This window comes from Rhizobium sp. CF080, from assembly GCF_000282095.2.
Lineage (GTDB): Bacteria > Pseudomonadota > Alphaproteobacteria > Rhizobiales > Rhizobiaceae > Neorhizobium.
Genome location: NZ_AKKC02000011.1, coordinates 55182 through 111603 on the forward strand (window position 1 = coordinate 55182; position 56422 = coordinate 111603).

Annotated in this window: 50 protein-coding genes, 2 tRNA genes and 7 pseudogenes (1 of these 59 running past the window's edge); 29 read left to right on the plus strand and 30 right to left on the minus strand. The window is 56.5% G+C overall.

Going from position 1 to position 56422, the window contains the following annotated elements; genetic code table 11:
• The 5 genes from PMI07_RS24255 to PMI07_RS24275 form a co-directional block, all read left to right on the plus strand.
• A protein-coding gene (locus tag PMI07_RS24255) for a DUF427 domain-containing protein (protein ID WP_007768015.1) crosses the window boundary here: on the plus strand, positions 1 to 304 show its 3' portion. 95 nt of this gene lie to the left of the window's left edge; the window shows 304 of its 399 coding nt (coding positions 96-399); its start codon lies beyond the left edge, outside the window; it ends in the stop codon at positions 302 to 304.
• A gap of 136 nt (positions 305 to 440) precedes the next feature.
• Positions 441 to 1664, plus strand: coding sequence for an MFS transporter (locus tag PMI07_RS24260; protein ID WP_024164101.1), 1224 nt, complete (start codon positions 441 to 443; stop codon positions 1662 to 1664).
• Positions 1665 to 1742: 78 nt separating this feature from the next.
• Entirely contained in the window at positions 1743 to 2096 is a 354-nt protein-coding gene (locus PMI07_RS24265) for a DUF1428 family protein (RefSeq protein ID WP_007770226.1), read from the plus strand.
• A 57-nt stretch (positions 2097 to 2153) separates the two neighbouring features.
• Positions 2154 to 2576 (plus strand): secondary thiamine-phosphate synthase enzyme YjbQ, encoded by a 423-nt coding sequence (locus tag PMI07_RS24270; protein WP_007770228.1) that lies wholly within the window; start codon positions 2154 to 2156, stop codon positions 2574 to 2576.
• A gap of 153 nt (positions 2577 to 2729) precedes the next feature.
• Complete coding sequence (locus tag PMI07_RS24275; protein WP_007770230.1) at positions 2730 to 3086, plus strand: hypothetical protein; 357 nt, start codon at positions 2730 to 2732, stop codon at positions 3084 to 3086.
• A gap of 160 nt (positions 3087 to 3246) precedes the next feature.
• On the opposite strand, the gene PMI07_RS24280 is transcribed toward PMI07_RS24275, so the two are convergent.
• Positions 3247 to 3996, minus strand: coding sequence for an SIMPL domain-containing protein (locus PMI07_RS24280; protein WP_024164102.1), 750 nt, complete (start codon positions 3994 to 3996; stop codon positions 3247 to 3249).
• 242 nt (positions 3997 to 4238) lie between these two features.
• Here PMI07_RS24280 and PMI07_RS24285 point away from each other — a divergent pair.
• Positions 4239 to 4314: transfer RNA gene (locus PMI07_RS24285), tRNA-Ile, on the plus strand.
• Positions 4315 to 4625: 311 nt separating this feature from the next.
• On the opposite strand, the gene PMI07_RS24290 is transcribed toward PMI07_RS24285, so the two are convergent.
• The 3 genes from PMI07_RS24290 to PMI07_RS34485 are packed head-to-tail and all read right to left on the minus strand — an operon-like array spanning position 4626 to position 7383.
• Complete coding sequence (locus PMI07_RS24290; RefSeq protein ID WP_007774280.1) at positions 4626 to 6314, minus strand: recombinase family protein; 1689 nt, start codon at positions 6312 to 6314, stop codon at positions 4626 to 4628.
• Positions 6311 to 6874, minus strand: coding sequence for a DUF2924 domain-containing protein (locus PMI07_RS33780; RefSeq protein ID WP_007774283.1), 564 nt, complete (start codon positions 6872 to 6874; stop codon positions 6311 to 6313). The genes PMI07_RS24290 and PMI07_RS33780 overlap by 4 nt, the downstream gene beginning before the upstream one ends.
• Positions 6875 to 6876: 2 nt before the next feature.
• A complete protein-coding gene (locus PMI07_RS34485; protein WP_007774285.1) occupies positions 6877 to 7383 on the minus strand; it encodes a DUF3489 domain-containing protein in 507 nt (168 codons plus the stop codon).
• Between the two features lie 528 nt (positions 7384 to 7911).
• Here PMI07_RS34485 and PMI07_RS24305 point away from each other — a divergent pair.
• The 4 genes from PMI07_RS24305 to terL are packed head-to-tail and all read left to right on the plus strand — an operon-like array spanning position 7912 to position 11646.
• On the plus strand, positions 7912 to 9438 hold the full coding sequence (locus tag PMI07_RS24305; protein WP_024164103.1) for a DNA methyltransferase: 1527 nt from the start codon (positions 7912 to 7914) through the stop codon (positions 9436 to 9438).
• The gene (locus PMI07_RS33785) at positions 9431 to 10156 is read left to right on the plus strand and encodes a DUF5681 domain-containing protein (RefSeq protein WP_007767062.1); all 726 of its coding nucleotides are present in this window, start codon (positions 9431 to 9433) and stop codon (positions 10154 to 10156) included. Before PMI07_RS24305 ends, PMI07_RS33785 begins: the two co-directional genes overlap by 8 nt.
• Positions 10153 to 11205, plus strand: a complete 1053-nt coding sequence (locus PMI07_RS24315) for a hypothetical protein (RefSeq protein ID WP_007767064.1) — start codon at positions 10153 to 10155, stop codon at positions 11203 to 11205. The genes PMI07_RS33785 and PMI07_RS24315 overlap by 4 nt, the downstream gene beginning before the upstream one ends.
• A 3-nt stretch (positions 11206 to 11208) precedes the next feature.
• Complete coding sequence (terL, locus tag PMI07_RS33790) at positions 11209 to 11646, plus strand: phage terminase large subunit (RefSeq protein ID WP_081760931.1); 438 nt, start codon at positions 11209 to 11211, stop codon at positions 11644 to 11646.
• A gap of 103 nt (positions 11647 to 11749) precedes the next feature.
• On the opposite strand, the gene PMI07_RS24320 is transcribed toward terL, so the two are convergent.
• Genes PMI07_RS24320 through PMI07_RS24335 form a run of 4 tightly spaced genes read right to left on the minus strand, consistent with a single transcriptional unit; the run spans position 11750 to position 13360 of the window.
• Positions 11750 to 12256: a hypothetical protein gene (locus PMI07_RS24320; RefSeq protein WP_024164104.1), complete on the minus strand. Its 507-nt coding sequence runs from the start codon at positions 12254 to 12256 to the stop codon at positions 11750 to 11752.
• Between the two features lie 10 nt (positions 12257 to 12266).
• On the minus strand, positions 12267 to 12728 hold the full coding sequence (locus PMI07_RS24325; RefSeq protein WP_007760703.1) for a hypothetical protein: 462 nt from the start codon (positions 12726 to 12728) through the stop codon (positions 12267 to 12269).
• Positions 12725 to 13075, minus strand: coding sequence for a hypothetical protein (locus PMI07_RS24330; protein ID WP_007760701.1), 351 nt, complete (start codon positions 13073 to 13075; stop codon positions 12725 to 12727). The genes PMI07_RS24325 and PMI07_RS24330 overlap by 4 nt, the downstream gene beginning before the upstream one ends.
• A 33-nt stretch (positions 13076 to 13108) precedes the next feature.
• On the minus strand, positions 13109 to 13360 hold the full coding sequence (locus PMI07_RS24335) for a hypothetical protein (RefSeq protein WP_007760699.1): 252 nt from the start codon (positions 13358 to 13360) through the stop codon (positions 13109 to 13111).
• A gap of 124 nt (positions 13361 to 13484) precedes the next feature.
• Between PMI07_RS24335 and PMI07_RS33795 the strand changes: the two genes are divergently transcribed.
• The gene (locus tag PMI07_RS33795) at positions 13485 to 13829 is read left to right on the plus strand and encodes a helix-turn-helix transcriptional regulator (protein WP_007760696.1); all 345 of its coding nucleotides are present in this window, start codon (positions 13485 to 13487) and stop codon (positions 13827 to 13829) included.
• A 110-nt stretch (positions 13830 to 13939) separates the two neighbouring features.
• Here the strand turns inward: PMI07_RS33795 and PMI07_RS34490 are convergent.
• The 5 genes from PMI07_RS34490 to rfbC all read right to left on the minus strand — a co-directional run bounded on the left by PMI07_RS34490 (position 13940) and on the right by rfbC (position 18288).
• A protein-coding gene (locus PMI07_RS34490; RefSeq protein ID WP_155956631.1) for an IS5 family transposase occupies positions 13940 to 14694 on the minus strand; the annotation gives its coding sequence in 2 pieces (ribosomal slippage) (positions 13940 to 14361 and positions 14361 to 14694; 756 coding nt in all).
• An 87-nt stretch (positions 14695 to 14781) separates the two neighbouring features.
• Positions 14782 to 15675: a glucose-1-phosphate thymidylyltransferase RfbA gene (rfbA, locus tag PMI07_RS24355; protein ID WP_007765307.1), complete on the minus strand. Its 894-nt coding sequence runs from the start codon at positions 15673 to 15675 to the stop codon at positions 14782 to 14784.
• Positions 15676 to 15679: 4 nt separating this feature from the next.
• Complete coding sequence (rfbD, locus tag PMI07_RS24360; protein ID WP_348626256.1) at positions 15680 to 16678, minus strand: dTDP-4-dehydrorhamnose reductase; 999 nt, start codon at positions 16676 to 16678, stop codon at positions 15680 to 15682.
• Complete coding sequence (gene rfbB, locus PMI07_RS24365; RefSeq protein WP_007765298.1) at positions 16606 to 17664, minus strand: dTDP-glucose 4,6-dehydratase; 1059 nt, start codon at positions 17662 to 17664, stop codon at positions 16606 to 16608. The genes rfbD and rfbB overlap by 73 nt, the downstream gene beginning before the upstream one ends.
• A 27-nt stretch (positions 17665 to 17691) precedes the next feature.
• Entirely contained in the window at positions 17692 to 18288 is a 597-nt protein-coding gene (gene rfbC, locus PMI07_RS24370) for a dTDP-4-dehydrorhamnose 3,5-epimerase (protein WP_007765295.1), read from the minus strand.
• Positions 18289 to 18756: 468 nt separating this feature from the next.
• On the opposite strand from rfbC, the gene PMI07_RS34495 reads away from it, so the two are divergent.
• The 5 genes from PMI07_RS34495 to PMI07_RS34500 all read left to right on the plus strand — a co-directional run bounded on the left by PMI07_RS34495 (position 18757) and on the right by PMI07_RS34500 (position 23812).
• Positions 18757 to 19511, plus strand: a protein-coding gene (locus tag PMI07_RS34495) for an IS5 family transposase (protein WP_155956631.1) whose coding sequence is annotated in 2 segments (ribosomal slippage) — positions 18757 to 19090 and positions 19090 to 19511 — 756 coding nt in all. Because the reading frame shifts where the segments join, the coding sequence is not laid out codon by codon here.
• Between the two features lie 163 nt (positions 19512 to 19674).
• Entirely contained in the window at positions 19675 to 20442 is a 768-nt protein-coding gene (locus tag PMI07_RS24385; protein ID WP_037088245.1) for an ABC transporter permease, read from the plus strand.
• Positions 20439 to 21104 carry an ABC transporter ATP-binding protein gene (locus PMI07_RS24390; protein ID WP_007773543.1) on the plus strand — a complete coding sequence of 222 codons (666 nt, stop codon included), beginning with the start codon at positions 20439 to 20441 and terminating at the stop codon, positions 21102 to 21104. Before PMI07_RS24385 ends, PMI07_RS24390 begins: the two co-directional genes overlap by 4 nt.
• Positions 21101 to 22426 (plus strand): hypothetical protein, encoded by a 1326-nt coding sequence (locus tag PMI07_RS24395; RefSeq protein WP_007773541.1) that lies wholly within the window; start codon positions 21101 to 21103, stop codon positions 22424 to 22426. Before PMI07_RS24390 ends, PMI07_RS24395 begins: the two co-directional genes overlap by 4 nt.
• Before the next feature lie 99 nt (positions 22427 to 22525).
• Positions 22526 to 23812: a capsule polysaccharide export protein gene (locus PMI07_RS34500; RefSeq protein WP_007773539.1), complete on the plus strand. Its 1287-nt coding sequence runs from the start codon at positions 22526 to 22528 to the stop codon at positions 23810 to 23812.
• A gap of 96 nt (positions 23813 to 23908) precedes the next feature.
• On the opposite strand, the gene PMI07_RS34505 is transcribed toward PMI07_RS34500, so the two are convergent.
• Positions 23909 to 24663 (minus strand): IS5 family transposase gene (locus PMI07_RS34505; protein WP_155956632.1). Its coding sequence is split into 2 segments (ribosomal slippage): positions 23909 to 24330 and positions 24330 to 24663, totalling 756 coding nucleotides; the frame shifts between segments, so codons are not numbered across the junction.
• A gap of 475 nt (positions 24664 to 25138) precedes the next feature.
• Here PMI07_RS34505 and PMI07_RS24415 point away from each other — a divergent pair.
• Both PMI07_RS24415 and istB read left to right on the plus strand, forming a co-directional pair.
• Positions 25139 to 25825: pseudogene (locus PMI07_RS24415) on the plus strand (IS21 family transposase); the annotation flags it as partial.
• Positions 25822 to 26700: pseudogene (gene istB / locus PMI07_RS24420) on the plus strand (IS21-like element ISRel3 family helper ATPase IstB). The pseudogenes PMI07_RS24415 and istB, both read left to right, overlap by 4 nt.
• A 269-nt stretch (positions 26701 to 26969) precedes the next feature.
• On the opposite strand, the pseudogene PMI07_RS24425 reads toward istB, so the two are convergent.
• Positions 26970 to 27985, minus strand: a pseudogene (locus PMI07_RS24425) (IS110 family transposase).
• A gap of 378 nt (positions 27986 to 28363) precedes the next feature.
• On the opposite strand from PMI07_RS24425, the gene PMI07_RS24430 reads away from it, so the two are divergent.
• The 4 genes from PMI07_RS24430 (at position 28364) to PMI07_RS24445 (ending at position 31040) form a co-directional block, all read left to right on the plus strand.
• Positions 28364 to 28750 (plus strand): transposase, encoded by a 387-nt coding sequence (locus PMI07_RS24430; RefSeq protein WP_007755486.1) that lies wholly within the window; start codon positions 28364 to 28366, stop codon positions 28748 to 28750.
• Positions 28747 to 29094 carry an IS66 family insertion sequence element accessory protein TnpB gene (tnpB, locus tag PMI07_RS24435; RefSeq protein ID WP_007755483.1) on the plus strand — a complete coding sequence of 116 codons (348 nt, stop codon included), beginning with the start codon at positions 28747 to 28749 and terminating at the stop codon, positions 29092 to 29094. Before PMI07_RS24430 ends, tnpB (PMI07_RS24435) begins: the two co-directional genes overlap by 4 nt.
• Positions 29095 to 29166: 72 nt before the next feature.
• The gene (locus tag PMI07_RS24440; protein ID WP_007755480.1) at positions 29167 to 30735 is read left to right on the plus strand and encodes an IS66 family transposase; all 1569 of its coding nucleotides are present in this window, start codon (positions 29167 to 29169) and stop codon (positions 30733 to 30735) included.
• Positions 30735 to 31040, plus strand: a complete 306-nt coding sequence (locus tag PMI07_RS24445; RefSeq protein WP_024163877.1) for a hypothetical protein — start codon at positions 30735 to 30737, stop codon at positions 31038 to 31040. Before PMI07_RS24440 ends, PMI07_RS24445 begins: the two co-directional genes overlap by 1 nt.
• Positions 31041 to 31258: 218 nt before the next feature.
• On the opposite strand, the gene PMI07_RS24450 is transcribed toward PMI07_RS24445, so the two are convergent.
• From PMI07_RS24450 to PMI07_RS24465, 5 genes are all read right to left on the minus strand, one after another.
• Positions 31259 to 32029 (minus strand): ABC transporter permease, encoded by a 771-nt coding sequence (locus PMI07_RS24450; protein ID WP_007754248.1) that lies wholly within the window; start codon positions 32027 to 32029, stop codon positions 31259 to 31261.
• Between the two features lie 157 nt (positions 32030 to 32186).
• On the minus strand, positions 32187 to 32558 hold the full coding sequence (locus PMI07_RS35080; protein ID WP_155956633.1) for a hypothetical protein: 372 nt from the start codon (positions 32556 to 32558) through the stop codon (positions 32187 to 32189).
• A 12-nt stretch (positions 32559 to 32570) separates the two neighbouring features.
• Positions 32571 to 33686, minus strand: coding sequence for an FkbM family methyltransferase (locus PMI07_RS33800; RefSeq protein WP_197032560.1), 1116 nt, complete (start codon positions 33684 to 33686; stop codon positions 32571 to 32573).
• Positions 33687 to 33894: 208 nt separating this feature from the next.
• Positions 33895 to 35028 carry a hypothetical protein gene (locus PMI07_RS24460; protein WP_007754239.1) on the minus strand — a complete coding sequence of 378 codons (1134 nt, stop codon included), beginning with the start codon at positions 35026 to 35028 and terminating at the stop codon, positions 33895 to 33897.
• Between the two features lie 218 nt (positions 35029 to 35246).
• Positions 35247 to 37421 carry a tail fiber domain-containing protein gene (locus PMI07_RS24465; protein ID WP_024164107.1) on the minus strand — a complete coding sequence of 725 codons (2175 nt, stop codon included), beginning with the start codon at positions 37419 to 37421 and terminating at the stop codon, positions 35247 to 35249.
• A 401-nt stretch (positions 37422 to 37822) separates the two neighbouring features.
• Between PMI07_RS24465 and PMI07_RS24475 the strand changes: the two genes are divergently transcribed.
• The 4 genes and pseudogenes from PMI07_RS24475 (at position 37823) to PMI07_RS24490 (ending at position 40702) form a co-directional block, all read left to right on the plus strand.
• Positions 37823 to 38209 (plus strand): transposase, encoded by a 387-nt coding sequence (locus PMI07_RS24475; RefSeq protein ID WP_007754236.1) that lies wholly within the window; start codon positions 37823 to 37825, stop codon positions 38207 to 38209.
• Complete coding sequence (gene tnpB, locus PMI07_RS24480) at positions 38206 to 38559, plus strand: IS66 family insertion sequence element accessory protein TnpB (protein WP_037088158.1); 354 nt, start codon at positions 38206 to 38208, stop codon at positions 38557 to 38559. The genes PMI07_RS24475 and tnpB (PMI07_RS24480) overlap by 4 nt, the downstream gene beginning before the upstream one ends.
• Before the next feature lie 68 nt (positions 38560 to 38627).
• Positions 38628 to 40210 (plus strand): annotated as a pseudogene (locus PMI07_RS24485) (IS66 family transposase).
• A 78-nt stretch (positions 40211 to 40288) separates the two neighbouring features.
• On the plus strand, positions 40289 to 40702 hold the full coding sequence (locus PMI07_RS24490; protein ID WP_007754229.1) for a hypothetical protein: 414 nt from the start codon (positions 40289 to 40291) through the stop codon (positions 40700 to 40702).
• Between the two features lie 959 nt (positions 40703 to 41661).
• On the opposite strand, the gene PMI07_RS24495 is transcribed toward PMI07_RS24490, so the two are convergent.
• From PMI07_RS24495 to PMI07_RS35820, 5 genes and pseudogenes are all read right to left on the minus strand, one after another.
• A complete protein-coding gene (locus PMI07_RS24495; protein WP_007754226.1) occupies positions 41662 to 42570 on the minus strand; it encodes an FkbM family methyltransferase in 909 nt (302 codons plus the stop codon).
• Between the two features lie 16 nt (positions 42571 to 42586).
• Complete coding sequence (locus PMI07_RS35435; protein ID WP_007754222.1) at positions 42587 to 45289, minus strand: glycosyltransferase family 29 protein; 2703 nt, start codon at positions 45287 to 45289, stop codon at positions 42587 to 42589.
• A 187-nt stretch (positions 45290 to 45476) separates the two neighbouring features.
• On the minus strand, positions 45477 to 46301 hold the full coding sequence (locus PMI07_RS24505; protein WP_007754220.1) for a hypothetical protein: 825 nt from the start codon (positions 46299 to 46301) through the stop codon (positions 45477 to 45479).
• Between the two features lie 22 nt (positions 46302 to 46323).
• Complete coding sequence (locus tag PMI07_RS24510) at positions 46324 to 47016, minus strand: hypothetical protein (protein ID WP_007754217.1); 693 nt, start codon at positions 47014 to 47016, stop codon at positions 46324 to 46326.
• Positions 47017 to 47592: 576 nt separating this feature from the next.
• Positions 47593 to 47816, minus strand: a pseudogene (locus PMI07_RS35820) (IS630 family transposase); the annotation flags it as partial.
• Positions 47817 to 47908: 92 nt separating this feature from the next.
• On the opposite strand from PMI07_RS35820, the pseudogene PMI07_RS35090 reads away from it, so the two are divergent.
• Both PMI07_RS35090 and PMI07_RS36070 read left to right on the plus strand, forming a co-directional pair.
• Positions 47909 to 48046, plus strand: a pseudogene (locus PMI07_RS35090) (helix-turn-helix domain-containing protein); the annotation flags it as partial.
• Positions 48045 to 48844, plus strand: a pseudogene (locus PMI07_RS36070) (DDE-type integrase/transposase/recombinase); the annotation flags it as partial. The pseudogenes PMI07_RS35090 and PMI07_RS36070, both read left to right, overlap by 2 nt.
• Positions 48845 to 48881: 37 nt before the next feature.
• Here the strand turns inward: PMI07_RS36070 and PMI07_RS24525 are convergent.
• Together PMI07_RS24525 and PMI07_RS24530 are read right to left on the minus strand one after the other, a co-directional pair.
• Positions 48882 to 48955, minus strand: a tRNA-Gln gene (locus tag PMI07_RS24525).
• 713 nt (positions 48956 to 49668) lie between these two features.
• Positions 49669 to 51948, minus strand: coding sequence for a PBP1A family penicillin-binding protein (locus tag PMI07_RS24530; protein WP_245277231.1), 2280 nt, complete (start codon positions 51946 to 51948; stop codon positions 49669 to 49671).
• Between the two features lie 265 nt (positions 51949 to 52213).
• Between PMI07_RS24530 and PMI07_RS24540 the strand changes: the two genes are divergently transcribed.
• Positions 52214 to 52468: a DUF982 domain-containing protein gene (locus tag PMI07_RS24540; protein WP_007754206.1), complete on the plus strand. Its 255-nt coding sequence runs from the start codon at positions 52214 to 52216 to the stop codon at positions 52466 to 52468.
• A gap of 30 nt (positions 52469 to 52498) precedes the next feature.
• On the opposite strand, the gene PMI07_RS24545 is transcribed toward PMI07_RS24540, so the two are convergent.
• The 3 genes from PMI07_RS24545 to PMI07_RS24555 form a co-directional block, all read right to left on the minus strand.
• Positions 52499 to 54157 carry a GMC family oxidoreductase gene (locus PMI07_RS24545; protein ID WP_037088169.1) on the minus strand — a complete coding sequence of 553 codons (1659 nt, stop codon included), beginning with the start codon at positions 54155 to 54157 and terminating at the stop codon, positions 52499 to 52501.
• Positions 54158 to 54281: 124 nt separating this feature from the next.
• A complete protein-coding gene (locus PMI07_RS33810) occupies positions 54282 to 55202 on the minus strand; it encodes a sugar phosphate isomerase/epimerase (protein ID WP_007754202.1) in 921 nt (306 codons plus the stop codon).
• A gap of 217 nt (positions 55203 to 55419) precedes the next feature.
• Positions 55420 to 56352, minus strand: coding sequence for a LysR family transcriptional regulator (locus tag PMI07_RS24555; RefSeq protein ID WP_007754201.1), 933 nt, complete (start codon positions 56350 to 56352; stop codon positions 55420 to 55422).
• Between the last annotated feature and the right edge of the window lie 70 nt (positions 56353 to 56422).

The following is a 56422-nucleotide window of genomic DNA, read 5'->3' on the forward strand; positions in this document are numbered from 1 at the left end:
CGTCGCCGACAGCATCAACTCGCTGACCTTGCGCGAGTCCTCCTATCCGCCCGTCCACTATATTCCGCGCAAGGATGTGGATATGGCGCTGCTCGAGCGGACCGACCACCAGAGCTATTGCCCGTACAAGGGTGAGGCATCGTATTTCAGCATTCTGGCCGGTGGTGAGCGTTCGAAGAATGCCGTCTGGTCCTATGAGAATCCTTACGACGCCGTTTCCGGGATCCGGGAACATCTCGCCTTCTATCCGGACCGGGTCGATTCCATCGAGGAACTTGGTTCGCCTGAGGTCGGGCAGTTCTGACGCTGCCACTGCAATAGTATGACCTCGCCATCATCCGCCCGTCATATGGATTGACAAGTCCGCATTTCGGGCGGAACAGGAACCTATAAGTTTCCTATAGATGGCAGGCTCCGCGAGCCGGCAGGCGACGGCTGGAATGGATACAGGGCAACCGATCAAGCAAAGCGTACTGCATCACCCTGCCTATCTGCATCTTGCCGCATCGCGGGTCCTGACCGCCCTTGCTTCCCAGGCGATCACGATCGCCGTCAGCTGGATCATCTACGACATGACCCAGAGCGCCTTTGCGCTCGGTTTCGTCGGCTTCTGCCAGTTCCTGCCGCGCTTCTTTCTGACGCTGGTCGTCGGCCACGTGGCGGACAGCTTCGACCGGCGGTTGATCGTGCTGATCTGCCAGCTCGTCCAGGCGGCGATCGCCGCGATGCTGGCGGTGGCGATCTTCGAACAGTGGATCACGCCGACGCTGATCTTCGTCGCCGTGACCCTGCTCGGCGCGGTCAATGCCTTCCAGCAGCCGAGCACGGTCGCGCTGCTGCCGAACGTCGTGCCGCCGTCGCTGCTTCAGCAGGCCGTCGCGACATCGACCTCTCTGCAACAGGCAGCCTTCATCATCGGCCCGGCGGCGGGCGGTCTTCTCTACGGCCTGCATCCGACCGCGCCTTTCGTCATCTCGGCGGCGCTGCTGCTGATCGGCAGCGTCAACGTCGCGCTCCTCCATGTGGAGCGGCGTGCGGCGGTGCGGGAACCGGCGACGATTGCCTCGGTCTTTGCCGGCGTTGCCTTCATCCGCAGCCGGCCGGTGATCCTCGGCGCCATCTCGCTCGACCTCTTCGCGGTGCTGCTCGGCGGCGCCACCGCTCTGATGCCGATCTTTGCCCGCGACATCCTGCATGCCGGCCCCTGGGGTCTGGGTTTCCTGCGTGCAGCGCCGGCGATCGGTGCGCTCGGCATGGCGCTGCTCCTGGCACGCCGGCCGCTGAAGACCCATGTCGGGCGACGGATGATGGTGGCCTGCGCCGTCTTCGGCGTTGCGACGATCGTCTTTTCGCTCTCGACCAATATCGTGCTGTCGATCGTCTGCCTGGCGATTTTGGGTGCAGCCGACACGATCAGTGTCGTGGTGCGCAGCTCGATGGTGCAGCTGATGACCCCGGACGAGATGCGCGGGCGGGTGAGTGCGGTGAATTCGCTCTTCATCGGCACCTCCAACCAGCTCGGCGAGTTCGAATCCGGCGTGCTCGCGGGCTTCCTGGGGCCTGTTGCGACCGGTGTCATCGGCGGTGTCGGCACGCTGATCGTCGTGCTCCTGTGGATACGGCTCTTCCCGGAGCTTGTGCGGGTGAAAACCCTCGAGGGGTGAAGAAAAATCTGCTGCCCTTGTCGGCTCTGGTTTTGCTCCCACGTCCTTGGGGTGTTGACGCAACCAAGGAGGAAAACCATGCCCTATGTCGACGGGTTTATTCTCGCCGTGCCCAAGGCCAATCTGGAACGCTACAAAGACATGGCGCGCCTTGCCGGCACCGTGTGGATGGAACATGGCGCACTGTCCTATGTGGAATGCCTCGGGGACGATGTACCTTATGGAGAGCTCACCTCTTTCCCGCGGGCGGTACAGGCCAAGGAGGACGAGATCGTCATCTTCTCCTGGATCACCTATGAAAACCGGGCGCGCCGCGACGAGATCAATGCCAAGGTGATGAAGGACCCGCGGTTTGACGGAGACGAGTGGACGAAGGTCTTCGACGGCAAGCGGATGATCTACGGTGGCTTCGAGCCATTCCTGACATTGTAGCCAACCGATGATAGGAGTTGCCGTTCCCTGCAGGCACTCTTAATCAAGGACGCTCCCATGCCCCAGACCGTGATCTCGATCTCCACAAGCGGCCAGGGGCTCTACGAATTCACCGACGCGGCGCAGGACTTTTTGCGCCGCGCGCCAGCGGGCGAAGGGCTGTTGACGGTGTTCGTGCGCCACACATCCTGTTCCTTGATCATCCAGGAAAATGCCGATCCGGATGTGCGCCGGGATCTGAAGACCTTTTTCTCCCGCCTGGTGCCGCCGACCACCGATCCCGACATGCGCTGGGTCACCCACACGACTGAAGGGCCTGACGACATGCCGGCCCATATCAAGGCGGTGCTGACCGCCGTCTCGCTCGGCATTCCGGTCCGGGACGGCCGGCTGATGCTCGGCACCTGGCAGGGCCTCTATCTCTTCGAACATCGCGACCACCCGCATGTCCGCCAGGTCGTGCTGCATTTGTCGCCGTGACCTTTTCGCCAGGAGTACGGATGAATACCGGCTGAATGACAGGTTAGGATCTTGTTCAGACGCTCCGGGCTAGGGTCGCGCCAATCGCTGGGGAAGGCGAGAAGAACAACCCTTGGGCCGCAGAACCTGGCCCGGATTTCGGAGAAACATCCTATGACCAGCATGATCGTCAAAGCCGGCGTGGCCGCTCTCATCGCGCTCACCGGTCTTTCCGCCACAGCCCCGACGGCTGCTGCCGCCGGCCCGGACTTTGCCATCCAGGTGCAGTACCGCGACCGTGATCGCGATTGGCGCCCGGATCGTGGCGGCGATCGCGACTGGCGTCCGGATCGCGGCCCGCGCGGTTGCGCTCCCGGGCTGGCAGAAGAAAAGGCAAGCCGCATGGGCCTGCGCCGCGCCCGCGTCGTGGATGCTGGCCGCCGCGTCGTGGTCGTTGCCGGTTTCGGCCGCCGCGGCCCGGACCGCATCATGTTCGCCAACGAGCGCGGCTGCCCGGTCATCCGCCGCTAAATTTTACCAGAAAGCCCCTTCCGTCTCCATCGCCCGTTGACGGAGGACAAGCGCCCCCGCCAGGTCTGACGACCTGGCGGGGGCGTTTTATTTTCCGTTATTGCTCCGAGGCGGGCGCCATTGCGAGAAGGCGCCCGGCTCTTGTTCAGGAGCGCGCCATCTATTGCTCAAGGGCAAAGGTGACGTTGACGGTCACCGTATAGGTGTTTTCGCCGCCGGCGACAGGAACCGCCTCGGCGGCCATATCCTTGGCCATCGCCATGCGCACCATCGGCTGAGGGGCCGGGCGCATGGAATTCTCGCTGATTTCAAGAATCCGCCCGAGCTTGACGCCGGCCGCTTCCGTCAGCGTCTTTGCCTTGGCGAGCGCCTCGGCGACAGCCTTCTTGCGGGCCTCGGTCATCGTGTCGTCCGGCTTGTCGTTGGTGAAGGTGATCTGACCGCCCTGGTTGACGCCGAGCTTCACCGAACGGTCGATCAGGCCGCCGAGCTTCTGGAGATCACGGACCTTGAGGGTGAGCGTGTTGGAAACCTCATAACCGACCACCTGCGGCGGCTCCATGACACCATTTTTCGGCTCGGTATGGCGGTATTGCGGAAAGATCGAGAAATTGCTGGTCTGGATATCGCGATCGGCGATGCCGTCGCCCTTCAGCGCGACAAGCACATCCTTCATGGCGGCGCTGCTGGCCGAAAGTGCGGCCTGCGCCGTCTGGCCGTTGCGAACCACCGAGAGCGTCAGGACCGCCATGTCCGGCGCAACGGAGGCCTGGCCTTCGCCGAGCACGTTGATGACCGGTTCGCGGGGGCGGATATCCTGCGCGAAACCCGGGGCCGCAGAAGAGACGGCGACCGCACCGGCAAATACGGCAGCAAGGACGAGACGTGACGACGAAAGCGCTCTGCGCATGGATGTTCTCCCCGATTGTCCGGGCGGGGGGACGCTGTTTCCCCGGACCGGCCCGTCATGTTCCATCTGCCGCGCGAACAGACTCAAACCGGGAATCGGCTCGGCATGTTCGCGCCAGACGAGCCTACCTGCCGGTTGATTGTGAAGCTATTGCGGCAACGGCTTGTAGCATCTCGTGAATTGCGTTAGAGCGGACCTCCGGGTGACGGCGGACCATTGCGCCCCACTTCTGCCGGATCGGCGGGCCTGTAGCTCAATGGTTAGAGCCGGCGGCTCATAACCGCTTGGTTGGGGGTTCGAGTCCCTCCGGGCCCACCATTCAGTCCAGCGGTATTCGCGGATTTTGCACCGTATCGAAATAGCGGCGACATTTCCGTATGTTAGGGTGGGGCCTGTTAATCGACTTGGTTAGTTGGTCACGGAATTCGGGCTTCGTCACTGTTTTCAGCACGGCCGTCTCAGTTCGCTATTTTCCGTATCCAAGTCGTTTTCGGCGAGGGGCTATGTCGGCGCCTCTGCATTACCGGAATCGGATAGCTCGATGAAATAGCACGCCCGAATCCATACGGCGCCCCCGGTGAGTGAGGCGCCGCATGGATTGGACGTTTCGGTGACGCAAGAGGCGCGTCTCAAGCGACGCGGTCGATCTGCTCGTCCCACATCAGCGGTAGATCGGACATGCGGAGCAGCCGTTGGGTTGTCAGCGATGCTGGCTGGCGACCGGCGAGTATGGCCTCGGTAATTGATGGGGCGAGGAAAGCGAGCGGCAGGATTCGGCTGACCTCCGAGAGCTCGGTCTGGTAGCGACGCGCCACATCCGTGAGGCTTCGCCCTGAGCCGTCGGTGAGGCTGGCCAGATAACAATGGGCTTTCGCGATCAATTGCACCAGCGATGGATCTGGCCTCCGGTTAGGAGCGTCACCGTTGGTGACGACCATGCGGAACTCAACACCGCGTCGCTTCATCGCGATGGGAAGTACTAGCGTTTCGAGGCAGTCGGCGTCTTCGCTCGAATCCTGGCCTTTCTCTTTGACCCTTCCCGTGAGAGCATCGATCAGCGCTCTACGATCCCAAGTGAACGTGATCGCATTACTGCCGAGGTCGATCCGCTTGAATACCTGGCGGAGGGTGTCTCGTAGTTGGTTTTCGGTGCTGCTCGGCTTGTCGGCATCCAGTATCTTCTCTGCCATGGCGATACCCTTGCCGATCTGCTGTTCATTCCCGTCCGCCTCCAACCACCGTGTTAGTCGTGCTTTATCGGTGAGGAGGTGTTTGAACTGCGAGATGGCGATACGGTCCAGTTCAGGCGCGGGAACGCGCCACGCGCTATCGTCTTTCTCCTTGGGCCGCTTCAGTCGCGACGAGCTGTAGTAGCGGTAGCGCTTCCCCCTTGGCGACGCATAAAATGTGATAAGTTTGTCGCCGATATCATCAAAAACGATGCCCGTGAGCAAATGCGGATAATGCTGATTGGTGGATGAAAATCGCTTCGATCTTTGGTCCGCCAGACACTGTTGAACCTGCGCGAAGAGATCTGGATCGATAATCGGCACATGCTCGCCGTCGTAAATATTGGTCTTGTGACGGATCTTGCCGATGTAAATTGGATTGGTCAGGAGGTGGCTGAGGTTCCCGCGGCCGAAGGGGCTGCCCAACGTTCCGCGTCGTTCGGATCGAAATGGTTTGACCCTCCCGCATTCGTCAACAAGCCCCCTTATAGACCGCAGGTGCAGGTATCGTTCGAAAAGATAGCGGACAGTCTCAGCTTCCTCTTCATCGACGATCAGCTTGCGCCCCTGCACTCGATACCCAAGCGGCACGACACCGCCCATCCACATGCCCTTCTTCTTGGAGGCAGCGATTTTGTCGCGAATTCGCTCGGCGGTCACCTCGCGCTCGAACTGAGCAAAGGAGAGAAGCACGTTGAGGGTCAGTCTTCCCATAGACGTGGTTGTATTGAATTGCTGAGTGACGGAGACAAAGGAGACTGATTGTTTGTCGAAGATTTCGACGATACGAGAAAAGTCCGTGAGCGACCGAGTGAGGCGGTAGATCTTATAGACCACCACCACATCAATCTTGCGATCCTCAATATCCTGGAGAAGGCGCTGCAGGGCAGGGCGCTCCATCGTGCCCCCCGAGATACCTCCGTCGTCGTAACGGTCAGGGACGAGCGTCCAGCCGAGACCGCTCTGCGAGACGATGAAGGCGCTGCATGCTTCCCACTGGGCGTCCAGGGAGTTGAAAACCTGGTCGAGGCCCTCCTCAGTGGATTTACGGGTATAAACGGCGCAGCGAAGTTTCGGGATCGTACTCATAAGCCAAAGAACCGCGGGCCGGACCAATGTGCGCCGGTGATTTTGCGCGCGATGGCGGAAAGCGACCTGTAGGTCTTGCCATCGAAGATGAAGCCTTTATCGCCGACATCGACACAGTGCCGCCGACCATTCCAATCCCGCACAAGCCGCGTGCCGGGGGAGAGCATTACCCCTTGTCGTGCTTTTTTTGGAAGCCGCGGCTTTTGAGGTGCTGGTTGGAGATGCGATTCTGAAGTCATGTTGGTCTTGCTTTCCGACACCATACCCTTAGACTCATTGAGCTCTCTAAAGAGCATACCTGTGCGATCCTCGGAAAGCTGGCGCGTCGCAGCATATGTTCGCATCGCTGATTTCAGCTCTTTACGAGCGGCCCTTGATAATGTGCCATAGGCCTTGACCTGCAGATCGAAGGATATCGAGCGTTCTAATAACCGCCGCTTCGCGCCCTTTGGTGGCGCGAAGCCATGAGATTTAACCCACATTGCTGTTAGTTCCGCATAGGAAAGATCGCCGAGGGCGGCGACCTTCTGTTCGATTGTTGTTCTGGCCTTCATTGTCATCGTTAGGCTCTCGGTGCCGATACCTGGCTCTGGGAGAGGACCGCACACCTTACGCGGGGTCTTTCCGACCTCCGTGGTTCAGCGGGTGGTACGGCGGGATTGGAAGCCGACTGGCCGGCGGCTGCGACTGTCGGTGTAATCTCGGAGCTCACGCCCTCGACGATCCGGTAATATGCTACCCCGTCGGCTCGTGAGCCCCGTGTGACGTCAAAACCAAGCTTCTTCCTGACCGTTCCGGAGAGGAAGCCGCGAACCGAATGTGCCTGCCACCCGGTCATGGCCATGATGGATTCAAGCGAAACGCCGTCTTTGCTGCGGAGGGCCTCGATCACGTTAGAAGCTTTCGTGACCCTTGCGGCCTTTGTGGCTAGTTCCGTAGGCGAGCTAACTTCCTCAGCCACCACTGTTTCCGCGCCAGCTATTTGGCGGTCGTGACCGCGCTTCGCATGCCCCGCAAATTTGCTGTACTTCGCTACGTTGAAGTCCATGGGTTGATTCGTCTTGATCATCGTCTTCTCCGGGATCGAGGGAGCCGGCCGATCCGGTCCCTGTACTGACGCAAGCCCGCGAGCAGGCGGGCGGATGATCCGAGAGGGCGGTGCTGCGCTCCCGATGACGACAGCAATGCTTGCCTTGCGCCGCAAGTCCAGTGGAAGGTTCGCGAACGATGTCGAATTCAGCAGAGGCATAACGGGTGGATTCTTTAGTAATGAAGCGCCGACGGGCGTGATTTCGTCTGGACTTCACAGCGCATAAGCGGAAGCATTGAGTGCGAGTTAGGTGTTGTGTTGAGGGTTAATTTGACGAACACTTAGTAAAATCTAATTAATACACTGAACTATTGATCCGATTGCCGGAGTGCGATAGATCTCTTATCACAACCGCAACTGCGGTTGGTCACAGGCAGCATCAAAGGACGGCTTCGTCCACGGAAGCAGCCAACTTCACCCAGGCTCGAGGGCCGGGGACAGTTGGTATGTTTCCGCCTGTCTCTTCCTTCGAGCCGGATCTGTTCCGCCTCCAGAAGGTCATAGACAATGAATGATGCTTCCCATCCCCAATTCCGGAAACGGTTCAGAGGCTCGCGCAACCCTGCGAAGCCGGTAAAGAGCGACCATCGGCGCCTGCTGCCCGCCGAGATCAAGGCCTTCACCAACAGGATCGTCGATCGGGTCGAACTCCAGCCGCTCGACTGCCTGAAGCCGCATCTGCGCAAGACCCGCGTTCACAACGAACGTCTGATCGGTGCCCTGATGGGTTCGTTCAACCAGTTCGGTTACCTGATCCCGATCGTCATCGACGAGAAGGGCGTCGTCCTTGCCGGTGACGCGCGTGTCGAAGCAGCCCGCCGACTCGGCATCACCCATCTGCCCTGCGTAGAGGTCAATCATCTGTCGGAGGACGACAAGCGTGCCTTCAAGATCGCCGACAACCGGCTGGCCGAGCTCGCCGAGTGGGACTTTCCCGAGCTGAAGGCCGAACTCGACTTGCTGGTGACGATCGACTTCAACCTCGATGCGATCTCGTTCACGACGCCGGAGATCGACCTGATCGGCCAGCAGGCCGAGGCGGCTAAACCGGCCAAGCCGGATGAGGCGGACAGGTTGCCCGAGGCCGCACCGGGACCGGCCGTGACCGAACCTGGAGATATCTGGCAGCTCGGCAAGCACCGCATCATCTGCGGGAGCGCCCTCGATCCGGCGGTCCTGGAGGCGCTGATGGACGGCCGGACAGCGCGCATGGTGCTGACGGACGCGCCCTACAATGTCGCCGTGCAGGGCTTCGTCAGCGGTCTCGGCAAGTTCAGGCACCGCGAGTTCGCGATGGCTTCCGGCCAGATGTCGAAAGAGGAGTTCCTCGAATTCCTGACCAAGGCTTCGGCGCTCGCCTGCGAATACCTGATCGACGGCGGCCTGTTTTACGGCTTCATGGATTGGCGCGGCGCCGGCGTCTACATGTCGGCGCTCGACGCCTGCGGCCTCAGCCAGATCAATCTCTGCGTCTGGAACAAGGGGACGGGCGGCATGGGCACTCTCTACCGCTCGCAGCACGAGCTCTGCCTCGTCTACAAGAAGGGGAGCGCGCCTCACCTCAACAACGTCCAGCTCGGAAGCAATGGCCGATATCGCACCAATGTGTGGGACCATCCGGGCATGGCGTCATTCGGCCGTGGCCGCGACGAAGCGCTCGCCATGCACCCGACGGTCAAGCCGGTCAACCTCCTCGTGGAGGCGATCAAGGACGTCACCGAAGTCAACGATATCGTCATCGACACCTTCCTGGGCTCCGGCTCGACGCTGATTGCGGCGCATAAGTGCGGCCGGGTCTGCCATGGCGTCGAGATTGATTCGCTTTACGCGGACACCATCGTCCGCCGCTTCGAGGCCTTCGCCGGCATCGAGGCCGTGCATGCCGTGACCGGCAAGACGTTCGCCGAGATGGGAAGGATGCGCCAGGCGCAGGCGCAAGCGGTACCGGCCGAGGATCCCGACCCGCCTTCTGTCGTCATCCGCAAGCGCAGCCGCGCGGGCACGGCTCAGCAGATGGAGGCGGCCGATGAGTGATAAGCCGAAGATCCACCAGCGCAGCCGACCCAGACAAGGGTCGGCGGACGTGGAGCAGATCGATGTCGATGCGAAAGTGGCGCGCAAGGGCCAGGCGCCGATCGAACAGGCGATCGAAGCCTCTTTCGCCCAAGCCGAGGCTGGGGGAGGCGGTGCCTATGCGCCGCCCCCGGCCGCCGACACGGCCGCCGATGCATCTCCCCTCAAGCGTGGTGGCAAGGTCGCGGGCAAGGGTGGCGGCGACTACGACGTCGGTTACGGCAAGCCACCGAAGCATACGCAGTTCAAGAAGGGTCAGTGCGGTAACCCAAAAGGGCGGCCGAAGGGAGCCAAAAGCTTGAAGACTCGCCTCCAGGAGATGCTGCTGCGCCCGGTGACCATCAATCGGAACGGCAAGCGGCTAACTATGCCCAGCATGATGGTGCCCTATGAGCAATTGCTGCAGAAAGCCGTGAAAGGAGACCCGAAGGCCCATGCTGAGTTCCATAAACTCGTCCTCCAGTTCGGCATGTTCGAGGGCGAGGGAGACAACGCGGCAGGGGGCGCGGCCGGCGAGTCGGCGGTATCCGACAGCGACATGCGCGCGTACGCTGCGCTACAGCTCGATCAGATGCTTAGGACCGGGCTTTCCAAGGCCGATGCCCGTAAGGCTATCGAAGCCTTTGGCCTGAGCCACTTCCTGCTTGATATGGGCGCCGGACTGGAGGTCGAGGAATGAACTTCAACGCACCTTCCGATGCTCGCCTCGCGCCCATTGCGCAGACGATGATCCGTCAGTGCCTTACCGCGGCGCGGCGCGACAATCTCCATCAGTTCGTCTGGGGCGCGTTCGACGTTCTCCATGACGGGGGTAGCAGCTATATCGACAACTGGCATGTTCGGGCCATGACCCACCAGCTTCAGCGCTGTGTAAGCCTGGAGAGTCGGTTCCTGTTGATCACGCTGCCGCCCCGTTATCTGAAGACGATCTGCGCGTCGATTGCTACGCCGGCGTTCATCCTCGGGCGTAACCCGCATGCCAAGATCATCATCACGACCTATGCCGCAGACCTTAGCAACCTGATCATGTTGGGCCTGCGGCGGCTGATCACTTCACGGTACTATCAGGAGCTTTTCCCCCAGGTCCGGATCAGCGTGTCGGGGCCTGACCTCCTGACGCCCCAGACCGGTGGTATCCGCGTCACGTCGATCGGCGGCTCGGTTACGGGATTTGGCGCCGACTATATCATCATCGACGACCCGATGAAGGCACTTGACGCGACGTCGGAAGCCGAACGGCAGCGTGTTCGGGATTATATCAGCGGGTCGCTCCTCAGCCGGTTCAACAACAAGGCGCGCGGGTGCCTGATCGCCATCCAGCAGCGCCTGCATGAAGAGGACGCCGCAGCCCACCTTCTGTCGCTTGGGTGTTTCGAGCATCTCAACCTGCCCGCGATCGCGGTTGAAGACGAGATCATCATGATCGGAGATGGCACGGTTCACCACCGCTGTGTCGGAGACGTGCTCTTTCCGCAGAACGAATCGCGGGAGACCCTGGACATGTACCGGCGCGCGATGGGTTCACAGGTGTTCGAGACCCAGTACCAGCAGAACCCAGTCCCGGACGGCGGTGGGCTGCTCGATTGGAGTATCTTCAAGACCTATGATGAAGAGCTCCAACGGGAGGACTTCCGCTGGGTCGTCCAGAGCTGGGATACGGCATGGTCGGAAGAGCTGACCGCGGATTATTCCGCCGGAACGACCTGGGGTTACCGGGACGAGGGCTAGTACCTGCTCGACGTCATCCGTGAGAGGTTGTCCTACAACGCTTTGAAGCATCGCATCCTGCGGGAAAGGAGCCGGTGGAGCCCCGGCCACATTTTGATTGAACGGACGGGATCGGGAGTCTCCCTTCTCAAGGAACTGAACCGCGAGGAGGGTCTGCGCCGGGGCCAGCTTTGCGGCATGCGGCCCAGGGTGGAGAAGGAGATCCGTTTCGCCAGTGCCGTCAGCCGGATCATGGATGGGGCGTTCTGGCTGCCTGCCGAGGTGCGCTGGCTCGCCGACTTCCGGCGGGAGTGCCTTAGCTTCCCCACCGGAAAGCACGACGACATGGTCGATAGCATGACGCAGTTCATGGCTTTCCTGGGGGAGCGGCGAGCGCAGGCCCGGCAGAGAGGCGATGAGCGGCCACGCGGAAGGATACCTAGCATGCGGAGACGGCGCTGAGGTTAGGCGGCATGCATCGGTATGGCTTGAAGCAGTGTAAAACAAGGCGGGTGCCGGAAGCGACGCCCGCCTTGGTCTTATCCCACGGTCCGTCCCGCACCCATCACGTCCAGCCGAGCCCGGCGGTGGTGAAGGTGAACTGATGGCGTCCATTGCCGAAGAAGGTGGGTTCGATAGTCACCTTGCCGGAGCGCTTCAATTTGGCGAAGAAGCCGAAAGCATCTATCAGGAAGATCTGCTGTGTGCCTCCGTCGTTGGGCGTGTCGCACTGATAGTCCTCGACCGGGCCGTCGTCGAACTTGACCGCGACCGCCGCTCCGTCGAAGCAGGCGAAGTGGCCGCTATCGGTCGTGAGGTCGACGCTAAGATCTTTCGGATTACGGCTGCGGAGCGTCAGCTGAACCCTTTTCGGCCCGGCGGGCCATGATGATTCTGCGCCGTTGTCACTGACCACCGAGGCGAAGGAGACGGTTATGCCGCGCATCTCGTCCCTGGTCTGGCGGTAATCCCAGCCGGCGACCGAAGCCTGCACCAGCAGGGGGAGTAGAAGAAGAGCAGCCAGTAGCGGTCGAACGCCGTGGCCGATGATGCGAACAAGGTGTCGTGCCATCCGCTCTACCTCAGATCCGGCCAGGTGTAGCGCGAACCGCAATCACCCGCGCCGACAACGGATCGTAGTCGCATTCGTAGGTGTGGATGATCCAGGCGCCGAAACCGTTCTGGAACTCGATGCCGTCGCCGATATAGGTAAGCGTGCCGGTCTCCCTGTTCAGCCAGGTCGGCCGCGGCAACCGAGGTTCGAAGGTACGGTTGGTCCATTTAAAGTTCAGCTTCGCCAAGCGCTCGATCGGCACCCCGCAATTCCGGCCGGCAGCCGCCTGCCATTTGCTTGCCCAACAGGTGAGGTCGCGCACGCAGGTGGAATATTCCGCCTGCCAGGTCTCGGCGGGTTCTGCGGTCTTGCTGTTGGTTGTTTCCGGGGATCCGGCCTTATTACCGGATCCTCCAAAATACCAGATTGCCGCGGCGATCAGGAGCCCAAGCCCCACCACATTCTCGATCTTGTAGTTTTGCCGACTCATCCGTTGACCTCCCCGGTGACGACCCTGTTGTCGCGGTAGGCCTCGGCATCGATCAAAGCCTGAAGCCGCTTCTGGAGCGCGTGTTTCTGCGCCGCCAGTTCCACCGCCAGCCTCTCGCGCTCTGTCCGCTGTTGCGCGACACCCCTTGCCGCCGCACCAAGGAAGCTGAGGCCGATCGTCCGCTGCTTGCCGAGTAAAGTAGGGCTCGTCATCATGAAGAAGCCGCCGAGGCCATAAAGCAGGATCGCTCGCGTGAACCTGCCGATCGATGATCCGCGCTTGCCCGAATTGGGCGGCGCGGCTGGAGCGGCCAGGAGACCGCCTGCTTGTTCTGCTGTTTCCGTCATCCCATCCCCTTGCTGATGTCCCCTAAATGTCCGCTAGATCGTGTCGATCTCTTCCCAAGTGCCGTCGGCGCGGCTCGCTGCCCGCCTCAGCGCCACTATTCGGGCGGTCGGCTCGTGCAGACAGAAGGCCAAGGTGGCGATCGCGCCGGGTTCGATAGGTTCTCTGCCTTCGCCAAGATGGCGCAGCACGGCGGCGATCCCCTCGACGAACCTGAGGTCCTCCTCGATCGCCAGAGCCAGTGGAGATGCCGTTACGGGCGGATCGGTTTTGTCGTCATGCGCCATTGTGGGCCTCCAGCTCCGATGGACTTCGGCGAACGGCATTTTCCCGAAGCACACTTCATGCGACAGACCAATGCTAAAGTTAGCTTCATGGTCAAGTCTAAATCACGAAGTCATCTTCGCCTTCATGACGGATACATTGAAACAGGCGATCGGATCGCAGGTGAAGGCCGCGCGCGAGCGCCGGCGCTGGACCCAGGAAGAACTGGCAGCCAAGATCGGCAAGACGCCGGAAAGCGTCTCCAATATCGAGCGCAGCGTCCATCTGCCGGCACTCGATACGCTGATCGACCTCGCGGCCGTGCTCGATCTCGACATCATGGGAATGATCGACGCCGGCCAGTCGAAGCGCAGGCTGTCCAAGAAACGGCTCAAGCAGGAGGCCGAGATCGCCATGATCGTCCGCGATCTCAGCGATGCTGCCGTCGCCATCGCCGCACAGCAAATCGCAGCTTTGGATCGGGTGAAATAGAGGAGAGGCCCATGACAAGCGAATGGTGGGCGTCAAACGATATTTAGCTCTTCTGATATCGTGGAGTTGCTGCGAACTTGCCTTATCTCCTAGGCTCAGGACTCGTTAAATCACATCCAGAAGATGACGGCTACGGCGATGCATATGCTTGAGAAATAGGTGTGTGCGCAGCGGTCGTATCTGGTGTGAATCCGCCTCCAGTCCTTGAGCCTGCCGAACATGTTTTCGATCTTGTGGCGCTTTTTGTAGAGCGTCGGATCATGTGGGATGACGCTCTTGCGGTTTGCCCGAGATGGAATGCAGGCCGTGATCTTGCGTGCGGCCAAGGCGTCTCGAAACCAGTCGGCGTCATAGCCCTTGTCGGCCAATAGGGTCTTGGCCTTGGGAAAGGCGGCGAGCATTTTCGCTGCCCCTTTGTAGTCGCTCATCTGCCCTTCGCTCAGAAGCAGGATGAGCGGTCGACCATGACCATCGCAGACGGCATGCAGCTTGGAGTTCAATCCACCTTTGGTGCGTCCGATACGTCGGGGAACATCCCCTTTTTTAGCAGACTGGCTGCGGTGCGGTGGGCTTTCAAGTGGGTCGCGTCGATCATCAACTGCTCGGGCCTGCCGCGTCTAGCGGTCAGTTCGGCCAAAATCCGGTTGAACACGCCGAGCCTGCTCCAGCGGATGAAGCGGTTGTAGATCGTCTTGTGCGGGCCATATTCCTTGGGCGCGTCGCGCCACCGTAGCCCGTTGGGTAAAACGAAAATAATGCCGCTCAAAATCAGTCGATCGTCAACGCGCGGAATACCGTGGGACAGCGGGAAGTACGGCTCGATCCGACGCATCTGCGCCTCCGACAACAACAGCAAATCACTCATCGCAGGGCTCCTTTCGATCCGAATGAATCAAAGCCACCGCGACGCTGCAAGCTATTTAATGGTTCCTGAGCCTAGCAGTGATCGTTTCTAGCCTCCGTGGGTCTGATGCTGCGTGGAATCCCGTAGAAGCGCCGTTAGATATTGTCCGTAAGCACTCCGGCCGTACTGGGTGGAGATGCGTTCAAGTTGGTCGGCGTCTATAAAACTCAACCGATAGGCGATTTCTTCAGGGCAGCAGATTTTGACGCCCTGTCGGCGTTCAAGCGTGGAGACAAATTCGGATGCTTCCAGCAGGCTATCGGGTGTTCCGGTATCGAGCCAGGCATAACCGCGTCCCATCATCTCCACATGTAGCGTTCCGCGTTCGAGATAGGCGCGATTGACGTCGGTGATTTCCAGTTCCCCCCGTGCCGATGGTTTCAGGTTGGCCGCGATGTCGATGACGTCCTTGTCGTAGAAATATAAGCCGGTGACGGCCCAGTTGGAGCGGGGACGTTCCGGCTTCTCTTCGATCGACGCCGCTTTCATCTGCTTGTCGAACTCGACCACGCCATAACGTTGCGGATCATTGACGTGATAGGCAAACACCGTGGCTCCGCTTTCCCGCGCCATGGCGCTTTTGAAAAGGTCGGTGATGCCATGGCCGAAAAAGATGTTATCGCCAAGGATCAGACAGGACGAGCTGGAACCAACGAAGTCGGCTCCGATGATATAGGCTTGTGCCAGACCATCCGGAGAGGGTTGCTCCGCATAGGACAACGAGAGCCCCCATTGGGAACCGTCGCCGAGCAATTGCTGGAAATTCGGGAGGTCTTTCGGTGTCGATATGATCAGAATCTCGCGGATTCCCGCCAGCATCAGCGTGGACAGCGGATAATATATCATCGGCTTGTCGTAGATCGGCATGAGCTGTTTCGACATCACCTGAGTCATCGGGTGTAGCCGCGTACCGCTGCCGCCGGCGAGAATAATTCCCTTCATTCGTTCATTCCCCGAATTTTCTGTTTTCGAAGTCGGCTGACTGCAGCACGCGCCTGACGACGTATCCCGTCGATGCCCGCCAATCGGGCATGACAATGCCGTGGCGTTGGTGCAGTCTTGAACAGTCCAGTTGTGAATTGGCCGGCCGCCGCGCGGGTGTCGGGTAGTCGCTGGTTGGTATGCGGATGACCTGTGCCGAAGGTCCGCCATTCGCAGCCGAAATCTTGAAAATCTCGTCTGCGAAATCCGCCCAACTCGCCGCGCCCGTTCCGGCCATATGAAAGATGCCGCGCAAAGCGGGATCGTTTGAAGCCAGCAGGTTTTGCCCGACGGCGATGATGGCACCGGCAATATCGATTGCCGAAGTCGGATTGCCGATCTGATCGTCGACGATCCGCACCTCTTCCTTAGTCTCCGCGCTCTTCAGCATCGTGCGCAAGAAATTCCGGCTGAACGGGCTGTAGATCCAGGCAGTGCGAAGGATGGCATAGTCTTCAGTTGCCGCAGCCACGTTCTGCTCGCCCATCAGCTTCGAGCGGCCATAGACGCCAAGGGGGGCGACGGGATCGGATTCGCCATATGGGGAAGGCTTGCTGCCGTCGAAGACATAGTCGGTGGAGAGATGAACGATAGGGACCCGGAGCGTTGCCGCTACCCGCGCTAGTTCACCAGGGCCTGTGGCGTTGATGGAAATGGCCGTCGCCGCATCTGTCTCCGCGAGATCGACCCCGGTGAAGGCGGCTGCGGAGACGATGAGATCGGGGCGGGCAGCCTGGACGGTCGCGGCGATAGTCTCTGGTGCGGCTAAATCGAGTTCGGGACGGCCGAGCGGAATAATTTCGACGTCGCTTCGCCTGTTTGCATTTTCGAGGAGAGATTGGGCGACCTGTCCCCTAATGCCGGTGACTACGTATCGCCTGGGTGCACGCATCATCCGGTCCCGGTCCTGATCAATCCGAGGCGGTGGCCGTCGTATTCTCCGCGCAGCGGCGCCCACCACCATTCATTGTCGAGATACCAGCGCACCGTCTTTTCGATCCCGCTGTCGAAGCTCTCCCGCGCCCTCCAGCCTAATTCCGTTTCCAGCTTCGTCGCGTCGATCGCATAACGGGCATCATGTCCGGGCCGGTCGGTCACGAAATGAATCTGCTCCTTGCGGGGGTGTCCGATTGGGCGCAGATCGTCCAGGATTGCGCAGATGCGCTTCACGACATCGATATTGCGGCGTTCGTTGCGACCGCCGACATTGTAGGTTTCTCCGATCCGGCCCCGCTCGGCTATGAGATCCAATGCTCGGGCATGATCCTCGACGAAAAGCCAGTCGCGAATATTGTCGCCACTTCCGTATACCGGCAGCGGTTTGCCCTCCAGCGCATTGAGGATCGTCAGCGGGATCAGCTTTTCGGGGAAATGAAAAGGGCCGTAATTGTTCGAGCAGTTGGAGATGATGACCGGCATTCCATAGGTGCGCGCCCATGCCTTGGCCAGATGGTCCGATGCGGCCTTCGATGCCGAATAAGGCGAGCTCGGATCGTAGGGGGTCGTTTCCGAGAATAATCCGTCCAGCCCCAGAGAGCCGTACACCTCGTCGGTCGAAACATGGAGAAAGCGAAACCCGTTTCGGTCCTGAGGGGCGAGTGCCTGCCAATAGGCTCGCGCGCATTCGAGCACGGTGAACGAGCCGAGTATATTGGTCTCGATAAATTGCCGTGCACCGAGGATGGAGCGGTCGACGTGGCTTTCGGCAGCCAGATGCATCACCCGGTCCGGCTTGAACGTCAAAATTGCAGAGCTTATTGCCGCGGCATCGCATATATCGATCTTCGAGAACCGGTAGGACGGCTTGGCCTCGACGGATCTGAGGGAGGTCAACGTGCCGGCATAGGTGAGTTTGTCGACGTTCAGGACCTCGTATCCTTTTTCGAGCACGAGATGTCGGATGACCGCCGATCCGATGAAACCTGCCCCACCCGTCACTAGTACGCGCATGCTCTGAAATCCCCCAAGGAACTTTCGTTACTGGCCCCGACTGCGTTTGCCGATCTCGTTGTTGGCAGCGTAAATAAAGCTGGACGGAAGTTCTGCGAGCGTCGGCTGCCTCTGGTCCTTTTCCGACAGGATAGCCTTGTCCGCAGTAACAGGCCATTCGATCCCGACCGCCGGATCGTTCCAGAGCAGGCCGCGATCATGTTCTGCACTGTAATAGTCGGTCACCTTGTAGGAGACGACGGTATTTGCCGTCAGCGTGCAGAACCCATGTGCGAACCCGGGCGGCAGCCAAAGCTGAAGGGCGTTTTCCGCTGACAGTTCCACCGCCACGAATTTGCCATAGGTCTGCGATCCAGTGCGGATATCGACGGCGACATCCAGGATTGCGCCGCTCGAACAGGAGACCAGTTTGCCCTGGGCACGAGGATGGGCCTGGAAATGCAGCCCGCGGATGGTCCCAACTTCAGCCGAATATGACCGGTTGTCCTGTACGAATACAAAAGGGCCTACTTCTGATTCGAAGAGATCTGCCCGGAACGCTTCGATGAAAAAGCCTCGGGAATCGCCAAATTTCTTCGGCGTAATTAATAAAACGTCCTCAATGGTCGTTCCGTCGAAGCGCACAATTTCCCCGTAATCCCGAAATCGCTAGTTATCAAGCCACATGGATACCCTAAGTGCAATTGGTTTGCGGCTCATCAGATGGGAGTGGATCATTAATTTGGCGTAAATGGGCGGGCGCTATCTCGACCGCAGAGTCGCGTCTGAAGAAATTTTCAGCTCGATAAAAGCCTTTGATGGTTAATTGGAAATCCACCTACCGGAAATTCGTTTCTGAAGTTTTCTGTTCGCGACAAAGCGTTTGTTCAGATTCATGGCGTTCGATGGTTCGTGAAGTACCGAGCGCCCGTGACGTGTCAGCTACTTTATATCCAGCGCTCAAAATGCTTTCAGCAATCGAGAATCAGAGGATGTCGCAAGATTCCGTGAGTGATGGGAGTACGATGAAAATTTGAACTAGGCTCAGGAGCCATTAAATAGCTTGCAGCGTCGCGGTGGCTTTGATTCATTCGGATCGAAAGGAGCCCTGCGATGAGTGATTTGCTGTTGTTGTCGGAGGCGCAGATGCGTCGGATCGAGCCGTACTTCCCGCTGTCCCACGGTATTCCGCGCGTTGACGATCGACTGATTTTGAGCGGCATTATTTTCGTTTTACCCAACGGGCTACGGTGGCGCGACGCGCCCAAGGAATATGGCCCGCACAAGACGATCTACAACCGCTTCATCCGCTGGAGCAGGCTCGGCGTGTTCAACCGGATTTTGGCCGAACTGACCGCTAGACGCGGCAGGCCCGAGCAGTTGATGATCGACGCGACCCACTTGAAAGCCCACCGCACCGCAGCCAGTCTGCTAAAAAAGGGGATGTTCCCCGACGTATCGGACGCACCAAAGGTGGATTGAACTCCAAGCTGCATGCCGTCTGCGATGGTCATGGTCGACCGCTCATCCTGCTTCTGAGCGAAGGGCAGATGAGCGACTACAAAGGGGCAGCGAAAATGCTCGCCGCCTTTCCCAAGGCCAAGACCCTATTGGCCGACAAGGGCTATGACGCCGACTGGTTTCGAGACGCCTTGGCCGCACGCAAGATCACGGCCTGCATTCCATCTCGGGCAAACCGCAAGAGCGTCATCCCACATGATCCGACGCTCTACAAAAAGCGCCACAAGATCGAAAACATGTTCGGCAGGCTCAAGGACTGGAGGCGGATTCACACCAGATACGACCGCTGCGCACACACCTATTTCTCAAGCATATGCATCGCTGTAGCCGTCATCTTCTGGATGTGATTTAACGAGTCCTGAGCCTAACATGACATTGCATTCACGCTTGCAGCGGCAAACGGTGAAAAAGGCGGACGCCCTCGGGCGGCTTCTCAACAAGCATACTTTTGCCAATATGCTCGCTAATGATACAGTCGGAGTAAAGCCGACACAACCGGTACGGGGCCACTTGTTTTATCTCGGAAGTCATGTTCGCGTTGTCGCCGCGCTGTTGATACGCGAGATGTCGACACGATTTGGCAGCAAGCCTGGAGGATATGTCTGGGCTTTCGTTGATCCGGCTGCGCATATCTTGTTTCTGTCGGTCATATTTATGGCTATTTCGCATACGCCGGCGCTGGGCACAAGTTTTTTGCTGTTTTTCGCAACTGGATATATCGGATTCCAATTCTATCAGGCGATGGCCGGCTATCTGAACGGTGCATTAAGCGCAAACCGGGCACTTTTGAGCTATCCGAATGTGGCTCCAATAGACACTATATTTTCTCGATACATTCTCCAGCTCGGAACGACAACTGTCGTCGCTGTTTTCGTCTTTTCAGCCATTAACCTGAGCTTGAAAACTCCGCTGAATATACATTGGCCATTCATTCTTGAAGCTGCTTTGGCAGCCAGCCTCTTAGCGTTGGGCAGTGCATTGGCAAATAATGTTTTATTCCTGAAATACCCGCTATACGAGAAGGTCTTTGGAATCGTCACCCGCCCCCTTTTCATGGTCTCAGGTGTATTCTTCTTACCTGATTCGTTGCCGCATCCCGCGCGAGATGTCATACTCCTTAATCCGCTCGTTCATGTGGTGATGTTATTCCGAAAAGGTTTTTATCCCGAATATCGCGCTGCTGGCTTTGATGCTGGCTTTCTTTATAGCGTCGCTCTTCCCCTTTTATTAGCCGGGCTGCTGATATTCACCGGATCAAGAAGGTCGTTGAGACAATGATCAAACTGGAGAGGGCAACGAAACTTATCCGTGTCAAAGGCTTCACTAAGGCGATCATCAATGACGTCTCGTTCATCATTCCTCGAGGTAAAAGCGTTGGTTTGTTGGGGCGGAATGGTGCGGGCAAATCGACACTGCTGCAGATCATCGCCGGAACGCTTGAACTGGATCAGGGCCGAGTTATCCGCAAAGGCAAGATCTCGTGGCCGTTGGGCTTCCAAGGCGGCTTCCAGAGCAATCTTTCCGGGGAGCAGAACGTTCGGTTCGTCGCCAGGATTTATGGTGTCGATACCGAGGAACTCGTCGCGTACGTTGCCGACTTTGCGGAGCTTGGAGAATTTTACCGAGCGCCGGTCGGGACATATTCGTCGGGGATGAAGGCTCGGCTTGCGTTCGGCGTCAGCATGGGCGTTAAATTTGATTATTATCTGGTGGACGAGATTACGGCTGTGGGCGACACCAACTTCAAACAAAAATCACAAAAGGTCTTTAAGGAGCGCTTGCGGGGCTCCGACGTTATCATGGTATCGCATAGTGCCTCCTCCCTCAGGGATTATTGTCAGACCGGAATTGTGCTAGAGGACGGAAAATTAACATACTATGATAATCTTGAGGACGCCATCAGTGCCCATGAGAGCAATATGAAGAGGCCCCGCACGTGACAGATCAGGCCGTAACCAAGATTGGCGAAGCTGGCCGGCTTCAGCTGGTGGGGCAGCCCCAGCCTGCCGCCGCCAAGACAAGGAACGTTCAATTACTTGAAGACCTGCTGAAGTTTCGAGAGCCTGTCGAACAACTGAAACCTTCTACAGAGATCGAAGCCCCGGGGGACGATGTTTCTTCCGTTCCGATCCGCAGCCTAAAGACTCGCCACCTAGTCATCGTCGGCAGCTTCCTGGCTATCGTTGCGCTGCCTTCATCTCTGACGTCTCTTTATATGGCTTTCATCGCGGCCGACCAATACCACAGTTCCTCATCTTTTTCCGTTCGCAGCATCGATTCTACGCAGCCTTCGGACATCCTTGGAATGTTCACGCAAGCATCAGGAGGGAATACACTTTCAGACTCCTACGTCCTGCTCGACTTTATACGAAGTGAACGCATGGTTCAGGCAATTGACGAAGCGTTCGGGATTGGCTCTGTTTTTGCACCGCGGGGGATAGACTACTTCTACGGTGTCAGCCGGCGCATGCCCATAGAGGACAAGCTCAGCTATTGGCGCCGGATGGTTAGTGTCAACTTTGACCATACGTCAGGCATTATGGTACTTGAGGTCAAGGCATTCGAACCCGAGGATTCGCAGAGGATCGCATCGTTCATCATTGCGCAGAGCGAAAAGCTGGTCAACGACCTCTCTCTATCGGCCAGAAATGAGGTTCTGAAAGTCGCACAGAGCGAGGTCCGTACGGCGGAAGAGCGCCTTTCGAGCGCCCGAATTGCATTGCGTGTGTACCGGGACTCCTCTCAGGAGGCGGACCCGGTCGAAGGAGCAAAACTCGCGACCCAATTGGTCGCAGGACTTGAACAGCAACTCGTCCAATTTAAGACTGAGCTTTCGACGGCGCTGAGGCAAATGGGCGAGGATACGCCTCGTGTCCGCGTTATGCGCTACCAAATTGCAAGCCTGGAAAAGCAAATCGCTCAGGAGAAGCAGAGGTTCGGCAGCGGCGCGGTGGCGAAGCAGGGGCGCAATGCCACTGAGGACCAGCAGGGTGTGGCGGGCCGCATTCTGCAATACGAGACGCTAGAAACGAATCGTGAATTTGCGGAGCGGGCTTATACCTCTGCGCTCGGTGGTTTGGAGAAAGCAAGAATCGAGGCGAGCGCTAAACAGCGCTACTTGGCGGTGTTTATCAAGCCGACGCTGTCCGAGTTGGCGCAGTATCCGAGCAGGATTTGGAATAGCATCCTGATGCTCTTGGGAACGCTGATGATTTGGGGCGTGGCAGTTATGGGGTACTACAATATCCGAGACAGAAATTGAACTTTGGACTCGTCCGTAAGTTCGCGGAATAGACATGTAATTTGCAAGTGACGTTCGCTTGCGAAGCCGAGGACTTTGGGACAAAAGGCTTCAATTCCGATGACGGCAAACCTCAAACCGGATTTGGCGAACCGTGACGTCTTTGCGTTGCATTTTCGCAGATGGAAAAGAGCGACGCTTCAGGCCTATTTTTCCAGTTCTCGTCTGACCTACCTGCCGCTTTATTTGGAAGATGAAGCCTTTCTTAGGGATTGGGCCAGCACAATTCTCGATGCGCCAAACCCTGTGTTTCTCTGCTGGAGTTTGAATGCGCCACCCGCCGCAATTCAGTTCGCGCGAAAGCACGCTATTCCTTTCTATTATATGGAAGATGGCTTTATCCGCTCACTCGTTCCAAACGCGAGTCAAAGCCCGCCATTTTCCCTGACGCTCGATTCTAGGACAGCCCATTTCGACAGCCAAGCTGCATCTGATCTTGAATGCCTTCTCAATTCCTATGATTTTGTGGGCGACTCGAAGCTTCTAGTCCGGGCGGCGAAAGGAATTGAGGCCCTCCTGGCATCGCGACTCAGCAAATATAACGGCCCAGACACCTCTAAAGCTATGCTTTTGACAAAAAGAGCCGAATACCGCCGAATCCTAGTCATTGGCCAAGTGGAGGATGATGCCTCGATCAAGTTTGGATGCAGCACTCCATTTACGAACAACGATTTGGTTCGTTTGGCAGCACGAGAGAACCCCGGCTGCGAGATAGTCTACAAACCTCATCCCGATGTACTGAACGGTGTTCGCAAACACATTTCCAATCCGAATGATATAAGACACCTGTGCGAGATTATAAGCTATCCGACCTCGCTTCCAGAGCTGCTCGATACAGCGGATCATGTCTACACCATCACCTCACTTGGAGGATTTGAGGCGCTCTTACGAGGTATCCCCGTCACCGTCATGGGATGCCCATTCTACGCCGGGTGGGGGGTGACTGATGATCGACAGGAAAACCCGAGGCGTAATCGAAAACTCAGCGTGGAGCAGCTATTCGCAGGTTCATATCTTCTCTATCCGCGGTATTTTAACCCTGCTACGGCTGCGGAGATCAGTTTCGAAGAATGTTTAAATTTGGCCATTAGTTGGAGAGAATGCGGCGAGCCGCAATGGGCTAGGTCTTTGAACTTGTCCCCACAGAAAACGCGCTGTCAATTCGCCGGGCCTCGTGGCTCTTTAGGATGGCGTCACCTACTCACTCGGCCACTTAGTTGGATTATAATGATAGTCGGCGACGCTAAAAGCGCAGAAGACTTCCGAGCAGATCCCATCGCCTTCTTTAGAGAGTTGTCAAATCCAGTCTATAGGAAGATAGGAAGATGGCTATATCCGCTAGATTAGACTAATCACCGGAAAGCTATTCGGGTCCTTGCGCGAGCCTTGTTCTTTTTTTCCGATATCGTGATCGGCATACTACTAGGCTCAGGACTCGTTAAATCACATCCAGAAGATGACGGCTGCAGCGATGCATATGCTTGAGAAATAGGTGTGTGCGCAGCGGTCGTATCTGGTGTGAATCAGCCTCCAGTCCTTGAGCCTGCCGAACATGTTTTCGATCTTGTGGCGCTTTTTGTAGAGCGTCGGATCATGTGGGATGACGCTCTTGCGGTTTGCCCGAGATGGAATGCAGGCCGTGATCTTGCGTGCGGCCAAGGCGTCTCGAAACCAGTCGGCGTCATAGCCCTTGTCGGCCAATAGGGTCTTGGCCTTGGGAAAGGCGGCGAGCATTTTCGCTGCCCCTTTGTAGTCGCTCATCTGCCCTTCGCTCAGAAGCAGGATGAGCGGTCGACCATGACCATCGCAGACGGCATGCAGCTTGGAGTTCAATCCACCTTTGGTGCGTCCGATACGTCGGGGAACATCCCCTTTTTTAGCAGACTGGCTGCGGTGCGGTGGGCTTTCAAGTGGGTCGCGTCGATCATCAACTGCTCGGGCCTGCCGCGTCTAGCGGTCAGTTCGGCCAAAATCCGGTTGAACACGCCGAGCCTGCTCCAGCGGATGAAGCGGTTGTAGATCGTCTTGTGCGGGCCATATTCCTTGGGCGCGTCGCGCCACCGTAGCCCGTTGGGTAAAACGAAAATAATGCCGCTCAAAATCAGTCGATCGTCAACGCGCGGAATACCGTGGGACAGCGGGAAGTACGGCTCGATCCGACGCATCTGCGCCTCCGACAACAACAGCAAATCACTCATCGCAGGGCTCCTTTCGATCCGAATGAATCAAAGCCACCGCGACGCTGCAAGCTATTTAATGGCTCCTGAGCCTAATCAAGGATATGAAGCGCTGATCAGAGGCATGTGGCGGTAGCCCCCTCTGGTTCAGAGCTATGCGGCGGCGAGATCAATCGTTTGCGGCGGTCTCGGCGCTAAGTCATTGATTATTGGCGGGCCTTAGATCAGACGTTTGTGGCGGCCCACACGGTCCTGCGATTTTCGCAGATTTTCCGTCGTATCGAAATAGCGGCGACATTTTCGTATGTTAGTGAGTCATTCCTTCAATGACTTGGTCATTTTTTTCAATAATTGGGGCTTCTTCGGTGTTTTAACACAGCCGTCTCAGTTTGGGATTTCGCGTATCCAAGTCGTTTTTGGGCGAGTGTAGCCCAACGCGGATTTTCGGAATTTTCACACGAGGCTTTAGCCGATATGTCCGGTGAAATCGGGAGCACTCCAGACCGCCGTTATCGGCGAAGGTCAGGCGGAGGGCATCATCTACAACCGTGCTCTCATTGATCTGGCCCGCCACTATGGATTCCATTCCAAAGCATGCAAGGCCTACCGAGCCAAGACAACGGGCAAGGTCGAGCGGCCGTTTCGGTATATCCGCGAAGACTTCTTCCTCGCCCGTTCGTTCCGCAATCTCGACGACATGAACGCCCAGCTCCGACACTGGCTCGACACCGTCGCCAATCCAAGGAAGCACGCGACGACGCAGCGGGTCGTCAACGAGGCCTTCGCCGAGGAGCGGCGGTATCTGCGGCCATTGCCCCTGGCACCCTTCAAATCCGTTCTCAAGCTGGAGCGCCGCGTATCGCGGGAAGGCATGGTCAGCGTCGGCGGCAATACCTACAGCGTTCCGGATGCGACCCGCAGTCGAACGGTGGAGGTCCATTCGCTTGCCGACGAGGTCCGCATCTTCGAGAACGGCACCCTGATCGCAGCTCATCCTGTCCTTGAGGGCCGTAAACAACGACGGGTTCATCCTGACCACCGGCGAGCACTCACGCCGCAACACTGGCCACGAACACGAGGCGAAGCCATTGTCGTCAAACCCGCCGGCGACACGGTGCTGCAGTGGTCTCTCGCCTTCTATGACGCCATCGGCAAGGTCCTGGCGAAGGAGAGCCGCCCATGACTGCAACTCTCGATGCAATACCGTCCATGATCGACCGTATTCGGCATGATCTCGTCGGCCTGAAGATGCCGCGCGCACTGGAAGCGCTCGACCATGTTGTGCGACGCCTCGAACACGGCGAGCTGTCTGCCCTCGAAGCGATCGTAATCTCCTTTCCGAGGAACTGACCCTGCGCGAGAACAGCCGCATCAAGACGGCGCTACGAATGGGCAGGCTTGCGACGATCAAGACACTCGCTGGTTTCGATTTTACCTTCCAGCCTTCGCTCGACCGCGATCGCATCTTCACACTGGCGCAGCTCGGCTTCATCGATCGCCACGAGGCCGTGCATTTCCTCGGCCTCCCTGGAACCGGCAAGAGTCATCTTGCCACGGCGCTCGGCGTCGAAGCCGTCAAAGCTGGAAAGAGCGTCTACTTCACGACGCTTGCCGACCTCATCGGCTCGCTGGCCCGTTCCGAACCGGAGGGTCGGATCAAGGAACGCATTCGCTTCTTCGCAGGCCAAGCCTGCTCATTGTCGACGAGATCGGACATTTGCCGGTCGTCCAGGGTGGCGGCAATCTATTCTTCCAGCTCGTCAATGCCCGATATGAACGAGGTGCGATGATCCTGACGTCAAACCGCGGCTTCGCTGAATGGGGCGATGTCTTCGGCGATCCCGTAGTCGCCAGCGCCTTGCTCGACCGGTTGCTTCACCATGCCGTCGTTGTGCAGAGCGAAGGTTCCAGCTATCGGCTACGGCAGCATGCCAACTCATGCCAGAGCATGTCCGCTCCAAAGCCCTCATTGCTCCGCCGGCATTCGCACCGCCGCAAAAGCCTCGCGGCCGCCCGCCAAAAAATCCTCAATTCTCCCTGGCGTCCACGCCGGCATAAGTGGGGAATTTTACTTCGGCACTATTGGGGAAAATTCACGGGCATTGACACATGGCTTGAATCCGCCATATCGCGCGACGGTGAAGGTGAGCCCGATACGTTGGTCACAACACCAATAAAAGCGGATGAAATGAAGACAATCGGCTCTTGGTATCGGTGATACGCCACCCGACCCCGTCTCAATGACCGTTTGTCCATATCCTCCGTTCGACCTGCCCACATTCGCACCAGCGGTCAGAGCAACCTTACCGCCAGAGCTGATATCATAGTTACGCTGCTACCTCGTAACGGCCGCCCTTTGTCATCAGCGCCCAAGCACTGCGCGCCATTCGGTTGGCAAGTGCCACTGTGATCAGCATTGATGGCTTTCGACCGATCATGCGTGACAGCCACGATCCCTGTCCTGCTCCGTGGCGTGACGCCCAGCGCACGACAGCCGATGCTCCGATGATGAGCAATCGTCGGAGATCACGTTGGCCCATCTTCGACATCTTACCAAGTCGTGCTTTGCCGCCAGTCGAGTGCTGTCGCGGGGTCAAACCCATCCACGCGGAGAAATCCCTACCCCACGCAAAAATCTCTGCCGGCGGAGCCAGCGCCTCGAGCGCCGTCGCTACGACTGGCCCGACGCCAGGTATCGTCATCAACCGCTTGGCGACGTCATCCCGCCGAGCCCTCTGGGCGATTTCCTGGTCCAGTCCTCGGACCTTGTCGAGCAAAGAGCGCAACATAGAAATCAATACCAGGCATGGAGCGTGCTTCCTCCGGCAACGTGCCGTGTTGATCTTCGACAATGGCAATCAAGGTGCCGACATGCGCCGGCCCCTGTGGTGGCACGAACCCGAATTCTGCCAAATGGCCCCGCAAGGCATTGATGATTTGCGTCTTCTGACGAACCAGCAGATCGCGAACTTTGAACACAATTCGCAGACGCCTGCTTCTGAGCACTCTTCACCGCGACGAACCGCATTGTTGGTCGAAGCGCGGCTTCGCAAATCGCCTCCGCGTCAGCTGCATCATTCTTCTGCCGTTTGACGAACGGCTTAACATAGGCCGGAGCCATCAGCTTGACCTCGTGCCCAAGCTTCGCAATCTCTCGGCCCCAATGGTGGCTGCCGGCGCAAGCCTCCATGGCAACGGTGCACGGCTGGATCGACGCCAAGAAATCGAGCAACTTCGCGCTAGAAATCTTCCTGCGCAAAATTACAGCTCCGTCAGCTTCGGCGGCATGAATCTGAATCGTGCGTTTCGCTAAATCCAGACCGATTATGCTAATCTTCTCCATGGACGTTTCCTCTCTTTGATGGTTCCGACACAACCATTCTGGCACACAGATGCCGTCGAGTGGGGGGCGTCCACCCCATCGCTTACACTCCATCGCGTCCTTGGGTGCCGGCAGAACCAGCTTGCCTTGCCGCGCCATCGTCCGCCAAGTGGAGAGGTGGTTCGGCTTCAGGCCATGTCGATCCGCGACTTCATTCACCAACGCTCCGGGCCGAAGGCTCTCCGAAACGATCTGCGCTTTAACCGCGTCCGGCCAATGCCTGTGAACCTCACGTCCACGTTTCCTGGTCGTGAGCGTCCGGCGAGCCGGTTTTGGCGGGGCGCGGAATTAGCGCAAGTTACGAAACAGATGATTCATTTGTGACGTAACAGGGTATGAATGGCCAAGGTTGAGATCCTGACGGGCGGAGAGCGGCAACGCCGGTGGTCCACAGAACTGAAGCTCTCGATATTGCACGAAGCGTTTAGCGGGGATGGCAGCGTCTCAGATGTCGCCCGCCGGCATGACGTTCTTCCTCAACAGATATACGCCTGGCGAAAGAAGTTCTTAGCCTCCGACATCGGCTCTCCTCAGGCCGCATCGCTCGTCCCGGTTTCGATTATTGGGCCCTCAGAAAATCCTGGCAACGGCTCCAAGCGGAGCGCTGTCGGATCGAGGTGCAAAGACGTCGAAATCGTCCTCAAGAACGGTCGCTTGCTCAGGATTGCAGCGGACTTGGATCTCGGGGTGCTGGCGTCGTTGATCGCTTATGTGGAGGCGGCATGATCGGGCCGTCTGGGAATGTGCAGGTTTATCTCGCTTGCGGCGTGACCGATATGCGACGTGGCATCGACGGCCTGTCGGCGATGGTGGAGGCAGTCATCAAGGAGGCGCCCGGTTCCGGCGCTATCTTCGGCTTCCGCGGAAAACGCGCGGATCGGATCAAGCTTTTATGGTGGGATGGCCAAGGGTTCTGCCTGTTTTACAAGATTCTGGAACGCGGATACTTTCCCTGGCCGACGGCCAAGGAGGGCGTTGCCCATCTCACACAGGCTCAGTTGTCGATGCTTGTTGAGGGGATCGACTGGCGCCGACCGGCCTGGACTTCCGCCCCTGGTCGCACAGGTTAAACCCTATATTTTGCAGGGGCATCCGGGGCAAATCGCTAGTTCTTTCGCTGCAAATCGGCTATGTTTTTGGCCATGGAAACGGCGCCGCGAGACAGTCAGGATGAACTATTAGCCTTGCGCGCGCTCGTCGCTGAACAAGCGGCAAGACTTGAAAGCCAGGAAGCAGAAGTCAGCAAGCGTGACTCCATTATTGGCCTCCTGCGCGCGCAGCTGGAACTGCTGCGCCATCGCCAGCATGGCCCTTCCTCGGAAAAGATAGATCGGAAGATTGAGCAATTCGAACTGATGCTGGAGGAGATCGAGGCCTCCCGCGCCGAGGCCGAGATGCGCTCCGGGAAGCATCCTTTGCCAGAGCTGGACGATGCATCTGACAAGCCGAAGCGCAAACCCTTGCCGGATGGCCTTCCAATCGAAGAGCTTGTTTATCCGGCCCCCTGCAATTGCCCGACGTGTGGTGGCACATCGTTCCTGAAGGCTGCCGACAAGGTGGTTCAGGTGATGGAGCACGTGCCGGCATCCGTGAAGATTGTCCGCCATGTCGAAAAGCGGATGGTTTGCAGGGACTGCGATACGACGGTCTCAGGCGAGATGCCAACCTTGCCGATCGAGCGCGGCAAGCCTGGACCTGGATTGCTCGCTCATATCATGGTCGCCAAGTTCGACGACCACATCCCACTCTATCGTCTTTCCGAGATGTACGACCGGCTGGGAATAGACATCTCCCGGTCCGTCATGGCGGACTGGGTTGGCCGCGTTTCCGTTCTATTGACCCCGCTGATTGTGCTGATCAGAACCCATATCGCCGCCGTCGATCGAATACACACCGACGATACCCCGGTCGATGTTCTCGACCCTGGGCGGGGCAAGACCAAAACCGGAAGGGTCTGGGTTTATGTCTTCGACGGGAGTTGCTACCGAGACCCGACACCCAGGGCTATCGCCTACTATTACAGCCCCGACCGCAAAGGCGCGCATCCGGCCGATCACCTCGCGGACTTCCGCGGCGTGATGCATGCCGATGGTTACGGTGGTTACAAGAAGCTCTACGGCAACCAGATCATCGAGGCGGCCTGCATGGCGCATGTGCGCCGCAAATTCCATGACGTGATCAAGCTGAAGCCGTCACCGATTGCTGATGAGGCATTGGCCCGCATCGGCGCGCTCTACGATATCGAGGATCGTATCCGCGGCATGTCGGCCGAAGAGCGGCGCACGCTGCGGCAGGAACATGCCAGGCCCATCCTGCGGGACTTGAAGGCCTGGATCGAGGATACGCAGCGGACGTTGCCGCAAAAGCAGAAACTGGCGGAAGCGATGCGTTACGCCCTGTCGCGCTGGGTGGCGTTGAGTGTCTACATCGATGACGGGCGCGTCGAGATCGACAACAACATAGCCGAACGTGCCATGCGTCCACTGGGAATTGGCAGGAAGAACTGGCTTTTTGCCGGCTCCGATAACGGCGGTGAGCGCATCGCCAATATCCTGACCATCATCGAGACGGCCAAACTGCATGGCCACAACCCGGAAACTTATCTCACCGAGGTTCTCGGCCATATCAAGGACTACCCAAAAGACCGGCTCAAAGACCTGTTACCTTGGAATATGTTGCCGGCAACCACCGCTCTACAAAAGGCTGTCTGATGGCTCGTTCGACGCACATCTATACGATCGAAGACGTCGCCACCATGATCGGCGAGAACCTTGAGCTCCTCCAGGAGATTGCCGCCAACTCCGACAATATCGACTACGGCGAAATGGTCCACCTCCACAACGGCACTGAGGACGGCACCACCGGATTTACCCGGCGCGGTGTCGAAAGCCTTCAGGAGTTCCTCGCCGAAATCAGGTCATGGGACGGAGGTGTCCGCGAGTTCCTTGCCAATGAAAATTGCGATCCAGAAATGATCGAACGCGTCATGGCTGAGGAGGCGAAGCTATCCGTCTGAACTGAAAAATCCGTTCACCGGACGCTCACTCCTGGTCGCGAGAAACTCCAATGTACTCTCCATGGAGAAACTCCCGTTGCTCGCCCATGGAAAGCGGATCACAGATCAGGGCGGCGAGGACAACGTGGAAGCGGAACACCGGTTACGCCGCTTTTTCATATCCTGACTTAAAAATGTTAACAGCTGGACCTGCTGAGGCATGCGAAACCACAGGGTTGTCATCTTCCCCTTAGGGTCTTCCGGCCGAGCGTAAACGTGGTAAATCCGAACGTAAAAACTACCAACGCAAATGTGCACGCGTAGTTCATGTCCAAATCCAAGGCTCGGTATTCTGGATAAAATCCGGTTCTAAACTTCATCACCACATGCACGAGGGGGTTCAAAAGAAGAATGTCCCGAAACGGGGATGGTATCATTTCCGGGAGGTAAAAGATGCCTGTTAACATGAAGAGAGGTCTGGTAAATATCCCATATATCTTTTCATACAAAGGGTAGCGGGCGAAAAGTACATTGTTAGTCATGGCCATACCAAGAGCCAGCAGGCTGGCAACGGCTGCTGCATCAATTACAACCTGAGCGTCGACCCAAACCATGCTGAATGACACTTCCTCGATCAGGCCCAAGACAAAGATAGCTACCACCGCCATTGTGAGGGATTGCAAAATGAACCGCGCGACAACCGTATCGAACGGTGCGACATTGGGATATTGGAGCATATTTCTATTGAACGCGACGGCTCTCATTGTATAGGCCACCGTTCCACTGTAAAACTGATATGAAATATAACCAGTCGCAAAAAACATCGGAAAGCTTGTGCCAAGAGCGGGGGTATGGCTAATAGCTCCAAAAAGCACCGTCATGAAAGCGATATACGCCATAGGTTCTAACAGCGCCCAGATATACCCACCCGGCTTATTTCCAAACCTGGCGCTCATTTCTCTCACAATAAGTGCTGTCACTACGCGGAAATGTGTTTGAAAATGATACATGGTGACAAATCCAGTAGGTGGATGCCAGAGGTCGGCGGCAAATTGTTCGATGTCTCCAGCGCATCGACTAAGCGCTCCCTTTATTTCTAAGGAGCATGTCCTTTTCCGATTGTCACAGCCAAAGATCGGCCAATCGATGCGACCCTCAGCGCGGCAGTTATCCGAAAGTTGCTTTATGCTTCAATGCGGCGATGCATAGGGCTAACGCCGGGGTAGCCCCATCGCAAGCTGGCCCATCGTTGATTTTCGCGCGGATGATATTACCTCGCCAAGTAAATGCACCAACGTGCAATGGAACTATAACCTGCGCGAGTGCATAAGCAGCGTCAATCGATCGTGTAAAATCCGGAACCTTCACCGGTTCGTCTGAGGGCGGCCGGACGTAGACTATCCTGGCGCCCTGTTCTCCTAGGCCATCTGTTGACACATTTTTCCGTTCGTATCCAACTAAAGATGCTATCGCGAAATCAAGCTTCCGGTCGGGACCGTTTGCCTTTACTAGATTATCGATGATGGTCTGAATATTCATAAGTTGTCTCGATTAGACCGCGTAGACATCTGTTTCCGTGTGATAAAAGTTGTGGTGACCAAGATAGAATTGATAATCAGGGCGAATTGCTTTAATCTGGAATATAAGTTCCCAAAGATCTTTGGGCCTGTGGTATGCGCTCACCATAAGCCGAGGTTTGTAGGTTTTTATTATCCCTTCTGCGCCCGCAAGGGCAGCCGCTTCAGATCCTTCGACGTCGAATTTCATTATTGTAGGCGGTCGCCGACCAGGCTGGTGGAAAAAATCATCAAGGGATACCACCGAGACCTTGATTGGACCGTCCTCATTAAGCGCGTGACCGGCACTCGAACCGCTTTCGTTGCTGAATGATAAAGTCGTGGATGAGTCCCAAACCCCCGCATTTACCGTCTGCACCCTTGGTAGATCCTTATTGCGACGGGTAAGTTCAGCAAAAGTGGCAGGATCGGGCTCGAAAGCATAAACCGCGCCAGTAGGCCCGCACGCCTTAGCGAACGATCGAGCAACTTTGCCTACGTGGGCACCCGCATCGACTACAACATCTCCGGGTATGACCTTTACCAAGGGGTGGCGGTATTCCTGGTAGGCTGAAATTCGAAGGTATCCATTATCATTATAATGGCGGGACGCAAGTATTGATCGAAAGGTAGCCCTGGAGTCCTCGTCCGCCAACAGCTCGTACATTGTTACGATCTCTTCGCTATGTCGGAGGAAGAGCTTGGGGTCAGCTAACCGACTATTCTGCTTCGGGACCAGATGAGTATCTAGCCAGCGAAGCGTTTGGCCGAATTCATAACTGGATGAAAATTGGTGTTTCCTTGGTGAACCCGAGAAAACTACCGGGTATGGCAGCTTGCTGGAGTAGTGATCTCGGCTCACGATGGGAATCTCCTTAATTCCCATATCCACATTTCGCGGCGACAACGCACTAGCGATGCGATATCCGCTTTGTAGCAAAAGAGGGATAGCTGCACGGAACGTCGAAGGCTCGCCCGCGAGGATAAGGGTGCTACCGGCTGGTAGCGGCTTAATAGACAAAGCTGCGCGGTAGACAGGCGATTTCTTCGTGGCTAGCCTAATTCGTGCAATCCGATCCGCGAAAACCGGCTTAAGATGTTCTTGTTCCAACGGCCTCTCCATGACGCGACCACAAAAACAGGAATACGCAACTTGGTGAGATTTGCAAATTGGTCGTGGGGGGAAAAGCCGCGGCTGTTTTAGCTGAGTGCCTATGACATAATCGGTGCGAACACGTATTGGACGGCACATAGCATTTAGATGTCCGCCTTCACCCCCTCAAGTGACGATCCGTCATTATGCATAGGGTTAGAACGGGTCACAAGATAAATGATCGCGCCATAACCTTGAGTTCGTTAACCGTGACCGCATCGGCTCCACCGGTAACCTTCAAAAGCTTGATCGGGCTATCGTCTCGGACCTTAACCACAACACTAGTTTTGCCGGTCGGAACGGCGTCTCCTCGCCATACTAACTCAGATTCACAACCGTCGTCGCCTCGATATAACTCGATCGACACAGATTTAGGCAAAGGTTCGTTAAGGCAAAGTTCTACTGATTTAAGGATATAGTGGTCTCTGAGATGGACGTGTAACTCAGCCTTGTTCTCCAATGTAAATAGGGGGGCCTTATGCCGAGAAATTCCTAAAGGTTTCTCTGTTCTTTTTTCTGGGCCCGACACTATAATAGGGGATAGGCCCTCCGCGACATTAGTGAATCCAATGTTCTGGGAAACCGCCCAAGGATCAAACGCATCGACAAGGTGTGCTAAGTTATTCGCGGCCAACGCCATTTTCGCTTTTTCTACGGCAAGTCCAAGAGCAACGCGGCTAACGTGAATGCTATCATAAAAGAAGTGCGGTAAACTCAACCCATCAGGAGCGATCATGTCATTAAATATGGTAGCAAAAGCGAAGTTTTCTCGCGTTTCTGCCAATCCGCTTGCTAATTTGTTGAACTGCAGAGTAGCGTAGTTACGCTCAATCACAGAGCCTATGCGTGGGAAATTTGCATGGGACTTTTTAGTATCTATGGGAGATGTCGCTGTCGGACCCCAAATCAAAATGGGTTTAGCATAGGCCTGATAAAGCCAGTCTAAGAATTGGAAGTATCGATGCACTGTCTCCTCAACGGCGTGATCCAACGACGTTCTGCTTTTAATTGCAGCTTTCACAATTTGGGTACGGCAGTCTATCTCACCCATACATACAATGAAGCCGTCGACACTTCTCGTACGACGGCTTAATTTGGCGATTAGTCGCTCTTTCCCCTTGGTCCCGGTGCCGAACGTGTTGATGTTGTGGGCTGTGACGGGGCCAAGATGAAGCACATCAACATTGGGGAATGTTCCGCGGGCAACTTTTGCCTGACTGTCAATTCCGCTCCAAAATTTAGAATGGCTATCCCCTATCGCAACGAGCACCGGTTTTACATCAGAACTGAGAATTGGCATGGGTGGACGCTTCGAGCAGTGGCGGTGGGAATCTAATGATGAGTTCTAGAGCATAGGTGGTGATTGCAAAAGGCCTACATAGAGCCTGCTAATTCTTCATCGCCAAAGTTGAGCTGTCCTCTGCGTTCCCGCTCCATGATCCTTCCGCAAATAGTAATTTTGTCTCAGAGAAGCGCGTAGCCGGCGTGAGCAACCATGAATAGCTAAGACGAAGTAGATCAAGCACGGTTCTCCAGTGCCCTAAGCCGTGCATCGATCTGCTCAAACTCCTTAGCTACCTTGTCGAGAAGGAGCAGCCACCCATGCGCATAGTCAAAATCTTCGATGTCTCCTTGCGGGTTTTCTTCTGTAGGCGGGGTGCGCCTCACGAGAACATCTAATCCGATTTCCGCCGCCTGATCGGGAATCGCACCGAAGAAGTCCTTTTCCGGGTCGTCGCCTTTGTTGGTGCTGTTGAATAACACCGGCCTCAACCTCATGATTCTATCTGAGAGATCGGAGGGGATATTGCGAATATTCCTCTTGTATTTCAGGGCTGAGGAAGTCCGTCGCAACCTTCCGTCTGACGTGACGGAGATATTAGCTCCCTCTGCGGTCGTGTCGTCGTAGACTGGTTTTGAGATCAAATTGGTGCCGTTGAAGGCGAGGAACGCCAAATCGTCGCGGTAAAAGGTAACCACGCCGGCGCTCCATCTCTGATCATAAGCTGTGCCCCAGAGATTTTCATTGGCGGCAAAATAACCCCACGAATTGAGTTGGTTGCGATCCATACTCTGAAGCGTAATGCGTCCTTCGGAACGCCAAGAGCGCAGGACTAATCCTACCGCTCCATTTTCTCCGTCCGAGAGAAAATCGAACGTATTGTTTATACCCGGTCCGACGAATTCAATCCGCTTGCCCGCTTCCGCACGCGGTATCCAGTCCCGTGGCCTTACGTTGTCGTCGTCGTCGGCTGCCACGGCTGAAATGTTGCAGAAAAATTCCCCGTTGAAGCGCAGCATGTCTCCCCGATTTCTCGTCGTGTTGATAGTCGTGCGGATTCGACCTCGAGCCCTGTATTCTGGCACACCCTGTTCAGTCTGATAGGAGAACCACGCATTAGAGGTTTCTGCAAATTGCCTCCCGCCTATTGCGTCGAGGTTCGACCAGTGATCGATATCAAAAACCCAGATTCCTGAGTCGTCATAGCGGCAGGTTTCGAAAGAGAGGCCTTGAGCACTGATCCGCGTGTGTAGCCGATAGTTCAGCCGGATAAGTGCTCCATCTGTCTCGCGGTAACGACGCGTCTCGGCGCTGTTGTCGTGATAAAACTCGCATGCGCGCAATTGCGTATCGGAAATGCCGTTCACCGCAAAAGCTCTATTTGGGCCACTCTCCACCATAAAGGCGCAAGCGCCCTCAAAACGGCAGAAATCGAAGAGGTTGTTGGTCAATCCATAATCATAGATGGCAGCGTAATCCCTATCGAACCAGGTCGGCAGATGGGAAAGTGCCATCATGCGTGGGTTGTCGCGGCCCCAAGTAGCATCCATTCGACAGGCCGACTTGCGCCAAGCACCTCGAATATCTAGGCGGCTGTAGAACCCCCGCGATACGCCACAGATATGTAAACCGATATCCCATGAGCTTGCATCGCGAGTCGTCTGCAGAGTGATGTCTACTACTCCTCCATTCTCACCGAGTTCGGCGATCAGTGGTCGCAATAGCGCGTCAGAACCGTTTCCGCTTTCATCAGTCCAGAGGCGAGGGATGCCTGCCCCAGATGTGTGGAAGGTGGTGCCGGAAATTGGATGAGCAACCCCGTTTGTCGTGTCACCATATTCACGGAGTACGCTGTGACGGACGCTTCCTTGAAGTCGAACTGAGGACGGCCGATAAATCGTATCGTCAATAAAAAAGAAGCCCTCCGCGTAAACAACCCCGCCACCCTTTGTATATTTAAAATTAATCGCGTTTTGGATCGCAGTCCGGTTGATCGACGCGTCCGCTGGCATTGCTAAGCCCCTCGCGCCAAACATGCGGACGTTTGTGTTAGCGGCGTTGGTATAGCTCCACCAGCCACCATCGACTGTCTGTTTGTGCCATGGTTCTATTGGCGAGGGTGGAGCAGTTAGGCGAAACAGGGCAAAGGCGGGGCAGTCCCCAGCCTCGTAGTAGCCGTAAATATAAACAATTTTTATGATGGATGGAATGAACGCGCGTGTGAAGTGCTTCATCGTATCGAAGGGCAGCGTTCCCGAGACAAAGTCGGCGGACGTCTCTGAAAAATCAGTGTTAGGGAGCGGCCTAGATTCCTCATCTTCCACGGATGTTGTTCGCGTACATCCAATTGGCGTCGCGATAGCAGCGCCAATTGTTTGGAGGAAACGCCGTCTGGGGATCAAATCGTTCATTGGAAACTCCATGTCGCTATTCCGGAGCGGAGCTTAAAGAAAACGGCCTGCGTCGTGGAGCCCTTCATCAATCACTCTTTTTTAGCCTCCAACCACACTTTTAATCTCCAGAGCTAACTGGCCCAGCGCCGGGCATCGAGTTCCAAGCTTAGTCTTTGAGAAATGCCATCAATCGGGTCTTCATTAGATCGGCCAAAGGCTTTTGGGTTGCTGAGCTTGGTGTGACCGTAAGTAGGACCAAAAGCGCCATTTGCCCGGCAGGGGACAATTGCCTTTGGCGTGGCCAAGAGAACATCCCGAGACAATGGCCGTAAATCAGTAACCGGTGTTCCGCTCCCACGTTGTCCCCGCCGCTCTGATCTGTGATCGCCTTTGCTTGGACGAGCAACGGGAGTTTCTCCATGGAGAGTACATTGGAGGTTCTCACGACCAGGAAGTCTGGACGTGAGGTGCATCGGAATTGGCCGGACGAGGTCAAGGCGCAGATCGTTTCGGAGAGCTTACGTCCGGGCGCGTTGGTGAATGAAGTCGCCGAGCGACATGGCTTAAAGCCGAACCACCTCTCAACTTGGCGGACAATGGCGCGGCAGGGCAAGCTGGTTCTGCCTGCTCCGGAAGATGCGTTGGAGTTCGCAGCCGTGATCATTGATCCACCCGTTTCCGAGCCACCGATCAAGAAAGCCAGCCGTCCCGAGATCATCGTCGGCGCTGTCACAATCCGTCTGGAAGAAGGCGCGTCGGCCGCTCGGATCGCCGCTGTTGCGCGGTCCTTAGCGGTCCCGGCATGATCTTTCCATCGAACCGAGTTCGGATCATGGTGGCGACCAAGCCCGTCGACTTCCGCAAAGGCCATGATGGCTTGGCGGCATTGGTCAAGAACGAGCTGCACAAGGACCCGTTTACCGGGGCGGTTTTCGTTTTCCGGTCGCGGAAGGCGGACCGCTTGAAGCTGATCTATTGGGATGGCAGCGGGCTGGTGATGGCCTACAAGCGGCTGGAGGAGCACACGTTTACCTGGCCAGATATCCGAGACGGCATGATGACCCTGGGACATGCCCAGTTCGAGGCGTTGTTTGCGGGCCTCGATTGGCGTCGGGTCCGTTCGGTTGAGGCGAGAGCGCCTAACGCCATCGAATAGGTGCGTCACGATGACTCGGGCGGCACATTTTGACGGAGAACCGAGCCGGAATTTGATAGACTTCCACCATGTTGGAAGCCGCCGAATTGCCGGACGATATTGCTGCTCTGAAGGCGATGCTGATCGAGGCGCAAGCGCGTGAAGTCCGCAAGGATGATCGGATCGAACGGCTGGAGAAGCTGGTCGCCGCTTTCAAGCAGGCTGCCTTCGGCCGCAAGTCTGAGAAGGCTGATCCCGAGCAATTCGATCTCGCATTAGAGGACTTGGAAACAGCCATAGCGGCCATACATGCCGAAGATGGAGCCGACAGTCCCTCGGGCAAACCGAACCCCAAATCTCGCGCCGCCAATCGCGGCTCTCTTCCCGCACACCTTCCTCGTGTCGAGGAGACCATCGAGCCGGAAAGCCTAATCTGCTCCTGTGGCGGCGGCCTGCATTGCATCGGCGAGGACGTGTCCGAGCGGCTGGATGTCGTTCCGGCGCAGTACCGTGTCCTCGTCACCCGCCGTCCCAAATATGCGTGCCGTTCCTGCACCGACGGCGTAGCGCAGGCACCAGCACCTGCCCGACTGATCCACGCCGGATTGCCGACCGAGGCGACTATAGCGCATGTCTTGGTGTCGAAGTACGCCGATCATCTGCCGCTCTACCGTCAGGCCCAGATCATGAGCCGACAGGGCATCGATCTCGACCGTTCCACGCTTGCCGATTGGGTCGGCCGGGCAGCGTTCGAACTGCGTCCGGTCCTTGATGCTCTGATCGCCGACCTGAAGCGCTCGACGAAGCTGTTCATGGACGAGACTCGTGCGCCGGTCCTCGATCCCGGCTCCCGCAAAACCAAAACCGGATATTTCTGGGCCTTGGCTCGCGATGACCGACCTTGGGGCGGAGGTGCGCCGCCAGGCGTCGCCTTCACCTATGCCCCCCGGTCGAAGCGGGCAGCATGCCGAGCAGATATTGCAAGGGTTCACGGGCGTCCTTCAGGTCGACGGCTACGCGGGATATAATCGGCTAGTAGCACCGGACCGCGTCGGTCCTGACATCCGGCTTGCTTATTGTTGGGCGCATGCACGGCGCAAGCTGGTCGAGATCACCCGCACCGGCTCCGCGCCGATTGCAGAGGAAGGCGTGAAGCGGATCGGTGAACTATATCGCATCGAAGCCGAGCTGCGCGGCCTTGACCCTGAAGCTCGGTTGGGCGGAAGGCAAGAACGGTCAGCGCCTTTGATCGCAGACATGCGGACCTGGCTCACGCATCATCGTGCCCATGTCGCTGGCAAGTCGCCGCTCGGCGAAGCTCTCGCCTATGTCGCCAGATACTGGGTTGGGCTCTGCGTCTTCCTGACTGACGGTCGCATCGAGATCGACAACAACACCGTCGAGAGAACCATCAGACCGATAGCCCTGAACCGTAAGAATGCTCTCTTTGCCGGGCACGACGCCGGAGCGGAGAACTGGGCGGCCATCGCCCCTCATAGAGACCTGCAAGCTCAACGCTGTCGACCCATTTGCTTACTTGACCAGCACGCTCACCGCTATCGTTGATGGCCACAAGCAGAGCCAGATTGCGCGTCTCTTGCCGTGGAATTACTGCTCTGGTGATACATCCCTAAATGCTCCTGTCGGCTCTTGTACGATGAGAAAATCTTAATGCTATCCTTCACCCGTCACTAGCGGAGTGCTGGCATTGTGACTAAATGTCTGGGGCGATGCCGGGGATAGGGCTGTCATGCACGCACTCGAAAATTCTGGAAAAAGACGTATCGGGCTTCTCTTCTCGGTACACGCTGCACTCTTCGTACTAAACGCCGCTGGTGCGTTTCTCTTTAATTTCTATGCAGTTAAAACAGCCCTATACGTGCAATATGCGTTGTTCCTGTTGCTGTATGTCGCAACATTCCTGGTCAGCCGGAGCAGTTATCACTCGCCCGTGATAACGGATGCGCCTCGACATGCCCGGCTGGCATTCAAAACTTTAGCTTGGCTGGCCCTCATCGCCTGTGTCGGTTCGATCTTTCATATCAATCAACAACCACCCAATGTGACCCTAAAAGAGCTGACTCAGTCCGCTGCCATTTACGGCTTGGTGATCTTGCTATCTCAGGACATCAGGCATCTTGCGTTTAAAAGCCGCCAAGGCTGAGCGATGTACGCGACAATGGTAAGATTAATATTCAGCCATCTACCTGGTGACTTTGTTTCCGAAGCTGATGACCGTCATTAGTCGGGGACAACCGTCCCGTTGTAGCAGCAATCTTCGAGCAACTCGGTCAAGGTGCGACTTGGACACCGCTTACGTAAATCACCCACCAGAGGGATCAACATTCTCCGCAGATTGACAGAAAGCCGTAGCCTTATGACGAAGGATCGGATTGAAGTCATCACGTCTGTGGAGCGCCGCCGTCGTTGGTCTCGCGATGTGTTTCGGCATGCAAATTTTTGGACGCCGATTGACATTTTGTCGTTTGCTCGCGGCGAAGGCGCGTCACTGTCTTTTACTTCTGTAACCGGGCCGCTCGGCGAAGCTCAATTATATCGATCCTCAGGCATTGCTTCCCGACGTTCTGACACGCATCGTACAGCGAGAGGCAGGAAGTTCCAGTATTTGCATCTTTGATTCATTCTCCTAGATATTACTCAGGGTTGCGACGCAAAGGGCGATCGCGGGGTTTGCCGCTTGGCAGTAGGGGCCGTCGCTTATTCTGGCACTTCCCATGCCGTCCTCCCAACTACAACCTCCCGAATGAGATGGAGCAAGAGTCTGCGCTAGTCGATATGCGGCATCAATCGATCTTGTATAGTCAGGTACTTTCGCGGGATCGTTTGTTGATGGGGCTAGAAACAAAAGCCGCGTTCTCTGCTCTCCCTCACCGTCAAGTACTTCGACACGCTGATATCCCACGAGTAAGGCAATGGCTACGTCGAGCCGCCGATCTGGCCCTTTCGCATTTTGCAAACTCTCAATTAGGTCTTGAACATTCATCTCCCTGTGCCTCTCTTTCCGATCCTAGATCTCTGTAATCAGGAATTGAGGTGAAATCGTTTCGGAAGCTTTGTACCCACCAGTCCTAGCTCTCGCTGAATGAAACGTAGCGCCGCCCTTTAAAAAAAAGAAAATCGACCAAGCCGATGATCTGCATAATTCGGATTATTTGGCTGATCCAAATCCGTAGGAAAATTTCGAGTGCAGGGCGCAAACTCACAAATATCACGCCGAAGCCACGTCAATTCCAGCGTTTGAGGAACGGCAACTCCTCCAAGGACGACCATAGGGCTATTATTATTTCCGTGAACGTGCACAACTTGATGAGACGTCGCCAGTCTCTGAAGGGCTTGTCGTGCTTTGCGATACCAGAACAGCTTGTGCATTTTGCTAAAGCCGTGACATTCGATCAAAATTTGGGTGAACCGAGACAAATCTTCTTCTGGTATTTCGTTGAAAACATCCCATTCATGCCCCTCAATATCAATTTTTAATATCATATCGTGATGCTCGCTGTGAGCGTTGTTGGCTATCTCTATTTCAAGCGAGGAAAGCTCGTCGTTAACTAGAGACATGCCTGTTATACCAAGTCGCCTAAAGTGGAACCTGGGATGGTTTACAGGAAGCTTGATGATCGTGTGATCATACTGATAAACATCGTATCCGCGTTCTGCCATGGCTAAGTCCCACGAGACGTCGCGGTTGATTCCAAGTGAATATGCAGTCCTCGATTTGGCTTCATGTTTAACCATGATGTAGCCGCCATCATAAGCGCGACCTACCCGTTCGAAGGCGAGACCCACGGGGTCGGCGGGCGTGATATAGCTGAAAAGCTCCTGGACCATTTCCTGCACAGCTCTATCCAGAGCCAGGATTCTGATATTTGCGCTCCCCTTCTCAAGCTTCGCAACTCTATGCTCAAGAGTTTTCAAAACTTTATCGTATTGCTTCAAGCTGGGGCCACTTTCGGTAGCTTCGTCGCGCGTAGTCTCATTAACGGGACCATTTTCGGCGTGCTGCATATTCATCGATTGATCCTCGAAACTACGTTACAATGGATGGGTCACTATTGCTGACGCTGGAGACGAGTCTAATTCTTGCGTCTTTTGCAAGGGCTTTTTCGAAGACATAGTCTCTCTCTGCCTGCGGGTCATGTGGCCATTTTCCCTCAGCCTGAAGAAGATTTGGCATTCTCCGAACAATGTGCCCCGAAGCGAAGAAATCAAACCCATAGATGGTAAGGGAAGCGAGTTGAGTACGTCTGAGATAGTCAATCCATATGAGGCCTGATGTAGGTTCGATCGAAAATTCATCTCGCAATTCCCGGTAGATAAACGCCGGCAGCTTGAAAATCTTCCTATTTAAGATCAACCAAGGCGAGAGGTGTTCAAAAGCAGGATGACATGCAACAGTTCGACAATCGAACAAGGGAGCGTAGAAAAGCTGTCGTTCTCGGTCGCTTGTCGAACAAGACCAGATGTCGGTTCTTCGCCCCGTCGCAGCAACACTCGTAAAGGCATTGGCTACATCCTCAGGAGTGTCCGGTTTCAGCAGTACCAATTGCTCAGCGCCGCTTGATTTGCCGTCCAGAAATGTCCCGTGTATAAATTCTGGAGGAAGGTGGGTTCCTTGAGGCGTTTTTGATACAGTCAGCGGATAACCCAAGTTCATCCGTATCACTATGTCATGGGCGTCAATTTCGCTTCCCAAATTGGTCTGCTTCAGCGACGAGGCATTCCCGACTAAGGCAACCGTCTTGCCCCGGAGATAACCTTCATCGAACCGAGAAATCCAAGGCGCCTTAACACCCGAACTAAGGTGATCGAAGGAGCGCTTTTTAATCCGCCTTTTGTATATTCCTGCTGTCTTCTGAAGTCGACGTATTAGATAACGAGCCTGAGCGCGCAGTTCCTTAAGCGGGTATCCGGCAGGTGCCTTCTGCAAATTGACGCCGCGCCATGCTGCTGTCTCATCGAGCGCGAGGTTATCATATATCGGGTTCTCTCCCCATTTCGGAGGCGCCGTACGATCCAACTCAAGGTTGATTTTTTCTTCGTGGAGCTTGTATCCCGCGTGGAAAACGTACCACGATATAAATCGCAGATAACGTTCCCAACGGATGTCTTCATTTTCTTCAATTGCTTTAGCATAAGAAGCGGAAAAGTTCTGTCGATTGGCATTTATTACTGCAGAATCATAGATCGATCGTCCAAAGGACAGTACCGGCCTATTGTAGATCATTGCTTCAAAGCCTACCCCACTATTGATGATGGCAACGGCTTTTGCTTTTGCTAATGCATCATGAATGTGCCCGCCCACGCTAAATTTGACAAAATTTGAACTATACTGCTTTCGCGAATCCTCAAAAAGGCTCGTTTCATCATATGGATGTTTTCGAAATACCACATTGGTTTTTTCCCGCTCCGCAAAAGTGGCAAGCGTTTCAACATAGTCTTCAAGGGTGACGGCGCCGTGGTAGATCAATGCGTCGTCTCCAGGGACCTGAAGAGGGGCAAGTAATTCGATCTCTGACAGGTCTTTGCTCGAAGCTTTCTTCTGGGGGGCTTTTGTTATCCTTTCTTTACGTATTTTGGCGATAAAATCTTCCACACGATCGTCGAGTTGATGTGCCTCAAAATCTTTCCGCCCATAGAGGCTGGAGGAAGCCCCCCAGCCATCCGCGTCCGCCGTGAATAAATCAGGTAGCAGTTCCTGCATGTAATATAGCGTATTGGTGCCGCCAAGTTGTCGTCTTATCATGTGAGGCAGATAGACCGCAGATGCTTCTGCAAAAGTGTTGACCGCCGCCGCGTTTATTTCCCACTGTGGCAGAGCTACAATTCGTGTATTTTCTCCTTCGGCGTCAGCGAGCTTGGCAATAAGCTGAGACATATGGCGCCAATACATTCTGCCTGGCCGAGAAATCCGATCAACTCTCCGTTTAAATGAGTTATTCTTAAGGTTTCTCTTGGTGCCAACGTCCTGCTTTGGGAAGAAAATTACCTGTGTCGGCGGCTGTTCAAACCGATCCCTTAATTTTCGCCGAATTTCAGCAGTTCGCGGACCTTCCTTTTTATCCGGATCAAGTGGAGAGAAGATATACGCTCCAGATTTGTGGCTCCGGTCTGCATACTTTCCTGGCAAAGCGGCCAATCTGATGAAACTCCTGCAGTTCTGTAAGCTGGAGTACAGAGCTCGCCGCTCATCTTTTTCCGTAATATCTCCGCCGGTGCAAGATTGGAGGTGAGAAATGACTTCTTCTAAAAAGCATCCGGTTCGAGTATTCGGCGCGAGCCATAATGACTTGGGAAAAACGCGTTCCCAACGCTTTTTTTTGTTGAATGTAAGTTTTAACGCGCAGTCACACTTCTGCAGTTCCGCAGGAAGAGGGGTCAGATCACGGTAAACCAATGATCCCACATCCAGTAGCAAGGTAGGGATCTTTGTCAGTGCGAGCACGTTTTTCGCTATGATATAACGCTGCAAGGCCAGCGGGGAGGAACTGCGGGAGAGTTCAAGCTCGTATAAAGTCACGCTTAGAAGCTTAGCGGCTAAACCAGATAATCTTTCGCGTGCTGAGGCGTCAGCGTCGACCAAGCAAACGATGATTCGAGTGTCGGGAGAATTGATCTCCATAGATCGAACCAGATCTTCCCCATCATTTTCAAACTCTTTAGCCGTGCACACGACCAAAATCTGCCAAAAGTGAAGGTCGTTTCGCTCTCGGCTAACCTGCCTTATATTCATTTTTCAGATTAACTCCATACCGACGGCGAGCAGGCAGAGTTTCAATGAATGAAGACTCCGCTTCAAATTAACGTCGCGCTTTCAATCCGTACTTTAGATTTCCGGTAAGCAACGACTAAGAGAATAACTAAAAGGACGTTGGTAGCCGGCCGTTTCAAGAACCGGAATCGGCACCGCTCAGGGCCGATTACCGCCACCATTTCTCCTTTCGAGAAGAATAAAGATCGCTTTGACGGCTTTTCCCTTCTTCTTTCCGGTCGCCTTTTAGATGGTCGAGGTAACCACCGAGGACGCTGTTGATAAAGATATGGCCTGTGGCGCTATCGGAGCCAAGGTATTTAAACTGCGCCTCATTATTTCGTTCCATCTCTTTTACGATATGCCAAAATACAAAGCTGTCATGGCTCTCTTTGAGTTCCAAGAACTTGCCGGTCAAATACATCTGCTCAAAGCGGTCAGTAAATTCTAGTATTTTAGGGTGTTTCAGGTTGTAACCCACCCACCCACATTCAGGATAACTCTTGCGGTTTAAGTAGGCCGAGAGCTGACTATTCCGGGGCGCCAGTTTATTGAGCAAATAAAGGGGAATGTCGGTGTGAGTGACTGTATCCGCATCCAGCCAAACCAATTGATCGTATTGGTTCCGCGTCCGTATAATCGCGTCCGTTACGGCAAAAACCTTGTTGCAGAAACGAACCGCGTCCCAGCGAAAGTTATTCTCCCCGCCTTTTCCATGGGGGTCAGTGCCGTTCGCGAAAGGATTTCTTCCGAATTCCTTTCGGAACTGGAGGAGCTTCGGAAGAGATGCCGTTTGCTCCAACACAACTACACGAGGGTCTTGTTGCTCCACCTCAACGTCTTCTGCATAGACGAACAGAGTGACGTCTTTGGGCCAGTGACGCAAAAACGATTCAATAGACCGCCTGCCATAAGCTTCGTATCCATCACGATGAAACGTTGTGACGACCGCATGCCTCAACGGCTTGAGGCCCCATATGCGTGAGAGAAACATCTATTCCTCTTCAATTCGCGAATCAAATTCTCTGCGCGACGAAATTGGCTTCCCCCAAAAGAGATCTCCATTCGTCCGCGTAATCACAATTGGCATAATCGTTGAAATAGGGGCCACCTTCTGTGTAGTGAACCAAGGCGGCATTCTGGTCATGGTCGTAAACTCCCACAAGATGATTCCATTTCAACGGGAGGTCGCCAATTAGATGATCGCCCTCCAGCCACTTAAATTGATGAAGTTCCAAGCCTGTTCGGGTGGAGACATATTCAGGTGTGAGAGATTGGCAGCGCTTGTTGTTGAACATCATAACGCTTGACCAATTTTTCTTTTCGTACTTCGTCTGCACCTGCCCCAGAAATTTTGTATCCTCCTTAGGCTGGTAGTCATGCTTGCAGCACATTACAGAATAATTGTCGTCTCTTAGCGACCAAAGTTCCGCGATGTCGGCCCTGGCAAGCATGTCGCAGTCCATGAATATTGACCATCCTTCATAATCCGAAATATAAGGAGTCAAAAAGCGGCTGAATGAGAACTCAGTGGATTGGAGGTTGTTTCTGTCTCTTTTGAAAATATTCTGCATATGCTGAAGAGCTATCGGCGTTATTTTGAGCGGAAGTGTTGAGTGCTTTATTAAGCTTTGAGACAAAACGTGGTAAGCTACCACTTCTTTGGAATCGTAACCAATAAAGATGTTGACAGTTTTCTGATCGCTCATAGCCTTATCCTGTGTCCAATTCTTTCGCGAAATTTCATTGCGCTTGGTTTGGCCCGTGGCCGGATATGTTGAAACCTAAAGTGGACAGCAAATCAACCCTCCCTTTGGGGCGCGGTGCAACTTATTGGATTATGAAGCTCTCTGCGGCGCCTTATGTGTATAACTTGTGGTCGTGGGGCGAAGTCGAGGTTAAATTTATTCCTTTTTGTGATTTTTTTTTGAAATTATCTGATTATATTTATTAAAATCGGTTATTGGCATCTGTTGGTGCTCAATGACTTACTTAAGAAAATAATATACATATTGGTATTTTTGTTAATTTTACTGCTTTTCGGTATTTTGTTATTATTCGCATTATTTTTGTTTAGCGAGTTTCTTCCCCGAAGCGGAGCGGTCAGTCCATAAGCCGTCTCGATAATATTGAACTGCTTGTTCTTCCTTTAATCATTTGGATGCCAGCATGCATCTCGCGAACTTGTAGTTGCGGTGCTGTCCTAGATCAAATGCTAGGGCCACGGCAACCCTAAGCGCTTCGATTGTCTGGCCGTTCTTAAGGGGTATACCAACCCTCATTGATCAGAACCCTTTCGCCCGTTGGTATCGGCTAATCGACATGATCTTCCGGGTCCTGGAGTGTTTTCCAAGCATAGCAGCAGTGGTCGACGATATCCTCGTAGGACTTGAAGACGCGGTTTGAGAGCCAGTTGTTCCTCATGAGCTGCCGGCGATTTGGGCGGGAGTGGCAGGATGGTGATGTTTTCTGGGACGACGAGATTGTTGGACATGTGCCATCCAGCCTGATGTCAGTACCGGAGCAATACTCCCCATTAGTGCCGTTTGAATCTTCCCCGGTGGCGCGTCGTCGCCGATACTCTTTCCGAAGGGGATGTTGGTGATCAAGCTGAGGGAGACGATCATGATCCTGAATCTGCATCAGCAGGGCCTGACGGTGTCAGCCATTTCCAGAGAAACAGGCATCGACCGCAAGACGGTGCGCAAGTATATCGAGCGGGGCCTTGGTCACGCGCCGCAAGCGGCGGCGCAACAGGGCTGAAGGAACGACGCTTTCCAATCCCGGCCAGGCCAACGATCTCTGGTGCGCCGATTACAAGGGGTGAGTTCACGCTCGCCGACAAACGCTATTGCTACCCGCTGACGATCACCGATTTCGCCAGTCGCTATCTCCTGGCCTGCGAAGCCCTTTACACGACCAAGGAAGTCTACGGCTTCACCGTGTTCGAGCGCGCCTTCAAGGAGTTCGGTCTGCCCAGGGCGATCAGGACCGACAATGGCGTACCCTTCGCCGGCCCAAACGGACTGTTCAATCTGTCGCGGCTGGCGGTGTGGTGGCTCAGGCTCGGCATCGGCATCGAGCGCATCAAGTCGGGCAACCCGCAGCAGAACGGCCGCCATGAGCGCATGCATCTGACACTGAAACTTGAGACAACCAAGCCGGCCGGAGACAATTTCGACGACTTCGTCGAGGAATTCGAGACCGAGCGGCCCCATCAGGGGCTCGGCATGGCTTGCCCGGCAGAACGCTACGACGCTTCACCGCGACCCTATCGCGGCCTGCCGGATCTGGACTATCCATTCCACGATCAGACGGTCATCGTCACCACATGCAACCGCATCTGCTACAAGCGCACGAAAATCAATCTCAGCCATGTCTTCGCAGGCCAGGCCGTCGGCATCAAACCGGTCAAAGACCGCATCTGGCTCGCAAGCTTCATGGATTACGACCTGGGATACGATGACGAGACATGTAGGCTCGAACCTTTGCCGAACCCTTTCGGCCCGAAAGTTGTTACCTATGTCTCAGGAATAAAACGTAACCTATGTGTCCAGAACGGACCCAAAAACAGTGGCTGGGGCGCCTGGATTCGAACCAGGGATGACGGTACCAAAAACCGTTGCCTTACCGCTTGGCGACGCCCCAACGTGATGGCAGCAATCACATGCCGTTCCACGAATGCGGCTTGCTCTAGCAAAGCTTCATTCAACGGGCAATCGTGCTCGTGCGGTTTTCGTTGAAATCTCCTATTTCATTTATGCCCAGCCGCGACGAGGACCAAGCGCACCTGATCATGTTCAATCTCGTTGCGTGCAAAGGCGGAGGCGTATCGACAGCGTCTTGGGCTCGCACAGGATAGGGCAAAGCAATAGGACCCCGGTGCCTTGGGGGTCGGCATGCTTTACTAGGCCTCCGCGATGGTCTTTGGGGCATAGCGGCGGTCTGATTTAGACACTTTCCCTCGCGCAGTACCGGCGACATTAATCAAGGTCGGATTGAACCAGCCCGATACTATGTGCTTTCCCTGATGTGCCCCCCACGAATTCCCTGTTAATGTTTTAGGGAATTTCATCCGCAAAGATCTGAATCGTCTGCGAAATCCCGGTTATTAATCGGCGCAGAACGTCCGAATCTTGCGTTTTCCCTGTAAATGGGCGTTATCAGGGAAAATGCACACTGAGACCCGTACGCCCCCCACTGCCACCACCAGTGTTCGGTCCTGTCGAGATTACGAGGCGAGCGGGTGCAAATCCCGGTGCCGCAGACCATCGGGTGTTGTACGGGCCTTAGAATGCTTGAGTTTTGAATGGCAAGATGGTGGATTGGACACGGTTCTGCCACCGCCCCGAGGCACGCGTTCACCTTTCACAAAGCCTGCGCTCGCCTCGAAAAGGTTGATAGGTGCAGTCGGAGGCTCGGAAAGATCGGTAGCTGCGGGAGCAGGCGGTGATATTGCAGGAGGGAGCAGGTTCCCGACCGCCGGTCGCCAGACCCTTGTCCAGATCAAGACCGGGAGCGGGCTCGGCCATCGCGGCGCGGATGAAATCTCGCCAGATGCGAGCGGGGAGGGAGCCGCCCGTCACGCCTTTCATCGGCGTGTCGTCGTCGTTCCCGACCCAGACTCCGACGACCAGCGGCTCGGTGAAGCCGACGAACCAGGCGTCGCGATTGTTCTGGCTGGTGCCCGTCTTGCCGGCCGCAAACGTGCCGGGATCTGCGTCCCGGCCGGTGCCGCGCTCGACGACGAGCTGCAACAGGCCGAGGAGGTCGGACTGGTAGGGCGAGAGATCGATGGACGGCGATGTCTTTTCGCCCACCCTGAAAGCCTGGGATTGGCCGGCTGCCTGAAAGTCGAGGATGCCCCATGGCTCGACTGGCGCCTTTCCGAGGCGAACCGAGGCATAGGCGCTGGTCAGGTCGAGAAGGTTGACCTCCGATGTTCCGAGCGCCAGGGATGGCGTCGGCGCCATAGCCGTGTCTATGCCGAGCTCCTTGGCGGCCGCGACGACGTTGTCGAGCCCGACCTCCTGCGCCAGGGCGACGGTTGCGGCATTCAGCGAACGGGCGAACGCTTCCGCCAATGTGACCCAGCCGCGGTAGCTGCCGCCGGAATTTTCGGGCGACCAGCCGTCGATCTCGATCGGGGCGTCGAGCACGCGATCGGAAAGGGTCAGCCCTTTTTTCAGCGCCGCATAATAGACGAACAGCTTGAACGTGGAGCCCGGTTGCCGCATCGCCGTGACGGCGCGGTTGAACTGGCTCGTCTTGTAGTCGCGGCCGCCGACCATGGCCACGACTGCGCCCTGGGGTGTCATCGCCACCAGCGCCGCCTGGCTTGCACCGAGCGCCTTTCCGTCTTCATCGAGAGCCTTGGTAACAACCCTTTCGGCAAGGCGCTGCAGGCGCGGCACCAGCGTCGTGCGCACCGTCGTCGAACCTGGAGAGGCGCCGGCAATCTCGCTTGCCTGCGGCGAAATCCAGTCGGCGAACCAGCTCCCTGAGCGGGGCGTCGGCGTTGTCGGGCGAAGCTTGCCGAATTCCGCCTTGGCGGCCGCGGCTTCGTCTGGCGTCAGCTTGCCGTTATCGACCATCGCGGCAAGCACTGTTGCCGTGCGTTGCCGGGCACCCTCGAAATTGTCGATCGGGTTGAGCTGGCTCGGCGCCTTCAGGAGACCGGCGAGCAGCGCCGACTCCGAAACGTTGAGGTCGCCGATCTCCTTGTTGAAATAGATCCGCGCGGCGGCCGGCATTCCGGTCGCGCCCGAGCCGAGATAGGCGGCGTTGAGGTATCGGGTCAGGATTTCCTGCTTGCCGAGCTTCCATTCCAGCCAGAACGCAATGACCACTTCCTGGATCTTCCGTTTCAGCGTCCGGTCGCTTTCCAGATACTGCAGCTTGATCAGCTGTTGGGTGATCGTGCTTCCGCCCTGCACGACCGAGCCGGCTCGAAAATTCCGGACCAGTGCACGGCCGATACCCTGCGGGTCGATACCGTAATGGTTCATGAACCGCCTGTCCTCGATCGACAGGACGGCGTCGATGAGGGATTGCGGGAATTGGCCGTAAGCCGCATGCGGCCCTTGATAGGGGCCTTGCCGGACAAGCGGCGCGCCATCCGCCGTTTCAAGCACGATAACCGGCTTCAGCGTGCCCGCGGCGATCTCTCGCCATGGCACGTCCTTTAGCGCCCATATCAGAACACCGCCTAAGACAAGGGCGCAGGCGATTGATGCGAATGCTGCCACCGATAGCCATGACCGCCGCTTTGACGACGGGTTCCGCCTGGAGAATAATCTCCAGCGCCGCAGGGTGGCCATGCTGGACATGGCTTTGCCGGGGAGGGCTGAAAGGCGTTGCGCCGCTGTCCCCAAAGCTGGATTCGATCCAGGCTCTTTCGGTCTGGCGTATTTCTCCCGAAGTGCCGAGGCCGTGTTCATCATCCGCAGAGAACCCGATCGCCATAAAGTTTGGAGATCATGGCGGAGTGCGGCCAGCAGTTCGCGAATGGCCTCTCCGCTTTGCCCAAAAGCCGGAGCGGGGTTCCCGTTCGCCTTCGGCTCGTCTGCGGCTTTGCCCGAATCCGAACTTTCCTGATGACGCTCGTCCGCTCTTGTCGAGCCTTCTGGTGCTTCCTTGATCTCAGTCACCTGCGCAGGCTCGCTGGGGGCATGTTCGTCCGGGTTCTTGGTGCTGTCTTCAGGGGTGGCCATTCACTGCGCAGGGGTTGGATTGGAAAGGGGAACTAGTGCATCCTAGCGCAAAAGAAAGATGCTGTGGTGCCTGCCGGCGATCACAAGCTGTGATGTTCTACTCCCAATGAGGTAAGGCGGGTCGAATAGATAGACGGCGGAAGCCGTGCCACTATCGGATCTGCAAGGTTTGACCCGCAGGCGGAGGAAATGCATGAAAAAACGGGTGAAAAGCGATCCGAACTGGCCCGAGCCGGTGATCGTAGCGGTAGGGCGAAGGTCTCCGGAGATTATTCGAACTCCCGCAGAGGCCCTGATCTATCTCACCAACAAATGGCCAGCGGCGCGCAACGAGCGCTACAGAACGGCAACCGAGGTCTGCTCGGCTGCCTTGCGCAGGCAAATAGACGCGGCAGCGGCACGGGAGACGTTTCTGTCCGCAGCACTCGAGGCGGGAATGCTTCAATAGCCCTTTTCATTCCGCTGGCATGCATGCGTCCTAGCCTCGACGGGCATGGTATTCCTGTGCAAGGCGGCGGCAAGCGCGCGTCGTGAGGGCCATGACCGTGAGAGTCGTTCCAGCGACACCGCTCGTAGGGAAGGAACTCGCATCCGTAACGAGGAGATTGGGGACATCCCAGCTCTGGTTCCACGCGTTCAGGACTGATGTCTCAGGCGATGCTCCCATACGCACGCCTCCGGTCTCATGAATGGCGGCACCCATCGACATGCTGCGATGGAACATCTTTCGAAACATCAGGCGACTGATGACATCAGCATTCGGATAAGCGCCCCTTCCCAGTTCCTTGAGGCCAAGCGGCGATCCGATGAATTCAAGGTCGCCACCGGCTTGCCTGACGATTTCGATCAGGGTCTCTTCCTGCTTGGCTAGGAGCTCACGCTCTCCGGCCGCCATGACACAGCGGATATGGGGAACGGGAATGTTCCAGGTGTCCGTCTTGCGGCTATCCAGAGTCACGCGGTTATCGGCGTGGGGCAGCATCTGGCCGTAGCCGAAAAACGCCATGCGAGCCGGCGTATTATTCGAAACAGGCGCCCTGCCGACAGCCCCTTGATAAGCGAAGTCACCGCTTTGCTCTCCGTCCCCGGAAGGTTCGAACCGCGGGATGAAGATGCCGCCGGAGGCATTGTAGAACGGGTCTGCCGGCGCGGAATCATCCTTCATCCATCCCGGGGCCGGGGGAAAGGAACCCATTGCCAGGCATGGCAGCTGGTCCATAAAGTAACGCCCCAATGTCCCCGAACTGTTGCCAAGGCCTTGCGGATGCCGGGGGGAGGCGGAGTTCAGGAGAAGCCGGATGCTCTCGATCGGCGAGGCGCAGACGACCACGTTCGAAGCCTGGACCGTTTCCGTTCTTCCGGTGACGCTGTCGGTAAATTCCGCGCCCGTGGCCAGCCCCGTCCGAGTATCGGTGGTGATCCGACGCACAACTGCATTGTAGCGGATGGCGAAGCGGGCGGTCGACTGTGCATCACGAAGGGCGCGGGGGATACGTTCGGCTTCCGGAGCGATATAGCGCCAAGAGACGACGCGCCGTTCGGGCCATCGCCCTTCAACGGCTGCCTTGAACGATTCCTCGGCCGGCGTGAGGGTTGCCCGCTTCGAATAAATGCCATCTGGCATCGTCGAGACATGGTCTTCCTGGCCATAGAGGCCGAGACAGGATTCGACCTCGGCGTAGAACGGATCGAGTTCCTCATAGGAAAGGGGCCAGTCGACGCCCTGACCGGTCCGGGTGTGCAGCCTGAAATCGTCGTCACTCCACCGGAGCAGGACACGACCGAAGGTGTGCAGCCTCCCGCCGGCCTGTCGCCCTCTTATCCAGAGGAACGGAGCATCCGGCGGCGTCGTGTAGGGGTTTCGACGATCGTTGACGAAGAGGTGGCTCATCCACTCCTTGAAGAAAACCGCGCGTGCCTGGACGGCCTGCCCGTTCGCCGTGGCTCGTGCCCGCTCCCAGATGTTGAGGTCTTTCTGCGCCGCCTTTTTTCGAGCCGGGTCGAAGTCCTTCGGGCCGACCGAGGGCCCTGCCTCCAGCAGAAGGACCGACAGACCTTGAGCGGTCAGCTCCTTGGCTGCAAAGGACCCAGCCGCGCCGGAACCGACGACCAGTGCATCATAAACGGTTTGAGACATAGCTTTCAGTATCCTGCCTGCGGCAAAGAGATTTGTCCCCGGGATCAATGGAATTCCGGGTGTTGGACGGGTCGAAACGACCCGCTATGCAGTGATCCGATCTGATGCGGGCGGCCGGGTCGGCTCAACGGGAGGAGGGGACCGGGCGCAGCAGATTTGCCAGCCACTCGGCGCTGGCTCGAGCACAATCGAATGGGGGAAGCGTCGGAAAATCCACTTCGGCAATCAGCCAGCCGTCGAAATCAGGGCCTAGGGCAGCGAGCATCCCGGCGAGGTCAAGTTCGCCAGTCCCAGGTTCCGCCCAAAGGCCGGAAACGACGGTTTCCTGGTAGGTCTTTCCGTCAGCCTTGGCGGCGTCGCGCACGCCCAGCCGGCAATCCTTCACGTGCACGACCCGTGTCCGGTCGCGGTAATCGCTTATGAGACCAATGACGTCTGCCCCGGCCCATGACAAATGTCCCGTGTCAGGGCCAAAACCGAGCTGATCCGAACTGATACTATCCAGCAGGCGGCGGGTCTCAGCCTCGGTCTCGATCCAGGTGCCGATATGCGGATGCAGCGCCGCCTTGACGCCTTCCTCCTTCAGAATCGCCGAGGCTCGCTCGACGAGGTCGAAGATCATGACAAAGCGGGCCTCGTCGAACTCCGCCCCGACGCCAGGGCGTTTGACGCGCGGCGCATCCTTGGTCATGCGGGTGGCGATGAACATGTCGGTCAGGCCGAGCTGTGCCTGTTGCGCGGCGCTGGTGCGCGCCGTTTCCAGTGTTGTCGCTATATCGACACCATGTTCCGGCAACCCCATCGACAGGTAGCCCGGAGCAGGCTGAAGGTCCGCATCCCTCAACGCGTTCTTATAATCCTCTGTCGTCCATCCGGCTGGAACCTGGGCGTGAACGGCGTGAAATCCGGAGCGGGCGATTTCCTTCAGCAGGTCCCGCGGCGCCGGTCCTTTGGTCGGATCGAGCCAGCCGTCCTCGGTCGCGAACCACTGGATGGGATTGAGAGCAAATCTGTAGCCGCCAGAAGCAAATAGAGGATCCGTCATGAAGAATGTCCGCTTTTGGTTTTTCCGCGCCGCTCGTCCCTCTATTTTCAGGCATGCCTCCACCAGCAGCCGGACAAGGTATCCAGATGATGCGAAATGCCTTTAACAGCGCGTGTTGCCGATGAGACGAGTACGTTTAGAGGTACATGAGCGCCTTCATCGAATAAAATAACTTCGACTGGCTGAGGTATAACTCATTTTCATAGGCAGGCTGGTTCTAGTCCGGGATGACGCCTGTGATCGTCGCGCCGGTCCGCTCGATCTCCCGCATCAATGCGGAGACCGTCGGCCGCAATTCGCCCTTGCGCCGGAAGACGGCGAAGATGTTGCGCGTCAATGACACTTCCTTGAAGTCGAGCGCCACCAGCCCCATTCCGCTTCCCTCGATACTGGCCCGCGTTAGGTAGGCGAGGTTCTGCGTCCTGGCGATCATTGACGTCATGAAGGTCACCGAAGTCGTTTCCATGACCACCCGGGGTTTCGGCAGACCCGCCGCCTTGAAAACCCCATCAAGGGTGATCCGATCCGGCTCAGGGAGTGGTGGCAGCACCCAATTATAGGGAGCGAGGTCGGCCGGGGCGAGATTCTTGCGCGTCGCCAGTGGATGGGATTTGTGGGCGACAATCTCGACCGGTTCGCTCAAAACCAGCCGCCATTCGAAGTCCTCGTTCAGGATGTCGGTGGGTTTGACCGTGAAGACGACATCCAGCTTGCCGTTGAAAAGCTGGGGCAGCATGCCCTCGTTCAGCCCTTCGTGGATGACAAGGCTGACATCGGGGCGCGCCGCCGTAAAGCGCACCAGCGCATCGGGAATAAGCTTCTTCAGCGCTGCCGGCATGCCGCCGATCCGCAGAGAACCGCGACGTGCCCCGCGCATTGCATCGATTTCGTCCACGGCTTCGTCGGCGAGTGACAGCAGCAACTCGCTGTAGCCGATCAGGCGCTGCCCGAACAGCGTGACTTGAATTCCTGTCGGTCCGCGGTCGAGCAAGCGGACGCCAAGCGACTGCTCCATGCTGCGGATGCTCTTGCTGAGCGCAGGTTGGGTCAGCCGCAGGTTCTCCGCCGCCATGCTGAAACTGCCCGTATGCACGACCGCAATGAAATGCCGAAGCTGTCGAAGATCGAGACGGTGCAGGTTTTTGTTCATGGAGGCCTTGCTGCGCGAAAAGCGTTTACAAGGGGCAGTATGACTAAAGGTTATACCTCGGGCAACGTTA

Bases quoted from the DNA above. Each gene is read 5' to 3' on its own strand.
- PMI07_RS24475 (WP_007754236.1), top strand. From the start codon at position 37,823: ATGGAGAGTACATTGGAGGTTCTCACGACCAGGAAGTCTGGACGTGAG.
- PMI07_RS35435 (WP_007754222.1), bottom strand. From the start codon at position 45,289: ATGAATATAAGGCAGGTTAGCCGAGAGCGAAACGACCTTCACTTTTGG.
- PMI07_RS24265 (WP_007770226.1), top strand. From the start codon at position 1,743: ATGCCCTATGTCGACGGGTTTATTCTCGCCGTGCCCAAGGCCAATCTG.
- PMI07_RS24280 (WP_024164102.1), bottom strand. From the start codon at position 3,996: ATGCGCAGAGCGCTTTCGTCGTCACGTCTCGTCCTTGCTGCCGTATTT.
- PMI07_RS33795 (WP_007760696.1), top strand. From the start codon at position 13,485: ATGACGGATACATTGAAACAGGCGATCGGATCGCAGGTGAAGGCCGCG.
- PMI07_RS24460 (WP_007754239.1), bottom strand. From the start codon at position 35,028: ATGCCAATTCTCAGTTCTGATGTAAAACCGGTGCTCGTTGCGATAGGG.
- PMI07_RS33780 (WP_007774283.1), bottom strand. From the start codon at position 6,874: ATGACAATGAAGGCCAGAACAACAATCGAACAGAAGGTCGCCGCCCTC.
- PMI07_RS24390 (WP_007773543.1), top strand. From the start codon at position 20,439: ATGATCAAACTGGAGAGGGCAACGAAACTTATCCGTGTCAAAGGCTTC.
- PMI07_RS24495 (WP_007754226.1), bottom strand. From the start codon at position 42,570: ATGAATATGCAGCACGCCGAAAATGGTCCCGTTAATGAGACTACGCGC.
- tnpB (WP_007755483.1), top strand. From the start codon at position 28,747: ATGATCGGGCCGTCTGGGAATGTGCAGGTTTATCTCGCTTGCGGCGTG.
- PMI07_RS24440 (WP_007755480.1), top strand. From the start codon at position 29,167: ATGGAAACGGCGCCGCGAGACAGTCAGGATGAACTATTAGCCTTGCGC.
- rfbB (WP_007765298.1), bottom strand. From the start codon at position 17,664: ATGCGCGTACTAGTGACGGGTGGGGCAGGTTTCATCGGATCGGCGGTC.
- PMI07_RS24260 (WP_024164101.1), top strand. From the start codon at position 441: ATGGATACAGGGCAACCGATCAAGCAAAGCGTACTGCATCACCCTGCC.
- PMI07_RS24290 (WP_007774280.1), bottom strand. From the start codon at position 6,314: ATGAGTACGATCCCGAAACTTCGCTGCGCCGTTTATACCCGTAAATCC.
- PMI07_RS24320 (WP_024164104.1), bottom strand. From the start codon at position 12,256: ATGGCACGACACCTTGTTCGCATCATCGGCCACGGCGTTCGACCGCTA.
- PMI07_RS24325 (WP_007760703.1), bottom strand. From the start codon at position 12,728: ATGAGTCGGCAAAACTACAAGATCGAGAATGTGGTGGGGCTTGGGCTC.
- PMI07_RS24540 (WP_007754206.1), top strand. From the start codon at position 52,214: ATGAAAAAACGGGTGAAAAGCGATCCGAACTGGCCCGAGCCGGTGATC.
- PMI07_RS24490 (WP_007754229.1), top strand. From the start codon at position 40,289: ATGCACGCACTCGAAAATTCTGGAAAAAGACGTATCGGGCTTCTCTTC.
- PMI07_RS24270 (WP_007770228.1), top strand. From the start codon at position 2,154: ATGCCCCAGACCGTGATCTCGATCTCCACAAGCGGCCAGGGGCTCTAC.
- PMI07_RS24445 (WP_024163877.1), top strand. From the start codon at position 30,735: ATGGCTCGTTCGACGCACATCTATACGATCGAAGACGTCGCCACCATG.
- PMI07_RS24315 (WP_007767064.1), top strand. From the start codon at position 10,153: ATGAACTTCAACGCACCTTCCGATGCTCGCCTCGCGCCCATTGCGCAG.
- PMI07_RS24335 (WP_007760699.1), bottom strand. From the start codon at position 13,360: ATGGCGCATGACGACAAAACCGATCCGCCCGTAACGGCATCTCCACTG.
- PMI07_RS24510 (WP_007754217.1), bottom strand. From the start codon at position 47,016: ATGAGCGATCAGAAAACTGTCAACATCTTTATTGGTTACGATTCCAAA.
- PMI07_RS24465 (WP_024164107.1), bottom strand. From the start codon at position 37,421: ATGAACGATTTGATCCCCAGACGGCGTTTCCTCCAAACAATTGGCGCT.
- PMI07_RS33785 (WP_007767062.1), top strand. From the start codon at position 9,431: ATGAGTGATAAGCCGAAGATCCACCAGCGCAGCCGACCCAGACAAGGG.
- PMI07_RS24555 (WP_007754201.1), bottom strand. From the start codon at position 56,352: ATGAACAAAAACCTGCACCGTCTCGATCTTCGACAGCTTCGGCATTTC.
- PMI07_RS34500 (WP_007773539.1), top strand. From the start codon at position 22,526: ATGACGGCAAACCTCAAACCGGATTTGGCGAACCGTGACGTCTTTGCG.
- rfbA (WP_007765307.1), bottom strand. From the start codon at position 15,675: ATGAAGGGAATTATTCTCGCCGGCGGCAGCGGTACGCGGCTACACCCG.
- PMI07_RS24450 (WP_007754248.1), bottom strand. From the start codon at position 32,029: ATGTATCATTTTCAAACACATTTCCGCGTAGTGACAGCACTTATTGTG.
- PMI07_RS24430 (WP_007755486.1), top strand. From the start codon at position 28,364: ATGGCCAAGGTTGAGATCCTGACGGGCGGAGAGCGGCAACGCCGGTGG.
- tnpB (WP_037088158.1), top strand. From the start codon at position 38,206: ATGATCTTTCCATCGAACCGAGTTCGGATCATGGTGGCGACCAAGCCC.
- PMI07_RS24330 (WP_007760701.1), bottom strand. From the start codon at position 13,075: ATGACGGAAACAGCAGAACAAGCAGGCGGTCTCCTGGCCGCTCCAGCC.
- PMI07_RS24545 (WP_037088169.1), bottom strand. From the start codon at position 54,157: ATGTCTCAAACCGTTTATGATGCACTGGTCGTCGGTTCCGGCGCGGCT.
- PMI07_RS35080 (WP_155956633.1), bottom strand. From the start codon at position 32,558: ATGAATATTCAGACCATCATCGATAATCTAGTAAAGGCAAACGGTCCC.
- PMI07_RS34485 (WP_007774285.1), bottom strand. From the start codon at position 7,383: ATGATCAAGACGAATCAACCCATGGACTTCAACGTAGCGAAGTACAGC.
- rfbD (WP_348626256.1), bottom strand. From the start codon at position 16,678: ATGGTGGTGGGCGCCGCTGCGCGGAGAATACGACGGCCACCGCCTCGG.
- PMI07_RS33810 (WP_007754202.1), bottom strand. From the start codon at position 55,202: ATGACGGATCCTCTATTTGCTTCTGGCGGCTACAGATTTGCTCTCAAT.
- PMI07_RS24305 (WP_024164103.1), top strand. From the start codon at position 7,912: ATGAATGATGCTTCCCATCCCCAATTCCGGAAACGGTTCAGAGGCTCG.
- PMI07_RS24505 (WP_007754220.1), bottom strand. From the start codon at position 46,301: ATGTTTCTCTCACGCATATGGGGCCTCAAGCCGTTGAGGCATGCGGTC.
- PMI07_RS24275 (WP_007770230.1), top strand. From the start codon at position 2,730: ATGACCAGCATGATCGTCAAAGCCGGCGTGGCCGCTCTCATCGCGCTC.